48 protein-coding genes, 3 tRNA genes and 6 pseudogenes (1 of these 57 running past the window's edge) are annotated in these 46645 nt (G+C 68.1%); 32 read left to right on the forward strand and 25 right to left on the reverse strand.

The window, feature by feature from the left end; genetic code table 11:
• Together ACIBHX_RS42485 and ACIBHX_RS42490 are read left to right on the forward strand one after the other, a co-directional pair.
• Positions 1 to 46: the final stretch of a M15 family metallopeptidase gene (locus ACIBHX_RS42485; RefSeq protein WP_397073425.1), read on the forward strand. Its footprint begins 683 nt before the window's first position; only the last 46 of its 729 coding nucleotides appear in the window; its start codon lies beyond the left edge, outside the window; it ends in the stop codon at positions 44 to 46.
• A gap of 12 nt (positions 47 to 58) precedes the next feature.
• Entirely contained in the window at positions 59 to 898 is an 840-nt protein-coding gene (locus ACIBHX_RS42490) for an NUDIX domain-containing protein (RefSeq protein ID WP_397073427.1), read from the forward strand.
• On the opposite strand, the gene ACIBHX_RS42495 is transcribed toward ACIBHX_RS42490, so the two are convergent.
• The gene (locus ACIBHX_RS42495; RefSeq protein ID WP_397073428.1) at positions 887 to 1201 is read right to left on the reverse strand and encodes an STAS domain-containing protein; all 315 of its coding nucleotides are present in this window, start codon (positions 1199 to 1201) and stop codon (positions 887 to 889) included. The genes ACIBHX_RS42490 and ACIBHX_RS42495 overlap by 12 nt on opposite strands.
• Positions 1202 to 1253: 52 nt before the next feature.
• On the opposite strand from ACIBHX_RS42495, the gene ACIBHX_RS42500 reads away from it, so the two are divergent.
• Together ACIBHX_RS42500 and ACIBHX_RS42505 are read left to right on the forward strand one after the other, a co-directional pair.
• Positions 1254 to 1340: transfer RNA gene (locus tag ACIBHX_RS42500), tRNA-Ser, on the forward strand.
• Positions 1341 to 1524: 184 nt separating this feature from the next.
• The gene (locus ACIBHX_RS42505; protein WP_397073430.1) at positions 1525 to 2997 is read left to right on the forward strand and encodes a mannitol dehydrogenase family protein; all 1473 of its coding nucleotides are present in this window, start codon (positions 1525 to 1527) and stop codon (positions 2995 to 2997) included.
• On the opposite strand, the gene xylB is transcribed toward ACIBHX_RS42505, so the two are convergent.
• The gene (gene xylB / locus ACIBHX_RS42510; RefSeq protein ID WP_397073432.1) at positions 2972 to 4387 is read right to left on the reverse strand and encodes a xylulokinase; all 1416 of its coding nucleotides are present in this window, start codon (positions 4385 to 4387) and stop codon (positions 2972 to 2974) included. The two genes, ACIBHX_RS42505 and xylB, sit on opposite strands and share 26 nt — an antisense overlap.
• Positions 4388 to 4552: 165 nt before the next feature.
• Here xylB and ACIBHX_RS42515 point away from each other — a divergent pair, with 165 nt between their 5' ends.
• The 7 genes and pseudogenes from ACIBHX_RS42515 to ACIBHX_RS42545 all read left to right on the forward strand — a co-directional run bounded on the left by ACIBHX_RS42515 (position 4553) and on the right by ACIBHX_RS42545 (position 11755).
• On the forward strand, positions 4553 to 6010 hold the full coding sequence (locus ACIBHX_RS42515; RefSeq protein WP_397073433.1) for an extracellular solute-binding protein: 1458 nt from the start codon (positions 4553 to 4555) through the stop codon (positions 6008 to 6010).
• Positions 6011 to 6946, forward strand: a complete 936-nt coding sequence (locus ACIBHX_RS42520; RefSeq protein WP_397073435.1) for a carbohydrate ABC transporter permease — start codon at positions 6011 to 6013, stop codon at positions 6944 to 6946.
• Positions 6943 to 7821, forward strand: a complete 879-nt coding sequence (locus ACIBHX_RS42525) for a carbohydrate ABC transporter permease (RefSeq protein ID WP_397073436.1) — start codon at positions 6943 to 6945, stop codon at positions 7819 to 7821. The genes ACIBHX_RS42520 and ACIBHX_RS42525 overlap by 4 nt, the downstream gene beginning before the upstream one ends.
• Positions 7822 to 7826: 5 nt before the next feature.
• A complete protein-coding gene (locus ACIBHX_RS42530) occupies positions 7827 to 8840 on the forward strand; it encodes an NAD(P)-dependent alcohol dehydrogenase (RefSeq protein ID WP_397073437.1) in 1014 nt (337 codons plus the stop codon).
• A 4-nt stretch (positions 8841 to 8844) separates the two neighbouring features.
• A pseudogene (locus tag ACIBHX_RS42535) lies at positions 8845 to 9552 on the forward strand (DeoR/GlpR family DNA-binding transcription regulator); the annotation flags it as partial.
• 113 nt (positions 9553 to 9665) lie between these two features.
• The gene (locus ACIBHX_RS42540) at positions 9666 to 10796 is read left to right on the forward strand and encodes an ABC transporter ATP-binding protein (RefSeq protein ID WP_397073438.1); all 1131 of its coding nucleotides are present in this window, start codon (positions 9666 to 9668) and stop codon (positions 10794 to 10796) included.
• On the forward strand, positions 10793 to 11755 hold the full coding sequence (locus ACIBHX_RS42545) for a carbohydrate kinase (RefSeq protein ID WP_397073439.1): 963 nt from the start codon (positions 10793 to 10795) through the stop codon (positions 11753 to 11755). The genes ACIBHX_RS42540 and ACIBHX_RS42545 overlap by 4 nt, the downstream gene beginning before the upstream one ends.
• Before the next feature lie 74 nt (positions 11756 to 11829).
• Here the strand turns inward: ACIBHX_RS42545 and ACIBHX_RS42550 are convergent, their stop codons facing one another.
• Positions 11830 to 13041, reverse strand: coding sequence for an alpha/beta hydrolase family protein (locus ACIBHX_RS42550; protein ID WP_397073440.1), 1212 nt, complete (start codon positions 13039 to 13041; stop codon positions 11830 to 11832).
• A gap of 170 nt (positions 13042 to 13211) precedes the next feature.
• Here ACIBHX_RS42550 and ACIBHX_RS42555 point away from each other — a divergent pair, with 170 nt between their 5' ends.
• A complete protein-coding gene (locus ACIBHX_RS42555) occupies positions 13212 to 13556 on the forward strand; it encodes a hypothetical protein (RefSeq protein WP_397073441.1) in 345 nt (114 codons plus the stop codon).
• 122 nt (positions 13557 to 13678) lie between these two features.
• Here ACIBHX_RS42555 and ACIBHX_RS42560 read toward each other — a convergent pair.
• Positions 13679 to 13767: transfer RNA gene (locus ACIBHX_RS42560), tRNA-Ser, on the reverse strand.
• Between the two features lie 120 nt (positions 13768 to 13887).
• Complete coding sequence (locus ACIBHX_RS42565) at positions 13888 to 14448, reverse strand: YceI family protein (protein WP_397073442.1); 561 nt, start codon at positions 14446 to 14448, stop codon at positions 13888 to 13890.
• A gap of 102 nt (positions 14449 to 14550) precedes the next feature.
• Here ACIBHX_RS42565 and ACIBHX_RS42570 point away from each other — a divergent pair, with 102 nt between their 5' ends.
• The gene (locus ACIBHX_RS42570; RefSeq protein WP_397073443.1) at positions 14551 to 15102 is read left to right on the forward strand and encodes a MarR family winged helix-turn-helix transcriptional regulator; all 552 of its coding nucleotides are present in this window, start codon (positions 14551 to 14553) and stop codon (positions 15100 to 15102) included.
• Here ACIBHX_RS42570 and ACIBHX_RS42575 read toward each other — a convergent pair.
• Positions 15035 to 15532 (reverse strand): SigE family RNA polymerase sigma factor, encoded by a 498-nt coding sequence (locus ACIBHX_RS42575; protein WP_397073444.1) that lies wholly within the window; start codon positions 15530 to 15532, stop codon positions 15035 to 15037. The genes ACIBHX_RS42570 and ACIBHX_RS42575 overlap by 68 nt on opposite strands.
• 218 nt (positions 15533 to 15750) lie before the next feature.
• On the opposite strand from ACIBHX_RS42575, the gene ACIBHX_RS42580 reads away from it, so the two are divergent.
• Together ACIBHX_RS42580 and ACIBHX_RS42585 are read left to right on the forward strand one after the other, a co-directional pair.
• Positions 15751 to 16698, forward strand: a complete 948-nt coding sequence (locus ACIBHX_RS42580) for a hypothetical protein (RefSeq protein WP_397073445.1) — start codon at positions 15751 to 15753, stop codon at positions 16696 to 16698.
• Positions 16695 to 17489 (forward strand): MauE/DoxX family redox-associated membrane protein, encoded by a 795-nt coding sequence (locus tag ACIBHX_RS42585; protein ID WP_397073446.1) that lies wholly within the window; start codon positions 16695 to 16697, stop codon positions 17487 to 17489. The genes ACIBHX_RS42580 and ACIBHX_RS42585 overlap by 4 nt, the downstream gene beginning before the upstream one ends.
• A gap of 104 nt (positions 17490 to 17593) precedes the next feature.
• Here the strand turns inward: ACIBHX_RS42585 and ACIBHX_RS42590 are convergent, their stop codons facing one another.
• Positions 17594 to 18775, reverse strand: coding sequence for an AAA family ATPase (locus ACIBHX_RS42590; protein WP_397073447.1), 1182 nt, complete (start codon positions 18773 to 18775; stop codon positions 17594 to 17596).
• Between the two features lie 196 nt (positions 18776 to 18971).
• Here ACIBHX_RS42590 and ACIBHX_RS42595 point away from each other — a divergent pair, with 196 nt between their 5' ends.
• The 3 genes from ACIBHX_RS42595 to ACIBHX_RS42605 are packed head-to-tail and all read left to right on the forward strand — an operon-like array spanning position 18972 to position 21195.
• Positions 18972 to 19457, forward strand: coding sequence for a SigE family RNA polymerase sigma factor (locus ACIBHX_RS42595; protein ID WP_397073449.1), 486 nt, complete (start codon positions 18972 to 18974; stop codon positions 19455 to 19457).
• Positions 19454 to 20722 carry a hypothetical protein gene (locus ACIBHX_RS42600; RefSeq protein ID WP_397073450.1) on the forward strand — a complete coding sequence of 423 codons (1269 nt, stop codon included), beginning with the start codon at positions 19454 to 19456 and terminating at the stop codon, positions 20720 to 20722. The genes ACIBHX_RS42595 and ACIBHX_RS42600 overlap by 4 nt, the downstream gene beginning before the upstream one ends.
• Before the next feature lie 11 nt (positions 20723 to 20733).
• Positions 20734 to 21195 (forward strand): MaoC family dehydratase, encoded by a 462-nt coding sequence (locus ACIBHX_RS42605; protein ID WP_397073451.1) that lies wholly within the window; start codon positions 20734 to 20736, stop codon positions 21193 to 21195.
• Between the two features lie 22 nt (positions 21196 to 21217).
• Here the strand turns inward: ACIBHX_RS42605 and ACIBHX_RS42610 are convergent, their stop codons facing one another.
• Positions 21218 to 21847, reverse strand: coding sequence for a response regulator (locus ACIBHX_RS42610; RefSeq protein WP_397073453.1), 630 nt, complete (start codon positions 21845 to 21847; stop codon positions 21218 to 21220).
• Positions 21844 to 23010, reverse strand: a complete 1167-nt coding sequence (locus tag ACIBHX_RS42615; RefSeq protein ID WP_397073454.1) for a sensor histidine kinase — start codon at positions 23008 to 23010, stop codon at positions 21844 to 21846. Before ACIBHX_RS42615 ends, ACIBHX_RS42610 begins: the two co-directional genes overlap by 4 nt.
• Positions 23011 to 23143: 133 nt before the next feature.
• Here ACIBHX_RS42615 and ACIBHX_RS42620 point away from each other — a divergent pair, with 133 nt between their 5' ends.
• Both ACIBHX_RS42620 and ACIBHX_RS42625 read left to right on the forward strand, forming a co-directional pair.
• Entirely contained in the window at positions 23144 to 23689 is a 546-nt protein-coding gene (locus ACIBHX_RS42620) for a hypothetical protein (protein WP_397073455.1), read from the forward strand.
• A 56-nt stretch (positions 23690 to 23745) separates the two neighbouring features.
• Positions 23746 to 23818 (forward strand) — tRNA-Arg (locus ACIBHX_RS42625).
• Positions 23819 to 23873: 55 nt separating this feature from the next.
• On the opposite strand, the gene ACIBHX_RS42630 is transcribed toward ACIBHX_RS42625, so the two are convergent.
• The 5 genes from ACIBHX_RS42630 to ACIBHX_RS42650 form a co-directional block, all read right to left on the reverse strand.
• The gene (locus ACIBHX_RS42630; RefSeq protein WP_397073456.1) at positions 23874 to 24986 is read right to left on the reverse strand and encodes a tyrosine-type recombinase/integrase; all 1113 of its coding nucleotides are present in this window, start codon (positions 24984 to 24986) and stop codon (positions 23874 to 23876) included.
• Positions 24943 to 25317: a hypothetical protein gene (locus ACIBHX_RS42635; RefSeq protein WP_397073457.1), complete on the reverse strand. Its 375-nt coding sequence runs from the start codon at positions 25315 to 25317 to the stop codon at positions 24943 to 24945. Before ACIBHX_RS42635 ends, ACIBHX_RS42630 begins: the two co-directional genes overlap by 44 nt.
• Positions 25317 to 25505 (reverse strand): helix-turn-helix transcriptional regulator, encoded by a 189-nt coding sequence (locus ACIBHX_RS42640; RefSeq protein WP_397073458.1) that lies wholly within the window; start codon positions 25503 to 25505, stop codon positions 25317 to 25319. The genes ACIBHX_RS42635 and ACIBHX_RS42640 overlap by 1 nt, the downstream gene beginning before the upstream one ends.
• Before the next feature lie 128 nt (positions 25506 to 25633).
• Positions 25634 to 26632 (reverse strand): DUF3631 domain-containing protein, encoded by a 999-nt coding sequence (locus ACIBHX_RS42645; RefSeq protein ID WP_397073460.1) that lies wholly within the window; start codon positions 26630 to 26632, stop codon positions 25634 to 25636.
• Positions 26633 to 26831: 199 nt separating this feature from the next.
• Positions 26832 to 27752 carry a bifunctional DNA primase/polymerase gene (locus ACIBHX_RS42650; protein ID WP_397073461.1) on the reverse strand — a complete coding sequence of 307 codons (921 nt, stop codon included), beginning with the start codon at positions 27750 to 27752 and terminating at the stop codon, positions 26832 to 26834.
• 203 nt (positions 27753 to 27955) lie between these two features.
• On the opposite strand from ACIBHX_RS42650, the gene ACIBHX_RS42655 reads away from it, so the two are divergent.
• The gene (locus tag ACIBHX_RS42655; protein WP_397073462.1) at positions 27956 to 28297 is read left to right on the forward strand and encodes a hypothetical protein; all 342 of its coding nucleotides are present in this window, start codon (positions 27956 to 27958) and stop codon (positions 28295 to 28297) included.
• A 77-nt stretch (positions 28298 to 28374) separates the two neighbouring features.
• Positions 28375 to 28689 (forward strand): hypothetical protein, encoded by a 315-nt coding sequence (locus ACIBHX_RS42660; RefSeq protein WP_397073464.1) that lies wholly within the window; start codon positions 28375 to 28377, stop codon positions 28687 to 28689.
• Between the two features lie 19 nt (positions 28690 to 28708).
• Here the strand turns inward: ACIBHX_RS42660 and ACIBHX_RS42665 are convergent, their stop codons facing one another.
• The 4 genes from ACIBHX_RS42665 to ACIBHX_RS42680 all read right to left on the reverse strand — a co-directional run bounded on the left by ACIBHX_RS42665 (position 28709) and on the right by ACIBHX_RS42680 (position 31518).
• Positions 28709 to 28927, reverse strand: coding sequence for a hypothetical protein (locus tag ACIBHX_RS42665; RefSeq protein ID WP_397073466.1), 219 nt, complete (start codon positions 28925 to 28927; stop codon positions 28709 to 28711).
• A 112-nt stretch (positions 28928 to 29039) separates the two neighbouring features.
• Entirely contained in the window at positions 29040 to 29522 is a 483-nt protein-coding gene (locus tag ACIBHX_RS42670) for an IS5 family transposase (protein WP_397073498.1), read from the reverse strand.
• On the reverse strand, positions 29498 to 30760 hold the full coding sequence (locus ACIBHX_RS42675) for a hypothetical protein (protein WP_397073468.1): 1263 nt from the start codon (positions 30758 to 30760) through the stop codon (positions 29498 to 29500). The genes ACIBHX_RS42670 and ACIBHX_RS42675 overlap by 25 nt, the downstream gene beginning before the upstream one ends.
• The gene (locus ACIBHX_RS42680) at positions 30709 to 31518 is read right to left on the reverse strand and encodes a helix-turn-helix domain-containing protein (RefSeq protein ID WP_397073470.1); all 810 of its coding nucleotides are present in this window, start codon (positions 31516 to 31518) and stop codon (positions 30709 to 30711) included. The genes ACIBHX_RS42675 and ACIBHX_RS42680 overlap by 52 nt, the downstream gene beginning before the upstream one ends.
• Positions 31519 to 31631: 113 nt before the next feature.
• Here ACIBHX_RS42680 and ACIBHX_RS42685 point away from each other — a divergent pair, with 113 nt between their 5' ends.
• Positions 31632 to 32240 carry a hypothetical protein gene (locus ACIBHX_RS42685; RefSeq protein WP_397073472.1) on the forward strand — a complete coding sequence of 203 codons (609 nt, stop codon included), beginning with the start codon at positions 31632 to 31634 and terminating at the stop codon, positions 32238 to 32240.
• Positions 32227 to 32277: pseudogene (locus tag ACIBHX_RS42690) on the forward strand (hypothetical protein); the annotation flags it as partial. The gene ACIBHX_RS42685 and the pseudogene ACIBHX_RS42690, both read left to right, overlap by 14 nt.
• Positions 32278 to 32411: 134 nt before the next feature.
• Here the strand turns inward: ACIBHX_RS42690 and ACIBHX_RS42695 are convergent.
• A complete protein-coding gene (locus ACIBHX_RS42695; protein ID WP_397073474.1) occupies positions 32412 to 32588 on the reverse strand; it encodes a hypothetical protein in 177 nt (58 codons plus the stop codon).
• 38 nt (positions 32589 to 32626) lie between these two features.
• Between ACIBHX_RS42695 and ACIBHX_RS42700 the strand changes: the two genes are divergently transcribed.
• Positions 32627 to 33637: a 1-aminocyclopropane-1-carboxylate deaminase/D-cysteine desulfhydrase gene (locus ACIBHX_RS42700; RefSeq protein WP_397073476.1), complete on the forward strand. Its 1011-nt coding sequence runs from the start codon at positions 32627 to 32629 to the stop codon at positions 33635 to 33637.
• A gap of 125 nt (positions 33638 to 33762) precedes the next feature.
• Positions 33763 to 34623 (forward strand): annotated as a pseudogene (locus ACIBHX_RS42705) (IS5 family transposase).
• Positions 34624 to 36514: 1891 nt separating this feature from the next.
• On the opposite strand, the gene ACIBHX_RS42710 reads toward ACIBHX_RS42705, so the two are convergent.
• The 3 genes and pseudogenes from ACIBHX_RS42710 to ACIBHX_RS42720 form a co-directional block, all read right to left on the reverse strand.
• On the reverse strand, positions 36515 to 36868 hold the full coding sequence (locus tag ACIBHX_RS42710; protein WP_397073500.1) for a tyrosine-type recombinase/integrase: 354 nt from the start codon (positions 36866 to 36868) through the stop codon (positions 36515 to 36517).
• Positions 36778 to 37266: pseudogene (locus tag ACIBHX_RS42715) on the reverse strand (SAM-dependent methyltransferase); the annotation flags it as partial. The gene ACIBHX_RS42710 and the pseudogene ACIBHX_RS42715, both read right to left, overlap by 91 nt.
• Entirely contained in the window at positions 37263 to 37556 is a 294-nt protein-coding gene (locus ACIBHX_RS42720; protein WP_397073478.1) for a DUF2716 domain-containing protein, read from the reverse strand. The pseudogene ACIBHX_RS42715 and the gene ACIBHX_RS42720, both read right to left, overlap by 4 nt.
• Positions 37557 to 37679: 123 nt before the next feature.
• Here ACIBHX_RS42720 and ACIBHX_RS42725 point away from each other — a divergent pair, with 123 nt between their 5' ends.
• The 4 genes from ACIBHX_RS42725 (at position 37680) to ACIBHX_RS42740 (ending at position 40899) form a co-directional block, all read left to right on the forward strand.
• A complete protein-coding gene (locus tag ACIBHX_RS42725) occupies positions 37680 to 38177 on the forward strand; it encodes a sigma-70 family RNA polymerase sigma factor (RefSeq protein ID WP_397073480.1) in 498 nt (165 codons plus the stop codon).
• Complete coding sequence (locus ACIBHX_RS42730) at positions 38177 to 39373, forward strand: hypothetical protein (protein WP_397073482.1); 1197 nt, start codon at positions 38177 to 38179, stop codon at positions 39371 to 39373. Before ACIBHX_RS42725 ends, ACIBHX_RS42730 begins: the two co-directional genes overlap by 1 nt.
• Before the next feature lie 284 nt (positions 39374 to 39657).
• Entirely contained in the window at positions 39658 to 39894 is a 237-nt protein-coding gene (locus ACIBHX_RS42735; RefSeq protein ID WP_397073484.1) for a hypothetical protein, read from the forward strand.
• 42 nt (positions 39895 to 39936) lie between these two features.
• Positions 39937 to 40899, forward strand: a complete 963-nt coding sequence (locus ACIBHX_RS42740) for a hypothetical protein (RefSeq protein ID WP_397073486.1) — start codon at positions 39937 to 39939, stop codon at positions 40897 to 40899.
• Here the strand turns inward: ACIBHX_RS42740 and ACIBHX_RS42745 are convergent.
• Positions 40882 to 41772: pseudogene (locus ACIBHX_RS42745) on the reverse strand (IS3 family transposase); the annotation flags it as partial. The gene ACIBHX_RS42740 and the pseudogene ACIBHX_RS42745 overlap by 18 nt on opposite strands.
• Positions 41773 to 41938: 166 nt before the next feature.
• Here ACIBHX_RS42745 and ACIBHX_RS42750 point away from each other — a divergent pair.
• Complete coding sequence (locus tag ACIBHX_RS42750; protein ID WP_397073488.1) at positions 41939 to 42427, forward strand: GNAT family N-acetyltransferase; 489 nt, start codon at positions 41939 to 41941, stop codon at positions 42425 to 42427.
• Positions 42428 to 42903: 476 nt separating this feature from the next.
• On the opposite strand, the gene ACIBHX_RS42755 is transcribed toward ACIBHX_RS42750, so the two are convergent.
• Positions 42904 to 44379 (reverse strand): alpha/beta fold hydrolase, encoded by a 1476-nt coding sequence (locus ACIBHX_RS42755; protein ID WP_397073490.1) that lies wholly within the window; start codon positions 44377 to 44379, stop codon positions 42904 to 42906.
• Between the two features lie 487 nt (positions 44380 to 44866).
• Positions 44867 to 45085: pseudogene (locus tag ACIBHX_RS42760) on the reverse strand (IS630 family transposase); the annotation flags it as partial.
• Between the two features lie 365 nt (positions 45086 to 45450).
• On the opposite strand from ACIBHX_RS42760, the gene ACIBHX_RS42765 reads away from it, so the two are divergent.
• On the forward strand, positions 45451 to 46341 hold the full coding sequence (locus ACIBHX_RS42765; protein ID WP_397073492.1) for a permease-like cell division protein FtsX: 891 nt from the start codon (positions 45451 to 45453) through the stop codon (positions 46339 to 46341).
• Positions 46342 to 46645: the final 304 nt, after the last annotated feature.

A 46645-nucleotide genomic window follows, 5' to 3' on the forward strand; every position in this document is an offset into this window, starting at 1 on the left:
GTCAGGCGCGAAGGACTTCCAGCACTTCAGCAAGGGCGGAGGCTGACACAATCGGATGATGGCGGCCAAGGACGGCGACGGTTGGACCGAATGCGCGCTCGGGCATCGGCACTGGGGTGTGCACGGGGCTTCCGGGCTGCTTGCCGTACATCACGATGAGAGCGGCACCCCGCACGTGCTGATGCAGAAGCGGTCCTGGTGGAGCCATCACGGCGGCACCTGGGGGCTGCCGGGCGGAGCGCGCGACAGCCACGAGGACGCGGTGGCGACGGCGCTGCGCGAGGCCCGCGAGGAGGCCGCGCTGCACGGCGACGGGCTGCGCGTGCTGGGCGTCTATCTGGACGATCACGGCGGGTGGGCGTTCGAGACGGTCATCGCCCAATCGCCCGAGCGGTTCCCCGCCAAGCCCGCCAACAGCGAGAGCTCCGAGCTGCGGTGGGTGCCGCTGCCGGAGATCGCGCGCAAGAAGCTGCACCCCGGCTTCGCCGACTCCTGGCCGGACATCCAGGAGATGCTCAGGCCCGAGACCGTGGTGCTCGACGTGGCCAACATCGTCGGCGCGCGGGCCGAGCACGGCTGGTGGAGCGACCGGCACGGCGCGGCGACCAAGCTGCTGCGCGAGGTGGCCCGGCTGCGCCTGACGCATCCCGTGCTCGACCAGTGGTATCCGCGCATCGTCGCGGTCGTGGAGGGCGCCGCCCGTGAGGCGACCGCGCCGGAGGGCGTCGAGGTGGTCGCCGCGCTGGGCAGCGGCGACGACGCGATCGTCGACGTCGTACGGCAGGCCAGGACATGGGAACACGTCCGCGTCGTCACCGCGGACCGCGGCCTGCGGGATCGGGTCACCGAACTCGGCGCGGAAACCGTGGGTCCCAAGTGGTTGCTGTCACAGCTGTGAGACGAACAGCGGCCTGAGCCCCGTCACGTCCAGGACCCGCAGCAGCACCCCCTGCACGCCCGTCAGCTGCAGCGAGCCGCCGAGCCCGGACAGCGCCCGCTGATGCTCGACCAGCACCCACAGCCCGCTGGAGTCGCAGAACGCCAGCCTCGCCGCGTCGACGACGACCTCGACGCAGCCCTCCTCGGCGAGGCCCGCCAGGCAGGTACGGAACGCCGGGGCGCTGACCTTGTCCAGATCCCCCTCGAGACGCACGAGCGCCGCCCGAGGGGCTCGCTCGACCTCGACGCAGAGATCCGTCATCTCCTGAACGTACACCGAGGGTCCAGGGGCCGCTATCGTGGTGTGCGCGCTTGGAGGGTTCGCATAGTGGACGAGTGCAGCCGCCTTGAAAGCGGCCAGGTCAGCGATGGCCTCAAGGGTTCGAATCCCTTACCCTCCGCCTCTCTTTTTCGTTGAGCCCGGCCCGGCAAGTGCTCAGGAGAGCAACTGCTTCAGCGGCAGCGGCCGCTCGGCCACGTACCGAACGAATCCCGACGGTCGCCACACGTATGCCGGGGGCACGCGCAACAGTGACGTTTGAAGGTCCGTGAGCGGGCCATGCTGTCCGTAGGGGGGAGATCAGAGTGACAGCACTGACAGCGGAGACCGTCGCCCGCCTGCCCGAGGGTGTGGCGGTCCCCTCCTATGACCGGTCACGGCTCACGGTCGGCATCGTGCACTTTGGCGTCGGCGGCTTCCATCGCAGCCATCAGGCGATGTACCTCGACCGCCTGATGAACGAGGGCAAGGCGCACGACTGGGCGATCTGCGGTGTCGGCGTCCTGCCCGGCGACGCCCGGATGCGCGATGCCCTGGCCGCGCAGGACGGCTTGTACACGCTGGTCGTCAAGCATCCGGACGGAACCCGCGAGGCCCGCGTCATCGGCTCGATCGCGGAGTATCTCTTCGCCCCCGACGATCCGGAAGCGGTCATCGAGAAGATGGCGGACCCGGCGGTGCGCATCGTCTCGCTCACCGTCACCGAGGGCGGATACAACATCCATCCCGTCACCGGGGCCTTCGACGCCGAGTCCCCCGCGATCCAGGCGGACCTGACGCCCGGCGCGGTGCCCGCCACGGCTTTCGGGCTGGTCACCGAGGCGCTGCGCCGCCGGCGCGACCGCGGGATCACGCCGTTCACGGTGATGTCGTGCGACAACATCCAGGGCAACGGGCATGTGGCGCGGCGCACGTTCTCGGCGTTCGCCCGGCTGGTCGACCCCGACCTCGGAGACTGGGTCGAGAACACGGTCGCCTTCCCCAACTCCATGGTCGACCGCATCACCCCGGTCACCACCGAGGAGGACCGCGGGGCCCTGGCCGAGCAGTTCGGCATCAGGGACGCCAGGCCCGTCACCTGCGAGCCGTTCACGCAGTGGGTGCTCGAGGAACGCTTCCCCGGCGGACGCCCGCCCTTCGAGGAGGCGGGGGTCCAGCTCGTGGCGGATGTCGAGCCGTACGAGCTGATGAAGCTGCGCCTGCTCAACGCCAGCCATCAGGCGCTGTGCTACTTCGGCTATCTCAGCGGCTACCGGTACGTCCACGAGGCCGCCACCGACCCCGCGCTCGCACAGCTCCTGCGCGACTACATGGACCTCGAGGCGACGCCGACGCTGCGCCCCGTGCCCGGCGTGGACCTCGAGGCGTACAAGCGGACCCTCATCGAGCGGTTCGCCAACCCGGAGATACGTGACACGCTGGCGAGGTTGTGCGCCGAGTCGTCGGACCGCATCCCGAAATGGCTGCTTCCCGTGGTGCGCGAGCAGCTGCCCCGCGGCGGTCCGGTGACCCGAGCGGCCGCGGTGGTGGCCAGCTGGGCGCGGTACGCGGAAGGGGCCGACGAGGCCGGTGAGCCGATCACGGTCGTCGACCGGCTGAAGGACCAGCTGATGGCCACCGCGCGCACCCAGCGTCGGCGGCCCACGGCCTTCATCGAGAACCGTGAGCTCTTCGGCGACCTCGTCGACGACGAGCGCTTCGTCGAGCCGTACCTCCAGGCGCTCGAGTCGCTGCACACCAAGGGAGCCCGCGCTACGGTGCGGCAGCTCGTGGGCTGAGCCTGGTGTACTGGTCCCTGATGACCGGGCGGTAGTCGGGCGCGGGTTCGGCCGCGATGGACACCTTCCAGCGCGGGCGCTCGCCGGTGAGCACCCAGGCAGCCTGGACGGCGGCGCCGTCCGCGACGTACTCGCCGGGCTCGGGGACGACGACCGGCGGCTCGAACGTCTGGGCCGCGATGCGCTGCACCGCGGCGTTCTGGGCCGCCCCGCCGATCAACAGCACGCGGGCGCTTTCCACCCCCTGGCCGCGGACGGCTTCGAACCCGTCGGCCAGGCCGCACAGCATGCCCTCGATCGCCGCGCGCGCCAGGGAGGGCCGGGTCGTCGAGGCGAGCGTGAGCCCGAAGAGCGTGGCCGTGGCGTCGGGCAGGTTGGGCGTGCGCTCCCCTTCGAAGTACGGCTGAAGCACCAGGCCGTTGGAGCCCGGAGGGGCTTCGAGGGCGAGCCTGCCGAGCTCGTCGTGGTCGACCTCGAGGATGCGTGTCACGGCGTCGAGGACGCGGGCCGCGTTCAACGTGGCGATCAGCGGCAGGAACAGGCCGCTGGCGTCGGCGAATCCGGCGACGGTGCCCGTCTCGTCGCGCGTCGGGTGACCGGTCACGGCGAAGACGGTGCCGCTGGTGCCGATGGAGACCACGACGTCGCCCCGGCCCGCGCCCAGGCCGAGCGCCCCTCCCGCGTTGTCGCCGGCGCCGGGGCCGACGACGGTCGGGATGCCGGCGACCGTACCGGCGCGATCGGAAGGCCCGAGGACGCGCGGCAGGATCGCGGCGTGCCCCAGCGCCCGCCCGAAGAGCTCGAGATCGTAGTCGCCGGTGACCGGGTTCCAGTAGGCGGTGCCGCTCGCGTCGGAGCGGTCCGTCACGAGCGCGTCGAGGTCCGGCCCGAGGGGCGAGGAGCCGGCTGGGCCGTAGCCGCGCAGCCGCCAGGTCAGCCAGTCGTGCGGCAACGCGACGGCGGCCACCGCGGCGGCGTTGTCCGGCTCGTGGTCGCGCAGCCAGCGCAGCTTGCTGGCCGTGAACGAGGCCACGGGCACGGTGCCCGTCCGCCGGGCGTAGTCCTCGGCGCCGACCTCCGCCACCAGGTCGCGGGCGGCGGCGGCCGATCGGGTGTCGTTCCAGAGCAACGCGGGCCTGATGACGCGGCCGTCGGCGTCGAGAGCGATGAGGCCGTGCTGCTGGCCGGCTATCGCGATCGCCGCGACGTCGTCGAGCCCGCCGGCTTCGGCGATCGCGGCCTGCAGGGCCTCCCACCACCGCGCGGGATCCACCTCTGTGCCGGGCGGATGACCGGCCCTGCCGGAGCGGACGAGCCGCCCGGTATCGGCGTCCCGAATCACGACCTTGCAGTTCTGGGTCGACGAGTCGACGCCCGCGACCAATGTCATCGCTGCCTCACGCGCGAGATGCTCTGCAACGCTCCTGACCAGCGAAAACCAAAATATCACATTATTTGTGAGAAAATCTCACATATGCGTTTACTTTGATGTTTATACGAGAAAACCTGTTTTCATTGCTCTTACCTGCCGCGGAGCCGGGAGGTGCGGTGGACAGTGGACGAACAACCAAGCAGGCGTGACGTCCTCCGTGGCGCTCTGGCAGCCGGGGCCGCGCTGACCCTCACCGGGAGCCTCAGCTCCTGCGGATCACGCCCCGACGCGCCGCGCGCCATGAGCGGCGGCGACCAGTGGCGCCAGTTCCAGGGCGCCACCTTGAACTTCATCTCGGAGAACACCGCTCCGACCGCGGCCATCGCCGCGGACCTCAGCCCGTTCACCAAGCTGACCGGGATCAACGTCAACATCGTGACGCTCGAGCTGACCGCGCTGGTCCAGCGGGTCGCCCTGGACCTGGCCTCGGGCCGGGCCCAGTACCAGGTGATCTACGCCGACCCCTACCAGGTGCTCGCGCCGTACCACAAGGGGCTGGTGGACCTGCGCACGATGCAGGCCGATCCGAACCTGCCCGACCTGCCCGGCGGGGTGGGGGACTTCATCCCCGCCCAGCTGGACGCCGCCGGCAAGTTCGTCGATCCCGAGTCGATCTACACGCTGCCGTACGACGCGCCGACGATGATCTGGCAGTTCCGGCAGGACCTGTTCACCAAGTACCACGACCGCATGGCCCACGACCTCGGGTTCGACCCGACACCGAGCGGAGAGCGGACGTGGGACGAGTACTACAAGATCGCCGCGTGGTTCGACAAGAACGCGACGGCGGACGTCAAGTACGGCACCGGCCACCAGGCACGCCAGCACGACTCGCTGATGAACGACTTCAGCAACGTGCTGTGGTCCTACGGCGGCGCCTACTTCGACCACGGCAAGGAAGTCGGGCGGCTGGGCGCGGTCGACCCGGGCCCGTGCCGGCTCGACTCCGACGCCGCGATCGCGGGCGCGGAGTTCTACAACCGCCTGCTCGCCATCGCCGACCCCGCTTCCAAGACGTGGGACTGGGACGGCGTGGGCGCCGCCTTCCGCGGCGGCCGGCTGGCGATGTGCCCGAACTGGCATGAGTTCGCGGCCAGCAACGAGCAGGTGATGCCGGGCAAGGCCGGCTATTCGCCGCTGCCCAAGGGCCCGGCGGGCACCGCGAACATGTACGGCGGCACCGGCGTGGGCATCAGCGCGAACACGCTGCCCCACGAGCGTGGCGCGGCCTGGCTGTTCATCGTGTGGGCCACCGCGCCCCAGACACAGCTGGCCAACCTCAAGAGCAAGGCAGGCGGTGGCACCCCGACGCGCACATCCGTCTACGAGCTCCCCGAGGTGCGCGCCGCCGAACACCGGCCGTCGCAGATGCCCAACATGCTCACGGCCGCCGCCGTACGGCAGGCCTGGCAGCCCGACAAGATCGGCCTGCGACCCAAGATCCCGATGTGGAACGAGTGCAACACCGCGATCTTCACCGGGCTGTCCCGGATGCTCACCGGAGGCACGTCGCCGGAGGAGACGATGCGCTCGATCAAGGCACGGGTGGACACGATCGTGGCGCGAGGGTGGGTGGCTTAGATGGCGCACCGTGCGGTCTCGACACCGGTGGTCGGCCAATACGCCAAACCCGTGGCCCACGCACCCAAGAGGCCGCGGATCGGCTTCGAAGGCAAGATGATGACGCCCGGCCTGATCCTGCTGGCCTCGCTGTCGATTCTGCCCTTCTTCGCGCTGATCGCGATGAGCTTCTCCCGGGTGCGGCTGCTGGGTGGGGTGAATCTCAACTGGATCGGGCTGAACAACTGGGCTCGATTCTTCACCGACGGCGACCTGTGGATGGCCTGGCTTCGCACGATCGTCTACTTCGTGCTCACGGTCGGGCTGGAGATGTGCCTGGGCGTCGGCCTCGCCCTGCTCCTGTGGCGGGTGCTGCGCGGCCGCAACATCCTGCTCAGCCTGCTGCTGCTGCCGATGTTCGCGGCGCCCTCGATCGTCGGCCTGCTGGGGCGCTACCTCACCGACTCGACCTTCGGGCTCTACGCCTGGATACTGCACGGCTTCGGCTATTCCGGCGACATCCTCGGCACACCTGTCAGTGCCTTCGCCGCCGTCGTGCTGATGGACGTCTGGGAGTGGACGCCGCTGATCGCCCTGATCACGCTCGCCGGCCTGTCCGGCGTGTCGCAGTCGGTGCGCGAGGCCGCCGCCGTCGACGGCGCCAGGGGATGGATGACGCTGCGGTACATCATCTTCCCCGCGATCTCCAACGTGCTGCTGGTCGCGCTGCTCATCCGCTCGATGGACGCGGTGCGCTACTTCGACATCATCTGGGTCACCACCGGCGGCGGGCCCGCCGACGCGACCAAGATCGTGCCGGTCCTGCTGTACGAGACCGCGTTCCGCTTCTTCAACCTCGGCTACGCCGCGGCCATGGGCCTGGCGCTGCTGGCCTTCTCGATCTTCATCGCCCGCACCTTCGTCCGGCTGCTGGACGTGAGGGGGTTGACCCGATGAGTACCGTCACCGCCGCTCCGCGAGGGGTGCCGCAGTCGCCGCTGGAGGAAAGCAGCCGCCGCACGCGCTGGATCGTGGCGATCCTCCTCGTCCTGGCCATGCTCTGGACGCTGGTCCCGCTCATCTGGATGCTGATGTCGTCCTTCAAGAACTCCACGGACGTCACCGCGGCCACGCCGGTGTTCCTGTTCCAACCGGTTCTGGACAACTACCGCAACCTGTTCACCGGGGCGAACAACCTCTGGCCTTACATCTGGCACAGCGTGCTCGCCGCCGGGATCTCCGCGATCCTGGCGGTCAGCCTGGGCGCGCTCGCCGGATACGGCCTGGCACGGACCGCGATGCACGGGAAGCGGCACCTGTCCTTCTGGATCATCTCCACCCGTATGGCGCCCATCGCCGCCATCGTGCTCCCGCTGTTCCTCATCTTCCGCGGGCTCGGGCTGATCGACTCGATTCCCGGGCTGGTGCTCGCCTACCTCACCTTCAACCTGCCGTTCGCCATCTGGTTGATGAGCGCGTTCTTCGCCGAGGTGCCGCCGTCGCTGGAGGAGTCGGCGCTCGTCGCAGGCTGCACCCGCTGGCAGGCCTTCTGGATAGTCATCCTGCCGCTGACCAAGTCGGGGCTGGTCACCACGTTCATCCTGTGCCTGGTCTTCGCCTGGAACGACTACGCCTTCGCCGTGGTCTTCTCCGGGCCGAACTCCCAGACGCTGCCCATCGCCGCCTCCCAGCTGGTCACCCAGACCGGCGTCGACTGGGGCCAGCTCGCCGCCATCGGGACGATCGTGGTCGTGCCGATGATGCTGGCCGGCCTCGCCGTACGCAAATGGCTGGTCACCGGGCTGACCCTCGGTGCCGTGACCGGAGAGTAGGACCCATGCGCGCAGCCGTACTGCACGGCGTCGGCAAGATCGTGCTGGAGGAGCGGCCCCGGCCCGAGCCAGGCCCGCGGGAGGTGCTCGTCCAGGTCGCCTCCGTCGGAACGTGCGGCTCCGACGTGCACTACTACGAGCACGGCCGGATCGGCGACTTCGTGGTGGAATCGCCGCTGGTACTCGGGCACGAGCCGTCAGGGACCGTGGTCGCCGTCGGATCCGACGTCACCCGCCACAAGCCGGGGCAGCGCGTGTCGCTGGAGCCCGGGGTGCCCGACTTCACCTGCGCGCAGTGCCGCGCCGGCAGGTACAACCTCTGCCCCCGGATGCGCTTCTTCGGCACGCCGCCGATCGACGGCGCCTTCTGCGAATACGTCACGCTGCACGAGGAGTTCGCCCATCCGGTTCCCGACAGCCTGTCGGACGACGCGGCCGCCCTGATCGAGCCGCTGTCGGTGGGCGTGTGGGCCTGCCGGAAGGCGCGGGTCGAGCCGGGCACCCGCGTGCTCGTCACCGGCGCCGGTCCGGTCGGGCTGCTGTGCATGCAGGCAGCGCTCGCCTTCGGCGCCACCGACGTCATGATCACCGACGTCAACGCGGCCCGCCTCCGCCTGGCCAGCGAGCTCGGCGCGAGCGAGACCCTCGACGTGCGCGAGAACAGCCTGTCCGACGCCGGGTTCGAGCCCGACGTGCTGCTCGAATGCTCGGGCCAGCCGGCCGCCATCGGTGAGGCCATCCGTGCCGTCGGCCGGGCCGGACGCGTCGTCCTCGTCGGCATGGGCGGCGACGAGATCCCGCTGCCCCTGGCGCACGTGCAGACCCGCGAGCTCGAGGTCACGGGCACCTTCCGCTACGCCAACACCTGGCCGCAGGCCATCGCGCTGGCCGCCTCGGAACGTGTCCGGCTGGACGCCCTGGTCACCGGCCACCACGGCCTGGACGACGTGGAACACGCGCTCAGAGCCGGTAGCCGCCATCCCGAGGTGGTCAAGGCCGTTGTACGCCCCATGGAGTGATGGCATGGCGAGAGCCAGAACCACGACCTCCGGCCTCGAGGAACGGCGGCGGGCGGTGTTCTCGCGCGTCGCGGAAGCCGGGGAGGCGGGCATCGCCGAACTGGCAGGGGAGTTCGGCGTCAGCCTGATGACCATGCATCGGGATCTGGACGCGCTGGCCGGCCGTTCCCTGTTGCGCAAGTACCGCGGCCACGCGGCGATCGTCGCGGCCGTCACCACCGAGGTCTCCTCGCAGCTGCGCAGCCAGATCAGGCTGGCGGAGAAGGAAGCGATAGCCGAGGCCGCCCTGGGCGAGCTGCCGTCCAGGGGAGTGATCCTCATGGACGACTCGACCACGCTGTTCCCCCTGGCCCGGCGGCTCGACGAGCGCGGAGGCTACACGGTGGTCACCAACTCCGTCGCGATAGCGCGCATCGTGGCCGCCACCGCGCACAGCGAAGCGGTCCTGCTGGGCGGCGACTACCAGAGCGCCTTCGACTCGACGGTCGGGCCCGAGGTGTCACGCGCCCTGGCACGGCTGCACGCCGACCTCGCCGTCATGTCGGCGGTCGCCATCACCCGCGGCCGCCTCTACCACCCGATCCGCGGCCACGCCGCGGTCAAAGAGGCGATGCTCGACGCGGCCAGGCAGCACCTGCTGCTGGTGGACTCCTCCAAGTTCGGCCGCCACGCGCCCTTCAGCCACCGCGACGTCAGCGCCTACGAGGCCGTGATCACCGATCGGGGCGTACCGCAGGACGAGGAAAGGGCCGTCCGCCGGCTCGGCCCTCGCCTGCTGCTCGTCGACGTCCCGTACGGCCGGCCGTTAGATGTGAGGAGAGATCGATGGCAAAAGTCGTTTACGAACAGGCGACGCGCGTCTACCCCGGAACAGAACGGCCCGCGGTGGATGCGCTCGACCTCGATATCCACGACGGCGAGTTCCTGGTCCTGGTGGGGCCGTCGGGCTGCGGGAAGTCCACGTCGTTGCGCATGCTGGCCGGGCTCGAACGGGTCGACGCCGGCACGATCAGCATCGGCGGCCGTGACGTCACCAACCTGGCTCCCCGCGACAGGGACATCGCGATGGTGTTCCAGAACTACGCGCTCTACCCGCACATGTCGGTGGCCGACAACATGGGCTTCGCGCTGCGGGTGATCAAGGCTCCGAAGGACGAGCGCGACCGCCGGGTACGCGAGGCCGCGCGCCTGCTGGACCTGGAGGAGTACCTGGACCGCAAGCCGAAGGAGCTGTCCGGAGGGCAGCGCCAGCGCGTGGCCATGGGCCGGGCGATCGTGCGCGAGCCGAAGGTGTTCCTCATGGACGAGCCGCTGTCCAACCTGGACGCCAAGTTGCGCGTGCAGACCCGCACCCAGGTCGCGGCCCTCCAGCGCCGGCTCGGGGTGACGACGGTCTACGTGACCCACGACCAGGTCGAGGCCATGACGATGGGCGACAGGGTGGCCGTGCTCAAGGACGGCCTGCTCCAGCAGGTCGACACGCCGCTGCGGCTCTACCAGCACCCGGAGAACGTCTTCGTGGCCGGCTTCATCGGCTCCCCGGCGATGAACCTCGCGGAGTACCGCGTCGACGGCGAGGACGCCGTCCTCGGCGACATGCGGATCCAGCTGGCGCGCGAGACGCTGCACGCGCTCAAGCAGGAGGGCAGCGACCGGCTCATCCTGGGCTTCCGGCCCGAGGGCGTCGACGTGGTCGGCGAGGGCGACTCCAACGAGCCGACCTTCCCCGTCACCGTCACGGTCGTCGAGGAGCTCGGCTCGGACGCCTTCCTGTACGGCCAGTACGCCGACACGGACGATCCGGCCCTCCTGGACCAGACCGTGATCGCGCGAGTCGACCCCAACGCCCCGCCGGCCAAGGGTGAGCGGGTACGGCTGCGCATCCGGCCGGGCAAGGAGCGGCTCTTCTCCGCGATCACCGGTCAGCGGCTGCCCGCCGGAGAGAACGAGACATGATCGTGGCGTGCGGGGAGGCGCTGGTCGACCTGGTACCGCTGCCCGACGAGGCCGCCTACACCCCCCGGCCGGGGGGCAGCCCGATGAACGTCGCCGTCGGGCTGGGCCGGCTCGGTATCGACGTGGCCATGCTCGCCCGGATCGCCGACGACGGGTTTGGCAGGCTGCTGCGCGCGCACCTGACGACCTCCAGCGTCGACCTGAGCCTCGCCATCCCCGCCGCGGAGCCGACCACCCTGGCCGTCGTCACCCTCGATGCGGGAGGCGCCGCGCAGTACGCCTTCTACGTCGAGGGCAGCGCCGACGGTGGCTGGCGGCCAGAACAGCTGCCCGCGCTGCCGCCCGCCACGCGCTGCCTGCACGTGGCCGGATCGCTCGCCCTGGCCGTGCCCAGCATGGGCGCCACGCTGGAGCAGCTGCTCGAAGGTGAACGGCCGCGCCGTACCCTCGCCTTCGACCCGAACCTGAGACCACGGCTGGCCCGCGATCCCGACCGGCTGCGCAGCCGGTTCGACCACTGGCTCACTCTGGTGGACCTCGTCAAGCTCAGCTCGGAGGACGTCGCCTGGCTCGCACCCGGCGAACCGGTCGCGACCGTCGCGGCCCGCCTGCGGGCCCGCGGGCCGCGTCTCGTCGTGGTGACCCGCGGGGCGGACGGCGTGCACGCGCTCGGCCCTGACGGCCCGGTCGACCTACCCGCCGAAAAGGTCCAGGTCGTCGACACCGTCGGTGCGGGGGACGCGTTCATGTCGGGCCTGCTCGCCACGCTCGACCGGGCAGGCAGGCTCACCCGTGACCGGCTGGGCGCCATCCCCACCGGGGAGCTGACCACCGCGCTCGCCTACGCCCTGCACATCGCCGCCATCACCTGCACCCACGTCGGCGCCGACCCACCCTGGCAGCAAGAACTGGCCGGCCAAACCGCGACGCCCCCAGAAAAATCAAAAGCCCTCCCCTAGATCACCAGGCGCATCTGCTCCATCCGGACGAGAACATGAATCGACCATGGACGCATCCCCACCGAGTACGGTGTTCAGCCGCCCGAGGCGTCGGACCTCTGTTGGAACCAGGCCAGCACCTGGGGCAGCGACATTTTGAGCGAGGTGATGTGGTTCACGTCGCCGACCTCCGTGAGGGTCGCCTCGATGTGCCGCGCCCGCAAATCTTCCAGGCAGCGGGAGGAATTGGCGAAGACCACGTCGCGGTCGCCGGTGGCGGCGAACAGTCGCACGGGCGCTCCACCGCGCAGGTCTTGGCATGTCGTGTCGTTCTCCCTGATCGCCTGCAGCAAACGACCCGTGGGATTGCGGAGCTTGTCGATGTAGGCAGGGGTGAGGAGTTCGTCCAGCGTGGACGGCAAGGCCGCCGCGATGGTGTCCAGGTCATGGCTTCCATCGAGCAGGTCCGTGACGTTCGCGTCGTACGGCGGGCGGAACGCCTCGGACGGATTCTGGTAGAGGTCGTAGATCCGGTCCATCGAGGTCAGCCAGTAGGCGAGATAGAACGCGGCAGACCGCCCGTCCAGTTCGCCGTCGACCGCGGCGGGGAATTCGGCGTGCTCGAGGTCGAACGGGCCGCTGATGGGAGCGATCGCGGACACGGCCAGGTCGCTGTCCTTCTGCAGGGCCGCGCCCAGGGCCATGGCGGCGTGACCCCCCTGGGAGAATCCGGTCACCATGATCCGTTTGTCGAGCGTGATCTGGTGCTGCCGGGCGAGCGTCCGCGCGGCCTTGAGGAAATCGACGGAGGCCCCGGCCTCGGTGGCGGTGTGCATATATGGGTGCGCGCCCGGCCCTTCGCCCAGCCCGAGATAGTCGGCGGCGGCCGTGGCGAAGCCGTGGGTGGCGAAATAGACCGGCAGGAAGCGACCCTCCCCGGTGGACGCCACCGAGGGAGCCGCCCGCTTGTCGGCCATCGTGCCGTGGCTGTAGCTGACCACGCGAAGCTTGTGGGCGGATGTCCGGGGCAGGGCGAGCGCCCCGGTGGCCGTGGTGGGCCTGCCGTTCACATCGACGGTGCGGTAGGTGACGCTGTAGAGGTCGACGCCCTTGGCGTTCTCAATCGCGGGAAAGCCCGCCTTGCCGAGGAACGCGTTCACCTCGCTGCTCGTCATACCGGCCGACCGCTCGGCCTTGACCAGGGTTCCTCTGGCGGGAGCCGCCGCGGCGGCGGTCGCCGTCACAGGCGCGGTGGCCATGAGAGCGGCGCAGGTGAGAGCCGCGATACGGGGGAAATTCTTGATCACGACGGGACACTATCCACCCGCACATGCCCGCCCCGATCAGGACGTCCCCCGCTTTAGTGGTAGTGACAGCCTTACCAAGCCCGTGCTGGGAATGGACAGCGCGGTAGGCGTCGATACGGGGCTCGATGCGCGTCGAGGCTTCTTCGTCGGGTTCGGCTACGGTCGATCGGGTGAGTACCGACGAGGATCGTGTTCGCCTGGCCCGGCAGCTCGAGCGGCTACCCGTGCACGACCTGGTCGACGTGCTGAGCCGTGTCCTGCCCCAGCATGCCGAGGACGGCAACGGCTTGCGTACGAAGCTGGTCCTGGCCACGGCCACCGCCTACGAGCAGGAGCCCGTCGGCATCGACGTGACGCTGGTGGCCTGGCCCGATCGGGACCACTACGACGGTGGTCCGGGACCCCAGCAGGGGCTATGGGAAGACGGACGCTGCGCACAGTGCGACGTCGAGGTCAGCTCGAACGCCAAACGGGCTCACTGCCCAGTGTGCAACACGCCCTGCACACTGACCTGAAGACGACTACGGAGAGGTACACCCAGGTCGCCTGCATGCAGATGAAGGATGCCAGCGAGGCTAACGGCGACCTTCACGAGAAAAGGCCCTCTCCACTGTGAAGGAGAGGGCCTTTCGGCCGGCGGAGGATCGGGGATTTGAACCCCGGATGGTGTTGCCACCAAACCGCATTAGCAGTGCGGCGCCATAGACCTGACTAGGCGAATCCTCCTGGAAGCCACGCGGCTCAGCACAGCGTACCGGCCTTCCGGCGACGCGGCAAAGCGGTTGTCCGACGCGTCGCCACAGAGGGTTATCCACACCCTGTGGGTAACCCTCTGTGGATGAAGGGTCAGGCCCGGTTGGCCTCGCCCTCGATCTCGACCTTGATCTTCTTGCCCACCAGGACGCCGCCGGTCTCGAGAGCCTGGTTCCAGGTCAGCCCGAACCCCTCGCGGTCGAACTCGGTGGTGATGGCGAAGCCCCAGACGTCCTGTCCCCACGGGTTGGTGCCGGCGCCGCCGTACTCGACCGTGAGCTCGACCTCCTTGGTGACGTCGCGGACGGTCAGGTTACCGACGACCGTGAACTCGTCGCCGGAGTGGCTCACGACGCGGGTGCTCCTGAAGGTGATCTCCGGGAACTTCTCGGCGGCCAGGAAGTCGTCGCTCCGCAGGTGGCCGTCGCGGTCCGGGGCGCCGGTGGTGATGCTGTCGGTGTTGATCGTGAGCTCGGCGGACGACTCGAGCGGGTTCTCCGCGATCGTCACGGAACCGGCGAACTTGTCAAAGCGGCCGCGGACCTTGCTCACCATCATGTGCTTGACGACGAAGCCGATCTGGGTGTGGTTCACGTCGAGGTTGTACGTGCCGGCGGCCGGGATCGTCAGGCCTTCCCAGGTGCGAGTGCTCATGGGTGGGTTCTCCCTCAGGGTGGGTACTTGCGGTGCGGATGTTTGCGACAACAAATGTCTACACGAGGAATATTCCGCGCGTCAACTAACGTCGGGTAGAGTATGAATGTGATCCCCTTTGACGACCCCCGGCTGACGGCGATGGGCCTGCTGAGCGAGGTCCATGCCGGGCTGACCGCCCGGATGACTCCGGTGTTCAGCGCGGCCGGGTTGTCCGAGATCGATTTCGAGACGCTCATCAGGCTGGCCCGTTCCCCCAGGCAGAGCCTGCGCATGACCGACCTGGCGGCCCAGACCGGGCTGTCGACCAGCGGTGTCACCAGGGTCATCGACCGGCTCGAGCGTGAGGGGCTGGTCGCGCGGATCGCCTGTGCGACCGACCGGCGCGCCTCCTACGCCACCCTGACCGACGAGGGGCGCTCGCGCCTGGAGAAGGTGCTGCCCCTCCATCTGGAAGACATCGACGCGTGCTTCACCAGCCTGCTCGACGAGGAGGAGCTCGAGGCGTTCCTGGCCACGCTCCGCAAGATCCGCGAGGTGGTCCGTCCGTGCGCGACGGCCGGCGCGGAGGCCCCGGGCCGCACCGCTACTGCTGAGGCGGAATCCCCAGCTCGCAGCGGAGCTTCGCCATCGCCCGCGACACCGTACTCTTGACCGTCCCCAGGCTGATGCCGAGCGTCTTGGCGATCTCCGGCTCGCTCATGTCCTCGTAGTACCGCAGCACGATCGCCGCGCGCATCCGTTCGGGCAGTCCCGCGAGCGCCTGGTCGAGCCGCTCATGGAGATCGCCGCACTGCTCGGCCCCGCACGCCTGCTCCGGCAGGTCGTCGGAGGGAAACTCCGCCACCTTCCGCCGCCGCCACTGCGAGATGTTGATATTGACCATGGCCCGCCGGACATATCCATCCAGCGCCCCTCGATCCTGGATGCGGTCCCACGCGAGGTATGTCTTGGTCAGCGCGTTCTGGAGCAGATCCTCCGCGTCCGACGGGTGTCCAGTCAGCTGGTGCGCCGTGCGCAGCAAAGCGGGCCCGCGCGCCCTGACGTACTCGCGGAACTCCTCTTCCCAGCCGGCAGTCTGCATTGTGGCCAGAATCGCAGCCCTGGGCCCGGATGTAGCTGAACCAGAATTCACGATTCGGCCTGGCCACGATAAAGGTAGGTCAAGGTCGGTGGCGGTTTCTTCGACGAGGGGTGTCAACTCCTGCCCCGGAGGTTGCGTATTTTGCTCTCTTTCGGGATGTACGGCGTGAGCCGCGCCGTAAGCCGTGTGAGTCTTGTATCGCGTAGAAGGAGGGGCATATGGGGTATCCGAGCGTGGAGCGCCGCCGGCTGCTCGCGGCCGCGGCGCTGGGACGCGAGCTCGGCACCCCGGGCCCCGATCCGGAAAGCGGCGACCCGTTGCACGCGGTCACCGGCGAGATCCTCGACATCAGCCCGCACCTCGCGATCGTGGAGACTCCGGACGGCATGGAGGAGCGGCTGGTCATCGCCCCCTGGGCCAAGGCGTGGAACGGCCGTGACGCGGCGCCCGCCGACATCGCCGTCGGATCCATGGTGATCATGCGTGCGCTCCGCGAGGGCCGCGTCGTCGAGCGGATCTGGGCCGACACGACCCGCATCACCGGCACGATCCTGTCCATCGAGGGCCGCAGGGACCTGTCGGTCGAACTCGACTGCGGCCCCCACCGCGGCCGCCGCACGGTCGTGATCCCCTACCGCGCCACCGGCCGCATCCGGGTCCGCCACCCGCAGTTCGAACCCGGCTACCTCTTCGACGCGATCGGCGTCCGCCAGGCCGGCGGCAGCCTGGCGCTGCTGCCCGCCACCTCGCAACCGGCCTACCCCGCGCGCGCCGTGCCCGGCCCGCCCCCCGCCTACGCCGGACTCCAGCCACGCATCTCGGGCACCGCCATCTGGTCGGACTCCTTCGACGAGGAGGAACACGGCGCCGCCTACCCGATGGTGGAGCGTTCCGATGCCGGGTGTCCCGACGCCGAGGTCTCCTGCGCCGGCCTGCCGTACCTCGCGATCGGGTCGTTGCTGCAGGTGCGCAACACCTGTACGGACCGGGCCGCCAACGTGCCGGTGGTGGCGTGCGGCTGCCTGGCGGGGCGCTTCTGCGACAGATGCGTTGAATGCGGCACCTCGCCGCGCGGGCGGATCGTCGAGCTGTCGCCCACCGTCTACGTGGAGTTGGGGGGCGATCTCCTCAAAGGGTGTTTCAATGCTCAGATCGGATTGGGGTGACGCGTGTGCTGGAGTCGCAGCTACCGGTTCTGATCGTGCTGCTCCTGATGGGGACGGTTGCCAAGGTGGCGACCGTCCGGTCGGGGGCCGAGCCCGGAGCGCTGGCCAGGTTGGGGCCGGCCGTTCTGGTGCCGGGGCGCCTGCAGGTCCCCGCGCTGCTGTGCTGTGCCGTGGGCGAGGTCGTGCTCGCGGCGGGGCTGTCGTTCACCACTCACCCGTTCTTCCGTTGGGGGACGGTCGCCTTCTTCGCGCTGTCCACCTACGTGCTGCTCGAGCTGCGTCGGCGGCGTCCGGACGCGGGCTGCGGCTGCTTCGGCGAGGTGAGCTCCACACCCGTGGGGCTGCGTTCGATCGGCAGGACCCTGGTGCTGACCGGCATGGCCGTCATGTCGGTCTGGTCCGCGGTGCCGGGCTGGGTGGTGTTCGCCCACCCGCCGTGGGCGATGATCGCCGCCGGGGTGGTCGCGCTCGCCGTACTGTCACCTGAGATCGAGGAACTGGTGGACCGGGCTCGCTATCGGGCGCCGTGCGAGCAGCGGCCCGCACCGGCGGAGAGCGTCACGCTGTCGCGGCTACGCGGCAGCAGCACCTGGCGGGCACACGCCGGCGAGCTCGTCTCGGCCGAGCCGTACGACAGCTGGCGCGAGCTGTGCTGGCGTTTCTTCGTCTTCCAGAGCCGCGGCAAGGCGGACGTCGTCTTCGCCGTCTACCTCAGCGGACGCCGGCCGGCCGTCCGGGTGGCGGTGGTCAGCCCGGAGTCTCTGCCGGAATATACGCCAGTATCGGCCTGACGCTAGACAGCCGTAGATTTCCCTCGACGGGCATGACGATTTGACTCTATTGGGCTATCTAGCTTCCCCACTAGACAGCCCAATAGAGGACTAGGGGTGCCGGTCTAGATCGGTTGGGCACGCAGGAACCTCCCGAAATGCGGCACGGTGAACGCGATCAGGCCGCGTTCGGCGCTGTAGATGAGACCCTTCTTGATCAGGCTGTCGCGGGCGGGCGACAGGCTGGACGGCTTGCGGCCCAGGGCGTCGGCGACCTCGGCGGTGGCCACCGGCTCGTCGCCGATCTGGGCCATGGCGTGCATGTAGTCGCGCTCGGCCGGGGTGGCGCGCTCGTAGCGGCTGCCGAAGAAGCCGACCGCCAGCTCCTGCTCGGCCTCCGGAGCCGAGACCTTGACGTCGTCGACCGTGATCGGGGTGCGCGGCGCCAGATCCCAGGCGACCTTGCCGTAGGCCTGGACGAAATACGGATAGCCGTCGGCCGCCTCGTAGAGGGCGTCGAGAGCCTCCTGGGTGAACTCCACCTCTTCCTCGCGCGCCGGGAGCATCAGCGCCATGTCGGCCGCCTCCCGGTCGAGCTTGTCGATGCGCGCGTAGCGGAACAGTCGCTCGGAATAGCTCTTGCTGGCCGACAGCACGCTGGGCAGGTGCGGCAGCCCGGCGCCGACCACGATCAGCGGCCCGCCCGACTGGGACAGCTCGTGGCAGGCGGCGCACAGCGCCGAGACGTCGGTGGCCTGCACGTCCTGCATCTCGTCGATGAACAGGGCGATGCCGACGCCCAGGTCGGTGGCCACGCTCGCCGCGTCGACGAACAACTCGGTCAGGTCGATCTCCAGGTCACCGGAGTCGGCGCGGCCCCGGCTGGCCGGGACCTCGATGCCGGGCGACCAGTGAGAGGTGCCCTTGGCCGCCGCCGGGTCGCGCATGGCGAACGCCTTCAGCACGCCGAGGAACTCCTCGATCCGCTCGGGGGCGCGGTGGCGGGGGGCCAGCTCGCGGATGGCCATGTGCAGGGCGGCCGCCACGGGACGCCGGATCGACTGGTCGGGGCGGGCCTCGATCTTGCCGGTGCCCCACAGCCGCTGCATGGCCATGGACTTGAAGGTGTTGAGGAGCACGGTCTTGCCGACGCCGCGCAGTCCGGTGACGACCATGCTGCGCTCGGGACGGCTACGGGCCACCCGCTCCAGCACGACTTCGAACTGCTGCAGCTCGCGGTCGCGCCCGGCGAGCTCTGGCGGGCGCTGCCCGGCTCCGGGGGCGTAAGGATTGCGCACGGGGTCCACGCTCTCGGACTTTATTGCGGGGTATAGCGGGCGTCGTAGATTTGGGAAGAAACAGCTACGGCGTGTCTGAGTCAGCATGACACCCCCTCCCACCTGGCCGAACCTCTGTTCGAGTCGCTACCCAGAATAGTAGCGCCGACTCGAACACGTGCGCGATGGTTTCGAGTAAAGATCTTTGCAACAGAGCGAGCGGCCCGTGCGTCTCGGAGATGTGGAGTTCGAGGATTTCGTCCGCGCCAGGGGTTCGGCCCTGCTCCGATACGGCTACGTGCTCACCGGCAACCCCGATGACGCCGCCGACCTGGTTCAGGAGGCCCTGCTCAAGCTGAGCGACGCCTGGCGCCGCGTACGCAACAAGGACAATCCCGAGGCGTACGTGCGCACGATCATGGCCAGGCAGCACATCAGCTGGTGGCGCAGGCGGCGCAGGGAACACCTCACAGACGACGTCCCCGAGGGCTTCTACGTCGACAGCCATGCCTCCGGCGAGCTGTGGAACGCGTTACGCACGCTGCCGCGCAGGCAGCGGGCCGTGCTCGTGCTGCGCTACTACGAGGACCTGGCGGATCAGGAGATCGCCGAGATCCTCGGCGTCTCACGGGGAACGGTACGCAGCCAGGCTTTCCGCGCGCTCGCCGCGCTCCGGGTCAAGCCTGCGGTGCTCGAAAGGGGACGGGCATGAGGACTGAGGACGAACTGGCCGGCGCGATGCGAGAGGCCGCCGCCCGTGCGCCGGACACCGACCTGCTCGCCGGCGTGTCGCGGCGCCGTCGCCGGCGCGCCAGGCGACGGGCCCAGGCTCTCGCGGTCGTCTCCGTCGTCGCGGTGGTGGGGGTGAGTACGGCTGTCGCCAGGGGCGTTCTCTCCACCGGGGGCGGGAACGACACGGCGGCGGCCCCCACGGCCCCGGCTTCGGTGGCCGCCTCCACGCCGACCGACGAGCCCAGTGAGATCACCTTCACTTCGGAGAAGATGGAAACCCAGCCGATCGAGAAGCTCTGGCCGCAGGCGATCTTCACCATGCCCGCCAAGAGCGCCGACGGTTGGCGCTACCGCCCCATCACCGGGCTCAGCGCCACCGAGGTGCTGCTCGACGCCGAGTCATCGTTCGAGAAGGCCGGCAGGATCGAGATCTACGACACCGCCACGGGCCAGTTCCGCGTGCTGACCGAAGTCCCGACCACGCCAGGGCTGAAGCAGTACTACCCGCAGGCCGCCGACCTCGACGACCAGAACGTCGCCTGGTACGCCAACGCCAGGAAGCCCGACGGCACGCCGGTGGTCGAGTTCTGGAAGGTGCCCAGGTCGGGCGGCATCCCCGAGCGCTTCGGCACGCTGGAGGGCACGCAGGCCAGGGACATGCGGGCCTTCGCGCTCGACGGGGACCGGGTCGTGTGGTCCAACGGCACGCTGGGCGGCGTCTACGCGATGCCGCTGTCGGGCGGCCTTCCCTCGCCCGTCGCAGGTAGCGAGGGTCTGTTCATCATCGACTGGCCCTGGGCGGGCGACATCCCGGCCTACGGCAACAACGCGGAACGCAACCAGACCAAGGTGGTGAACCTCAAGACCGGCGAGGTCCGCCAGGTGCACCCGCCGGAAGGCTACTCCAATCTGCGATGCGGACCCGTCTGGTGCTACGCGCATCAGAAGGACGCCATCGTCTCGATCGTCCAGCGCGTCGACGGTACCCAAAGCCGCACGTTGCCGGGCGTGGCGGTGGGCGGCGCTCTCAACGACTACCCGATCCTGAGCCGCTTCCTGACCACGCGGGACGCGGTGTACGACCTGGAGACCAACACGATGGCGACCTTCAAGGTGCCTGGTGACTGGTCCGGCGTGGGCACGTCATGGGAGCCCAGCACGATCGTCTACTGGGGAGCCACCAAGGACGACAAACCGGACAAGTACCGGGTCATCAACTTGGCAGCCGTCCCGCCAGCGCAATAGCGTTCCGACTCATGCGGACCTTCGCGAACGTTCAGGAACTCAAGGCGGCCGTCGGCGAGAAGTTCGGCCCGACCGAGTGGCGCACCGTCACCCAGGAGCAGGTCAACCTCTTCGCCGACGCCACCGACGACCACCAGTGGATCCACGTCGACGTCGAGCGGGCCAAGGAAGGTCCCTTCGGCGGCCCGATCGCCCACGGTTACCTGAGCCTGGCGCTGCTCCCGTCGTTCATGCTCGAGCTGGTCAAGGTCGAGGGCATCGTGATGGGCGTCAACTACGGCCTGAACAAGGTCCGCTTCCCCCGCCCCGTGCCGGTCGGCGCGCGGATCAGGGCCACCGGCGAGCTGACCGACGTCAAGGGCACGCCCGCCGGCTACCTGTCCAACCTCAAGATGACCATCGAGGTCGAGGGGGAGAAGCGTGCGGCCTGCATCGCGGAAACCCTCAGCCTGTACGTCCCCGCCGGCGAGTAGCCGGCCGCGCCCTGGTCGGCGATCAGCCGCTTTCCGAATAGAAGATCGCTGCCTGGACCCTGCTCTTCAAGCCCAGCTTGCCGAGCACCCTGCTGACGTGCGTCTTCGTGGTGGCCTCCGCCATGTCGAGCTCGCCGGCGATCTCGGCGTTGGACAGGCCCCTGGCGATGCACGCCAGCACCTCCTGCTCTCGGGCGGTCAGCACGGACAGATCGCGCGTGCTCGGCTGGCGGGCAGGCTGCGCGGCGAAGGCGTTGATCAGCTTGCGTGTCACGCCCGGGGAGATCAGCCCGTCGCCCCTGGCCACCAGGCGCACGGCGTCGACCAGCCCGTCGGCGTCGGTGTTCTTCAGCAGGAACCCGGCCGCCCCCGCGCGCAGCGCACCGAAGACGTACTCGTCGATGTCGAAGGTGGTCAGGATGAGCACGTCGGCCACCCCCGCCAGCTCGCGGGTGGCCGAGATGCCGTCGAGCCTGGGCATCCTGATGTCCATGACCACGACGTCGGGGCGCAGCTCGCGGGCCATCGCGACAGCCTGCTCCCCATCGGCCGCCTCGCCGACCACCTCCAGATCCGCCGCCCCGTCGAGGATCAGCACGATCCCCGCACGCACGGCCGCATGATCGTCGGCAACCAGCACCTTGATCGTCAAGCGACGTCCTCCTCGACCGGGGCGGGCAGTGTGACCTCGACCCGCCACTTCTGTTGCCGGCCAGCGTGGCCCCTCGGACCCGGGGTACTCAGGCCTGCTTCGAACGTGCCGCCCACCAGCGTCGCGCGTTCTTCCATGCCGACCAGCCCCGCCTCCGAACCGGGAAGCCGGGCCTGACCGTCGCTGACCACGTTGTCGACCGTTAGCGTGACGTGCTCAGGCTTGTAGGCGATATGGACCTTCGCGGGCGAGTCGCCGTGTTTGAGGGCGTTCGTCAGCGCCTCCTGCAGGATGCGGTAGCCCGCCAGGTCGACCGGGGCGGGCAGCTCCCTGGGCGCGCCGTCGACGCGGAGCTCCACGTCCATGCCCGCCTGCCTGGAACGCTCGACCAGGCCCTCCGAGTCGGCCAGTCGCAGCCGGGTGGCGTCCGGCTCGTCGCCCTCCTGGCGCAGCAGGCCGATCATGGAACGCATCTCGGCCATGCCCTTCACACTGTTCGCCCGGACGGACTCCATGATCTTGCGGATCGTCGCCGGGTCGAGGTCCTCGCGCGACAGCGCCGCGGTGGACTGGATCGCGATGGCGCTGAAGTGGTTGGCGATCATGTCGTGCAGCTCGCGGGCCATCCGGGTGCGCTCGGCGGAGATCGCCGCCTGCCTGTCGAGCTCGGCCAGGTGGGCCACCTGCTCGGCCCTGGCCCGCTCGGTCTCCGCCTGGTCGCGCTGCTGCCGCAGCACCAGCGCCGTCGTCACGGGCGTGACCAGGACCAGCCCCGCTTGGATGCCGATCACGGCCACCATGCGCAGGTCGTGCGCCACGAACGCGGTCACCGCTCCCGCGAGCACCGCCAGCACCGAGGTGAGGCCCAGGAGCCAGCGTGACAGTCTGGCCGGGCCGTACAGCGCGGCGGCGTAGAGGTTGTCGGTGAACACCAGCACCGTGGCCAGCGACGGGCCGACGGCGATGTCGAGCCCGATGCCCACGGTGCCCAGGGCCAGCGACGCGATGGGGTGGCTCCGCCGTACGACCACACCCGCGCAGGTCAGCGCCAGCGGCGGCACCAGCAGCGAGCCCGAGATGCCGCGCGGGACGGAGGCCCCGCCCCAGATCAGGAGCAGGCCCAGGGCGAAGGCCAGAGCCGCCCACGGCGCCGCGCTTTTCATGGCCCCCATCCCACCACCGCCGCGGGGTGCTCGCGTCCTTCGCGGGGTCGCCTGTGGATACACACTTCGATGTATCCACAGGCTCGTATCAGGTGAGGATGTGCCATACCGGTTCGTTCTCGACAATTGACGCATGATTCTCGGCGTCATCATCGGTTGCGAGGTCGGCTTCTGGGTGCTGCTCCTGCTCGGCCTGGCCAGCCGCTACCTCTGGCGGCGCCGCCGGCTCAGCACCGCGCTGCTGCTCGCCGTACCCCTGCTGGACGTGATCCTGCTGGTGGCGGCCGTCATCGACATGCGCAGCGGCGCCGTCGCCGACCTCCGCCACGGCCTGGCCGCCGCGTACCTGGCCTACTCCATCGTTTTCGGTCACCGTACGATCCGCTGGGCAGACGCCAAATTCCACCACCGCTTCGCCGGCGGCCCGCCCCCTTGGAAGCCGCCCGCAGGCGGCATGGCCCGCGCCCGGTACGAATGGGGCATCTGGCTGCGCATCGTCGTCGCCTACGGCATCGCCTGCGCCCTCCTGCTCGGCCTGGTCTGGCTGGTCGACGACCCCTCCCGGACGGGGGCGCTGGTGGACTTCATGTACGGCATGCTCAAGGTGCCCGCGATCGCCCTGCTGTGGCCGATCAGCTACACCCTCTGGCCCAAGAAGCCGCGGACGGAGAGCACTTGAGCCGCTAACTGGTTCGAGGCACTGGGCGGAACCCGCTATGCTTGCTTAAGCACCGAGCGGCCGTAGCTCAATGGATAGAGCATCTGACTACGGATCAGAAGGTTACGGGTTCGACTCCTGTCGGCCGCGCACAGCGCAAGCCCTGGTCATCATCACAGTGACCAGGGCTTTTGCATGTTTGCGATCATGTCTCGGCGTCCGGCTGTGTCTGGCTCTGATCAGCCGTATCCGGTTGATCCTTCCCAATGTTTTCCCGCGGGGAAGAGCCCAGGACCTCGGCGATTCTCCGCATGGCGATCTCGTCATGACCTACGAGACAGGCCTCGTAGGTGCGATGAAGTACGGCCACGCTGTTGCCTGCCCACTCGGAGACCTGCTTGGGCGAGACGCCCGCGTTGAGCCAGGTGGAGAGGCAAGCGTGCCGCAGGTCGTAGGGGCGTTTGGCCAGCGGTGAGGCGTACTCCTCCTTGGTCAGGGCCTGCTCGCGAGCCTTCCGCCAGACTCGGAGGATCGTGCTCTTGGCGAGCACGGCGCCGTGAGCGCCGTGGAACACGCGGCCATCGGGGCCGGTGCCGTTCTCCTTGAGGTGCCTGCGCAGGATGGTCACCAGTTCGGGAGGGCAAGGGACGGATCGGGCTTCACCCTCGGCGCGGTGCTTGAGGCCGCGAGTGTCGCGCTGGTCGCCGGAATCAGTCCATTCCTTGCCGACCTCAGGCGTCGCGCCGGTCAGGTAGAACTCTCCCCAGGTGCCGGCGGCATCGGGAAGCGTCAGGTCCTTCTCCCGTAGGTTGACGGCCTCTTCGGGACGCAGTCCGGTGAAGTAGAGCGTGGCGAAGAACGGCATGAGCAGGACGCCACTCGGCTTCTGCTTCTCAACCGCAGCGAGCAAAGCGCGCGCCTGCTCCGGGTTGACCACAGAGCGCCGGTCCACCTGAAAGGTCGTCTTGGTGACCTTCCACTTGAGTTCCGGGATCGGGTTCTTGTCGAGCACTTTGAGCTCCACCGCGTAGGCCAGCGCACTGGAGAGGATGACTCGATGCCGCCGGTTCGAGCTGGCGGCGACACGCTTTCCGTCCAGGCGGCTGGTCGCCGCATTGAGCATGCTGCGCGCGATCGCAGCGGTGGAGAGAGCCGACATCCGCAGGGAGTGCCGCTCCACCCATTTCAGGATCTCCCGAGTTCTGTCAGGGCAGTTCGCGCGCTCCTTGGTGTTGAATCCCCAGCGGCGAAGGGCGGTACGGAGTTCCTTGCCGTCATACGGCCACGGGGTGCTGTCGAGCAGGCCGAACGTGGCCATCGTGAGCGCGGATTCCAGCGCGGTGCTTGGCGGACGCGTCCGTCCACTTCATGTCCACGAACTTGCACGCGAAGGCGTACCAGCTCAGGTCAGGACGGTCGGCTCGCGCCCACGAGACGGGCTCGCCGGTGGTCACGCTGAACGGCTCGCCGTTTCGTGAGGCAGTGACCAGCTTGCTCCGGAAAGCGTCCGCCTGCGCTTCCTTCGGGAAGGGCCGCTTCCACATGCGCTCAGCCACTTGCCAGAGGACTCGATGCGAGGTGACCGCGCCTTTGGCGTTCTTGCGCTTCTCGGTCTTGAAGACGCGAACGTTGAACGTGGTGTCATCCATCAGGCGGCGTCCTCTCGGGATTCGAGCCAGCTCTCAAGGTCGTGGCGGCGGATGCGGAGTGAGCCGTTGGGCAGGGTGATGCAGCGCGGCGCACGCTGCTTGGCGCGCCACTCGTAGAAGGTGGATCGGGAGATCCGCAGCTCTGCGCAGACCTCGGCGAGCGTGAGCTTTGCGTTGGAGGCTGACATGGCCTTCCGGGTCCTTCCGTGGTGCGTGCGGGCGTGCCTTGGCGAGGTGCGTGGCGGGGGAGCCGTACCAGCCGTACCAGGGTCGTTTTCCCTGGTCAGGGCTGATACGGCTTGTTTGGTGGTACGGCTCAAGCCGTACCAAGATTCGTAGCCGTACCGCTCTGACCTGCGGCGGGACGGGTGGTACGGCTGGTACGGCTCCCCCCGGTGAGCGGCACGACATCGGCCTCGGGAACGGGTTCGGCGGTCGGGCAGTAGCGCGCCCAGGCGTCCAAGAAGTCGGCGCGCTGGTAGCCCTTGGCCTGGCCGATCGGCGCGGGAAACCGCATGGTGGTGGACCGGATGTCGTACTCGCGCAGCAGGACGCCGAGCTTCATCGCGGTCAGTCCGGCAGGGCCGTGCTCGCACCACTCGCTTTCCTGATCGGTCTTGAGGCGTTCCAGCAACGCCGCGGTGGGCAGGGCGGTGTCGGTGCCGAACGCAGCGCGGCAGTCGGTGAGCAGGCGTAGCCGCGGTGAGCTGGCGGACTGTTCGTCGGCCTCGGTGGTCAACGCCACGGCGGCGGCGCGGACGCGTTCGGGCCAGGATCCCCCGGCGTGGTCGGCGACGATGACCAGGGGTTCCCAGGTATCGGCGGCGCGGTCTTCGCCGGGCATCAGTGGTTCGGCGGCCTCCAGGATGGACAGGTCGGCGCGCAGCCACTGGTTGATCTGAGCGGCCAGTGTCCGCAGCGGTGGCCGGTCGCGGCGGAGCCGGTAGGGGGCGGTGGTCTCGTTGGGTGCGCGGCGGCGCATCTTGCAGACCACGGCGCGGTCTTCGATGGTGTCGGGCATGGCGCCGATGCCGGCCAGGGCCGCCATGGCGAAGGTCGGGATGGATTCGACCTGGTTCTTGGCGGCGTCGTAGCGCTTGGCGGGCCGGTTGCGCTGGTGCCCGGCGTTGAGCAGACCGCGGAGGTCTTCGTTGCCGTCGGCCTTGGCCCGAAGATCGGGTCGGCCTCGTCCACCAGGATTGTCGGCGGGTCGTCGGTGATGGATCGGTAGACGGCCGGGGATGAGGAGTTGACGGTGATGAACGGGTGGAAGCAGGTGGCTTCCACGATGTCCAGCAGCCTGGACTTGCCGCACCGCTTTTCCGGTCCGCGGATCACGAGGCGTGGGGCGTGTGCCCACGCTGGTTGGGCGTGGGTGGCGGCGATCCACAGCGCGATTGCGTCGGTGAGTTGTGGTGAGGCCAGGATCACGTAGCGGGTCAGGGCCGCGCGGAGCTGGTCGAGTAGGTCCGCGCCGGTCGGTGGGTGGGTCATGGGTTCCCCTCTGGTGGTGCTCATGCCGCCCTTCGGCGGCGTCGTTGCGCCCTCATGCCTGCGGCCAGACCGGAGGCGATGACGGCGGCGATCTCGCGGGGAGAGTTCGGGTCGTGGTTCGGGTGGCGGTGGTCGGCCAGTTCGGCGGCGCGAGCGAGGGCCGAGGTGACCAGGTCTTCGGGCAGCACGTTGCGGGCGGTGAGCTGGCCGAGGTTGAAGGCGGCGAGGTTGAGCGCGTAGTTGCGGCCGCCGGGTGGGGCGCTGGTCACGCGGTCGGTCTCGGCGCGTAGGGCGGCTTCGCCGTACCGGGTCAGCCGGTGTGCAGGCAGGTCGGCGAGGAGTTCGGGCAGACTGGCGAGCGGCGGCGGAACTGGTGCCAGCCGTTCGACGAGCCAGGCCGGGAGCGGTGCGGGCGAGACGTCGCGGATCACCGTGTACGAGCCGGTGCCGTCGTGCTGGCTGACGTAACTGCCTGGGCCGACCACATAGCCGCCCGAGGCGCGGGTGTCGATCAGCCGTCCGAGGCCGTTGCCGCGCTGTCCGGCTGTGTTGCTCAGCCGTACGCCCTCGGGGGCTTGGTAGTACAGGTGCATTCCACCGCGGCGGGTGCGCACGGTCAGCGTGTCGCCGGGGTACGGCTGGCCGTGCTTCTCACACAGGAGGCGAAAGCCCTGCTCTCCCCCGGCGGCTGGCTGTTCGCCGGGCTTGGGCATGTCCAGGTCGATCACGACCAGCCGGGAGGGGCCGCAGGCCACGCCGATGTTGTACGGCCGATGCCAGAACGTCGCGATGGTCTCGGGGCAGTTGCTGGCGTGGGACTCCCAGTCGGTGAACCCACGCAGCGGCTTCTTGCCGCCTGGGGTCAGCGGGAAGACATGCCAGCCGCGCCGTACGGCCTTCAGGGCGGCGGTGGCGGTGTCGATGCTGTCAGGCCACCCCATTGGACGCCTTCCCTTCCGGGATTCGCAGGCCGCGGTGTCCGGTGATGGCGTCCAATGGGGTGGCCGGTTGATCGGCCAGGCATGCGGCGTGAGGCGGGCTTGGAATCAGTGCCGTGGGTAGTACCGCGGTGCGCTTGCGTTCTTGGGTCGCTGGCATGCTGACGGGTGCCTTTCTCAATGGGTGAGGGCATACGTTGCTGGCGATGGGTGGCCTGATGGGTGGAACTGGCGACGAGTGGCGCTTGATGCGCGGTGATGACCTTCTCGGCGTGATCAGCGTTGAGAACGGCGATTTCCCTTGGCTGTCCGGGCGCTTCTCCGCGGAGTCGGGATTCGACGAGGTCAAGCCCTGGTTTGACCGAGAGCTGGAGCTGGTTGATGCCGATGGCGAGCTCGATGTCGAGGCGTGGGAAGAGATCTACAGCCGCATCGAGCAGACGGTAACCTTGGTGGGCCCCTCTGGTCCCGTGCCGGAATTCTTGCTGCACATCAGCGGGGATGAGGCTTGGTTCCGGTGGAGCAATGAGCCCTTCTCCAAGACCTGATCTCCCGGATGGGTCTGACATGCCGAGATCGATGAGCCTGAGCCCTGACGTACGCGCGTCCCTGGAAGGATTCCCGCATGCTCGACGAGAAGCTCGACGCGCTGTCCCAGATGTTGGCCAGGCACATGACCATGCCGTTTCCGCCGGGCTTCCGTGGCCTGGACATCGAAGGCCAGGAGATGGTGCTGCTCGACGCGGACACCTACGGCTACGCCTCCAGCGTCCTCAAAGGCCCGCTCGATGAGCAGCGCCGCGCAGGCTTGATGAAGCTCACAGCGGCGCTGGAAGACGTTCTCCCAGCGATCGACAACGAGTACGGGGCCAAGTACTACACGCACCTGCGCGACATCGCCGTACTGGCCGCCGAAATCGAAGCCTCGCGCGACGAGTAGACCCTGAGCAGACACAGCACTAGCGGGTGCCGTCGCGGTGGAGACGGCGGAAGTAGACGTAGAGCTGCCAGCCGAGCCGGGGCCGCATGCCGGTGCCTGAGCAGGCGCGGCACGTGCGGTTCTTGCCACCGGGAGCGCAGCGGCGGCATACGCCCCACGGGGAGGCGTAGCACCAGCCGATGTATCCGAATGTGACTACCGGTAGGCAGACGACTAGCAGGGCGATGAGAATGGCCATGTGGCCTCCTAGGCGGGGATTCCGAGGTTTCCGCAGGTCAGGGTCTAGGTGCTAGATCGCTGCTCAAGACCGTTTTCTGGCTCTAGAGGAGCCTCTAGACCTAGGTCCTGTCTCAAAGTGAGGTCAGCCAGTCGTTGAGAACGGTGATGTGTACGGTGGCCTCGTAACGAACGGCGAGTTTGTCGTAGCGGGTGGCCACGGCGCGGTGCCTCTTAAGGCGGTTGATACCGCACTCCACAGCGTGCCTCAGGCGGTAGTCATCGCGGCTGAAGGCTGGTGGCCGTCCGCCGCGACGGCCTCTGTTCCTGCGGTGCCGGACTTGGTCGACCTTCACGGGGATCGTGCAGCGGATACCCCGTTGACGCAGATAAGCGCGGTTGGCATGGGAGCTGTAGGCCTTGTCGGCGCGGACCCGATCCGGAGTAGTCCGTGCTCGGCCCGCTCCCATCCTCGGCACGTTGATCCTCTTCAGGACAGGCTGGAATTGCGGGCTGTCACCCCGCTGCCCGGCGGTCAGAAGCAGGGACAGCACCTTTTGCCGCTGCTCACACGCCAGGTGGATCTTCGTGGTCAGCCCGCCCCGCGACCGTCCCAGCGCGTGGTCGGCGGGCTCGGCGGCAGTGCCTTGAGCGCGGCGGCGCGCCGCATGACCTCCTTGCGCAGCAGACTCAGGGAGTCGGCGGCGTAGGCGATCGCCTCATCCTCGATCCCGGAGACGTAACGGTGGCAGTTCTGCTCATGCGGGTCCAGATCGCCAGTGCCCTTGAGCTCGTGGATCCACAGCTCCGCCGACGGGTCGAGGGCCGCGCCGGAGGCGATCACGCGTACCGAGGCGGTCTTGCCCTGGCCGGGCTGGGAGCCGATGAGGATGTTGTGCTCGATGATCGGGACCACGATGGCGCGGCCTCGCGGGTCGCAGCCGAACGGGATGCCCTTGAACACGTCGTGACTGGCGGCCTTGAGCAGCGGCGACTTGACCACAGTCTTGGACAAGTCCTTGTCGCCCACCCATAGGATCAGCCGACCCTCGTGAATGGTGCTGTCGCCCTCGGGCCAGATGCAGCCCAGCGGGCGCCGTAGCGCGCTGGCCATGCGGTCGCGCTTGTCCATCACGTCGGCCACTGTCACGCCGTACGGCAGGTCGATGTCGGACCGCCAACCGGGGCCGTCACGGGTGATCGGTGCGACGAACCGGATGGCGTCCTTGGGGTTCTTAGTCATCGCCTGGTTGATGCCGGGGATGCCCAGCGCGGTCAGCGCGCGGATCACGATGTCGCTCGTCAGCTTCTCGACCGTGGACGGGATCACCGCGCGGTTGATGAGTGGCTTGTCGGCGGGCTTGCCGACGATGCCCAGTAGGGTGACCGTCGTAGCCAGCGCCAGCAGTTGGAGGGCGCTTGGCCGGTTGGCCACGATGATGCTCGCGACCACCAGCACGGCCAAGAGCGCCCCCGCGATCCAGACGCGCAGGCGGACGCGGGAGTCTCGTTGCCGGGACAGCTTCATGTACGCCTCGGGATCGGCCTTCTGGACTGCAGCCAGCCGTACCGGCTCGCCCTCCAGGTCGAACGTCCACCGAATCAGCCCGCCGACCAGGCGGACGAAGCCGCGCGGGGAGCGGACGGCCAACCGCCCGCCATACAGGGGCATGCCCGCGAACGGGTTGGCCGCCTCCATGCGCTGGTACATCTCGTAGCGGGCCAGGTGCTCCGCGTGGGTCGCGTGGTGGGTGCGGACGATGTCGGCGAGTTGCTCCGGGACGAGGAACTTCCCGAAGGTGATCAGGAGCAGCAGCGGGTTGCGGTGGCTCTCCTGGCCCGGACCCCTGCGCACCCATTCGGCGAAGGCCTGGCGGCCGGCGGGGTGAGCTGGTAGTGGCGGCGCTTGCGGCGCCCCTGCTCCCCCTCCTCCACCAGTCCCCTGCCCGCCATGGCGGACAGCTCCCGATAGACCTGGCTCTGGGTCAGGGTCCAGTGGCCGCTGATCATCGTCTCTGTGGCGTGGACCAGGTCCCAGCCCGTCATGGGTCCGATGTGGAGCAGGCCCAGGAGCGATCCCGCGGTGGCGTTCAGGGGTCGTTCGGCGGTTGAGTCGGAAATTCTGTTCATATTGTCCGTGTGGTCGCGCGCTCCGCGCGCTTCGCGTGACGGGTCGGGCGCGCCCTGCTCGGCTCGGCCGTGTCTTCGCCAGGCCCGTGCGACGCTCGACTGGCTCATTCCGGTCGCCTCGGCCATCGCCCTGGTCGTCCAGCGGTTCGCGCCGTCCGGCGGAGCCTCCAGCGCCCTGGCCGCGATGTCGTCGACCCTGGCCCCGGTCAACTTCCGTGGCGCGCCAGGTCGCGGCCTGTCGGCCAGGCCGTCCAGCCGGTCGCGCACGAAACGGCCACGCCATCTGCCCACCGTGTGCGGCCCCACTCCCAGGGCGGAGGCCACGTCCTTGTTCGGCGTGCCGTTCGCGCACCACAGCACGATCTGACTTCTCAGCGCCAGAGCCCGTGCCGACGGGTCCTGCCGGCGCGCCCATCCCCGGAGGGTGGCTCGCTTGTCCTCGGTGAGCACCAGTTCGGCTCTGGGCCGTCCGCGCTGCGTCATGACTGGATTATGAATCGAATTTATGATTCACACCACCCCTGCACGAATTCCATTACACCTGGAATATGGCATATTTCACAGCTTGACGTGCCAAAGTGGCATGCAAGAATGGCATGCAAGAATGGCCGTCGCGAACCCAGTTCACGATCTCGCAGCATCAACCGAACCCCCCCAAAGGAGTTGCTGTGCCATTACGTCTCCGATGGAGACCGATCCTTTCGGTTCTGCTGTCGTTATCCGTTCTTTCGGCCCTGTCGGTGGCCGGCACCAGCGCGGTGAACGCGGATACCGGCCCGTTCAAGGCCAAGACCGCGATCGACGGCCGCGGCAGCATGAACCCCGGCGACCGGACACATCCCAACGCGTACCTCACGGATGCGGATATCTACATCACCTGCCAGGATTCCGGCCCCACGGTCGATGGCAGCGGGATCTGGGACTACACCTCCGACAAGCTCTGGATACCCGACGCCTACGTGAGGACAGGGACCGACGGTTTCCTGCCGGGAGTTCCCCGGTGCCTGGCGATCGGCATCGACGGACACGCCTCACAAGGTTCCTTGCACGGCCCCTACAAGGCCAAAACCGATACAGACGGGCGCGGCAGCCCTAACCCCGGCGTCACCTTCTACTTCTGGGGCTACTCCTGGGCTCGCGCCCACCTACTCCTGGGGTCGCACCCACGGCACCCTGCGACGGCTCGACCACATCCACCCCGGTGACGCCGTTCTATACGGCTCAAACTCCGCGGACAGCACGCATGTGGGGATAGTGGTCGACGCCTACCCCGACGGCCGGATCACCACCATCGAGGGCAACTACGGCGATCAAGTCCGCCTGGTGGGCCCCTTCTACCCGGACGGCACGAATCCTGGAGGCCACTCCCGGCCGATCTACGGGGTGGTCTCGCCGATCGCCGACTCCTCCACGCCGTGGGAGCAGGCCGCCGGTTTCGAGGAGGACCCGGCGAAGATGACCTGCTCGAACACCCTGCCGGGGACCGCCCAGGTGCCGCAAACGGTGATCGGGTATTCCCATCCACATCCGCGACGCCTAGCGTTTCCCCTCATGGGCGAGCTGATGAGGACGAGGTCCCGGAGGGTGGGGTGTGACGGTGGCTCTCCTGCACGAACGGTTCGGTGAGCTGCGCGAGACCCTGCCGCACGTCGCGCTCGGCACGCGCCCCACACCGGTCCGCCCGCTGCCCGGCCTGTCGGACGGCCGGGCCCGGCTGTGGCTGAAGGACGAGAGCGCCTTCGGCGACGGCGGCTGGGGCGGCAACAAGGTGCGCAAGCTCGAATGGCTGATCCCCGACGCGCGGCGCCGTGGCAGGCGCACCATCCTCACCTTCGGCGGCCTAGGCACGAACTGGGGGCTGGCTGCCGCGCTCTACGCGCGCGAGCACGGGCTGTCCACCGCGCTGGCGCTGATCGACCAGCCGGTCGACGACCACGTCCGCGCGCAGCTCGAACGCCTCGAACGCGCGGGCGCCACCCTGCACTTCACGCGCACCAAGGCGCGCACGATCGCCGCCGCCCCGCTGCTGCTGGCCCGCCACTCCCGCGCCGGAATGCCGCCCTACCTGCTCCCGGCGGGCGGGTCGTCCCCGGTGGGCACGCTCGGATACGTCGAGGCGGCCTTCGAGCTCGCGGCGCAGGTCACGGCGGGCACACTGCCCGAGCCGTCGCACATCGTCACGGCGGTGGGGTCGGGCGGCACAACGGCCGGCCTGCTGCTCGGCCTCAAACTCGCCGGACTGTCCACCCGTGTCGTGGGTGTCGTGGTCAACGACAAGCTGCGCCTGGACGCCGCCACGCTGGTACGGCTGGCGCGGCGCACTGAGCGGCTGCTGCGCAGGCGCGGCGCTCGACTGCCCCAGCTGCGCCTGGACACCGGCGACCTGGTGATCGTGCGCGACTGGCTCGGACCCGGCTACGGACACGCCACCCCGGCGGGAGAGCACGCTCGAGCATCGGCCGCCGAGCACGCGGGCCTGACCTTGGAGCCGGTGTACACGGCCAAGGCCATGGCCGCCCTGCTCGCCATGGACGCGGCCGGCCGTTTCGGCGACGGCCCCGTCGTCTACCTCCACACGAACGGGCCCCGCCCAGTCTCATAGCTGTCAGGCTTTCACCCCGTAGTGCGCCCAAGCCCGACCCATCCTCGTAGCAGCATGAGCCGGGCGCCACGGCCTAGGACCTGTCCGGCAGATCTTGATCTCGGTCCTGTGGCTAAATGTCAGCTATGGTCCGTCGACACGAGCTGACCGATGCCGCCTGGCAGCGGATCGAACCTTTGTTGCCTGGGCAGCCTGCACGGGGCGGCCGGTGGCTGGATCACCGCACGACCCTGAACGGGATCTTGTGGAAACTGGCCACCGGCGCCCCCTGGCGGGACCTTCCCGAGCGGTATGGCAACTGGAAAAGCGTCTACGACGCGGTATCGGCGGTGGGCCGGTGACGGCACTTTCGATGCGATCTTGACTCATGTGCAGGTCCATGACGACGCCGTGGGCCGCCTGGACTGGACCGTGAGTGTCGATTCCACCATCGTGCGCGCCCACCAGCACGCCGCAGGCGCCCGCAAAAAGGGGAACCCGCCGGGACGAACCCGGCATCTCGTCAAGCACTCGGACGATCCCGCGGAGGGCTGACCACCAAAGTCCACCTGGCCGTCGACGGACGCGGCCTGCCCCTGGCCATCACCCTCACCGCGGGTAACGTCAATGACTGCACCCAACTACCCGGCCTGCTCGCGGCCATCCGCGTCCCACGACAGGGCGTCGGCCGGCCCCGCTGCACTCCTGAGCGCATCATCGCCGACAAGGCCTACAGCTCAGCGGCGATCCGCGCCCTGCTACGCCGGCGTATCGCTGCCACCATCCCCGAACGGACGGACCAGAAGAACAACCGCGCCCGGCGAGGCCGCCACGGTGGACGACCACCACGCTTCAACGCGCTCATCTACCGCCGCCGCAACGTCGTTGAACGCTGCATCAACCGACTCAAGCAATGGCGCGGTATCGCCACCCGCTACGACAAGCTCGCCACCAACTATCGAGCAGCGATCGTCCTGGTCACCGCCCTGTTATGGATCGACGCATGATCCAGCGGACACGGCCTAGGCGCCGCATGGACCCCAGTCGGGGCATACCTCTCTTACTTTGCGCGCGCCCGCGCGAGTACCACGGGTTAACGGTCTCTGGCAAGCACTCCCTCTCGGACGTCATCTCTATACCTACGGATCGTTGCCTGACCTTGCGCTGTGCGACTCTGCAGCAGAGCCTCTCGTTCATGGTCGTAGCCTGCTGCACCTTCTTATTTAACGCGCCCGCGCGTATACCATGGATCGCCATCTCCTAGCAAGAGATACGTCAATCATCCCTTTGCGCCGCTTGTGAGGCACTCGTTCGCTAACTAGCGGCCGTTGGGTCATTGCGTGCGATGCGTCTCCCAGTGCGCAAGTGACCTTCCTGTATGGGTAGGGATGTGGGTGATGGATCAAGGTGGCGTCAGATAGGGGACTGGTGCGTCACTCGGTCAACCCTCGATGGTCGCAAAGACGCTCTGCGGCATCGATGGAAGATAAATATGACATACGAGACAAAAATGTGCCTATCTTACTAATAGAACCATTCTCTAGTCCTGGTGATGCAGGGAGAGGGGCTTGCATGTTGGTATTAATAGAAGAAAATTACTGAACTGAATAAAATGATCCAAACTCGCCATTTGTGGGATTGCGTTTGTCAGACTGACAAACACAATCGGACGTAAAGTGCCCTCGATTGCGACGTGGGCCATTGCTCCATGGGCGGCGGATGCGCTTGCCGCGGGGGCGATCGTAAGCACATCCCGAGGTGAGGGACGAGAGCACTTCGGGCGCGTGGCGCACCATCGATCTGCCCCAGAGTGTGCTAAAACCGCGCGCATGCTCGCCAGCGCGCATGCACGCGTAGCCCTAGGCGGCCCTGAATGCAAGTCTCGCGGACGTAGGGCCCTCTAGTGTTCTTGGGGAGCTGCGCGGGGAAGTTATTGCCTCAGGAGCGATCTGAGGCCCGCTGAGGCTGTATCCTGACTTCGTCACGACCCGTTCATGGTCGCGACGTGACGGCGAAGCTGTCCGGAAACGGAAACAGCCCTCCCGCTGCAACCGGGAGGGCCGTCATTTCCACAGGTCGTGTAACCGTTAGGAGGTCACACGTGCACATCAGTGTACGCGAAATCAGACAGGAAGACCAGGTTGGCAGCTTGGACGGCACCCTCCAGCCTGCCCCCGCTCAGCAGGTGACGACGCAGATCCTGGGAAGCCCTGTCGCGCTCATCTTCGTCGGCGTCCTCGCCCTCATGATCATTGTGGGGGTGGTTCTGCCAGCGGTCTGGTCTCGCAAGCCGGAGCGTCGCTCGGCTGCGTTCAAGGTGATGGACAGCATCCTCAGATTCGTTCGCCCCGCGTCTGGCGCTTCACGGGGTCGTCGAAGGTAGCAGCCTGGCAAGAGATCCAGGACGCGCCGTTCAGGGCCGCCTGAGACCTTGGTTGTAATTCACCGAGGTCTCGGGCGGCCAGCATCTAGGGCTTTCGGGTAGTTCGTAAGGGGCTCGGCGTTGTCCAAGCTCCTTGCGGACCCGCCCAGCTGGAATCCAAAAGGCAAGGAGGGGCTACGCGCCCGATGTGTAGTAGTTTTCCGCGGCGCCATATTGCGCACGCGTGACGCCCATGCAGTCGCCGCATCTCAAGAAGCGCGGCCAGCGAATTTGAGGATAGTTATTTCCCAATGTCTTCCCGCATGGGCCGACTTCTGGGCCCGCGCTCGGCGTTTCTGCAGGTTGCGGCCTTAATGACACCTGGCTGGATCTTCCCCTACGGATCAGAAGGTTACGGGTTCGACTCCTGTCGGCCGCGCACAGCTGAAAGGCCCGCTACCAGGGACATCCTGGAGCGGGCCTTCGTATTTGTCAGGACAATCTCGCGATCTTGCTAACACCTTTGCTAACAGGGCCTATTCGCCGATGGCCTGAGCGAAGATGTCCGCCGCCGAGGCTTCCGCGGCGCGGACCACGTGGGCGTAGACCCGGAGGGTGATCGAGGGGTCCGCGTGACCAAGGCGGGCCGCGACGACATGGACGGGAACACCCGCCAGGAGCAGCGTCGTCGCGTGGATGTGGCGGAGGTCGTGGAGCCGGGCGTGAGGTAGCGGGGTCTTCGGGCGATCTGCGCCTCGGTGCGCAGGTGGATCGGCGAGTTGATCGCCTGGTTGTAGGCCGTGATGGCGGCCGTGCGGGTTTCGGCCGGGAGGCGGTCGGCGCACGCGTGCGTGATCACCACGTGGCTTCCCGGGACCATGCCCGCGCACAGGTCATGCAGCACCGCCGCGGGGTCCTCCAAGAAGTGCAACACCGCCACCAGGACCAGTCCGACCGGTTTGTCCCAGTCGATGAGCTCGTCGACCTCGGGAGCTTTCACGATCTCCTCCGGCTGGCGGGCATCTGCCTCGACCATCGCAAGCCCGGGCTCGCGGGCCAGCAGCGCCCGCCCGTGGCTGACCACCACCGGGTCGTGGTCGACGTACACCACCCGCGCCTCGGGAACGACGCGACGCGCGATCTCGTGCACGTTGTCCTGCGTCGGCAAGCCGGTCCCGATGTCGATGAACTGCTCGACCCCGTGCTCAGCGAGGTAGCGCACCGCCCGCCCGAGGAACGCCCGATTAGCCCAGACCGCATCCACCAGATCAGGAAGCAGCGCGGTCAACTCACGGACCAGCTTCCGATCAGGGGCGAAGTGATCCTTGCCGCGACTGGGCGCCCGCCGCGTCGTAGGACAGTGCCGAGAAGCTTGGTGAGTTCCTCGTCCACATGTGCGAGGAGTTCCTCACCGAAGACGCATAGCGACGCTTCTCGCCAGTTGCCGAACGTGCCCATCCGGAGGTCCTCGGTGACTTGGATGACGTGCTCGTCGGCGAGTAGGCGTAACTTTTCCACGAGGGCTGTCCCGGCCCACCGACGCGGGTCGGGACGATGCGAGAGCCGCTGATGTACCACTTGAGGCAGTAGAGCCGGTCGCCGAGGCGAGCGCGCTGACCGCCTATCAGCGCATCATCGTGACGGTGAAATGGATTCGGCCCAGCCGTCAACCTGGCGGGCCGCCGGAGGCATCCACCAGGCGTGAACACCGACGAGGAGTACACCGCGTACGTCAGCGGACGCCTGCTCTGGTTACGCCGGATCGCGTACGCGCTGTGCCAGGACTGGCATCGGGCCGACGACCTGGTGCAGACGGCGATCACGCGGCTGTACGTCAAGTGGCGCCACGCCCGCGAGGCCGCCGACCTGGACGCGTACGTACGGGTGATCCTGGTCCGGGTCTTCCTGAAGGAGCAGCGGGCCGGCTGGTTCTCCCGTACCAGGCTGAGCGCGGCCCCGCCCGAGGCGGCGGCCCGCGCGGGGGACACGGACCTCGCCATGGATCTGCACCACGCGCTGGACCTGGTGTCACCGCGCCAGCGGGCCACCTTGGTGCTGCGCTTCCACTGCGACCTGAGCGTGGAGCAGACCGCCGCGGTGCTCGGCTGCTCCACCGGAACCGTCAAGACCCAGACCGCCCGCGGACTGGCGGCCCTGCGCACGCTGCTGGACGTGGCGGCGACCAAGGAGGATCGCTGATGGACCTCAAGCCAATATTCGACACGCTCGTGCCGGAGGAGCAGCCACCCTCGCGGGTGGACGTGAAGGTCGCCATCCAGGCGGGACGCAGGCTGCGCCACCGACGCCAGGCGCTGGCGGTCCTGGTGCCGGTCGCCGCCGCAGCCGCCACCGCGCTGGTGCTGGCGACCGGGTCGCTGACCGCGCCCGGCCGACGGGACGTGGCCACCAGCCCTTCGCCCACGCGCACCGGTGCGCTCCGGCCCGCCGCCGAGGTCTGGCCGTCCGCGGTCACCACCATCCCCGCCAAGGCGGCGGACGGCTGGACGTACCTGCCCGTCACCGCGATGAGCGCCACCGAGCTGCTGCTGCGGGCGGACAAGTCCCCCCAAGAGGGCCGCAGGCTGGAGGTATACGACACGGCGCGGCGAAAGGCCACAATCCTGGGCGAGATTCCTAACGTGCGGGACTACTCCTTCCCACAGGGCGTCGAGCTCGGTCCCACGTACATCCTCTGGTGGGCCACGGTTCGGAACGCGCACGACGCCGTCGATCTGTGGGTGCTGCCCCGCTCGGGTGGAACGGCGACCAGAGTGGCCCGGATCAGCGTGCCACCGATGTCGATCGACCGCATCGGGGTGCTGCGTGACCGCGTCGTCTGGTCGGTCAAAGAGGGCGGGCTGTACTCGGTCCTGATCACCGGGGGCACGGCGCGGGCCATACTCGGCACCGATGGCCTGCACCTGGTGTCCTGGCCCTGGGCGGCCGACGCAGGCCAGGCCATCGATCACCAGGTGAACCAGCGCGTGCTGGTCAACCTGGAGACCGGCAAGCGCACCCCTCTGCGCGCGCCGAAGGGAGTCAAGCAAATGCGCTGCGCCCCGACCTGGTGCGCGGGCATGCAGGGCGAGCACGCGGTGGCGTGGCGCCGCGACGGCGGTCGCCCGCAGCCCTTGCGCGGCGCCTTCAGCGCCATGCTCTCGCAGATCCGAGGGGATCGGTTCGTGAACACCGGCCCGCACGTGTACGACCTCGCGACCTGGCAGGGCGCCGAGATCGGCCGGAAGGCCCCGGACGGTTCAGTAACCATGAGTGTGGGCCTTTCGTCCTCGGCCAGCCTGGTGATCAGTTGGGACGCGCCGCCCTGCGCGAACTCCTGCCGTCAGGGGAAGGCCCCCGAACTGGCGGTGCTCAACCTGGCAGCTGTGCCTGGCTGATCAGACGGCCCGGGATCCAGCGGGTGAGCAGCAGGGGCCAGGCCGATCAGCCCGTCGGCGGCCAGTAGTCCCCAGCTCAGCATGAACACGTGGACCTGCGTCTGCGTGACATCGGGCAGGTCACCCAGCCGCAGGGCCATCGCGTTGTCCTCGCCAATCCCGACGTGCTGTGATCGGCGAGAATGCCGTCGACGTCGAAGGAGGGGTAATGCGCCGACCATACGAAGCGGTCACGGCAGCACTCTGATCACAGGGGACAGCGCCGAGGCCGGGTACCCGTCCTCGTGGGCGACCCGGACAGCATCGAGGTCATCACCCGGAGGAACGAGGAAAGCATCGTGCCCGACGTCATGGCCGCGAGGACCAGAAACGCCCTCACCCTCTACCGACCGCTCGCCACGGTACCGGGGGTCGAGATCCGACACCATGACACCGTTCTCTACAACTCCACCTACCGCCCCGACGACCGGCTCATGGTCAACACCCATGCTTACGGGATCAACGGCGTGTCTCCATCTTGATCGTTATCGAGGGCTCGGGTTAAGGGAGCCTCCGGCATCTCGATGTCGTCGAAGCTGTCGGTGTCGGCAGCGGCGCTCTGTCAAGATCGTCACATGGTTCGATTGGCCGCGACACTTCTGGTCGTGGTGCTGGTCCTCGGCGGCGGCTCTGGTCTGACCGGACGGCGTACGTTCGGAGAAACCGCCGCGCAAGTCGTCTCGACCTGGCGGACCAGCGCTGCCGCGGCAATCTGGCGCACGGGGTTCGTCCCGCTCGAGGACCTGAGCAGGATGCCGCGAAAGGTGAGCAAGCAGATCGGGCACGATGAGGAGTACGGCTGGGTTGTGGCCGGACCGCTCCCCGTTGCTCCGGCCAGGGCGCAGGTCCGCTGGGACGACGGGTCCATGACGCGGGTCCCCGTGATCGGACCGCGAGAGGCGCTGATGGCTTTGTCTCCTTGGCCTGAGGGGTACAGCTTCCCCGATGGCAAGGCGTACAAGTTGACAGGCGCCACCTTCACGACGATGCGGCTGAAGACTGTACGTGGCATGGCGACCGTGCCCGCGTGGCGTCTGTACTTCTCGAACCTTCCTGGCCCGATTGACCACGTCGCGATCGATCAGGAGGCGGTCGGTACCGTCGAAGACGCTGTCAGCGGCCCTCTGCCAGGCGATGAGGAGATCACGGACTTCAAGGTGCTCGACGGACGCCGGCTGCTGGTGAGCTACGAGTACGGCTCCTGCAACGCTGACCCGCTCGACATCAAGGTACGAGTCAGCGAGGAGCCGGATGTGGTGGTCCTGGGACTCGACGTCCCCCACCAGAGCACCAGCCTATGCGCAGGCACCGGCCAGTCCCGCCAGGACATCGTCAGGCTCGACACACCGCTGGGTGATCGCGTTGTGTTAGACGCAACAAGCAGGCTCCCCGTCCTATGTCATCGTGCGCGCAACGCCTGCCACGCTGGGAATGAGCTTCCCCCCGCAACACGGACACCTGAGGTGAGGTCACTCAGCGGTGTCTGACGGCCGGTAGAGGCCCTCGAACGTGACGGGGCTGTGCATTCCGATACTGGAATGGCGTCGGTATGGATTGTACCAGCATTCGATCCACTCAAAGATGGCGTTGGCCAGTTCTTCTCGGGTTTTCCAGATTCTGGCATCGAGAAGTTCGAGCTGCATCGTTCCCCAGAACGACTCCATCATCGCATTATCGTAGCAATCACCCACCGTTCCCATGGAACCGAGCAAGCCTGCATCTCGCAGCCCCTTACCAAAGGCCCAAGACGTATATTGCGTGCCGTGATCGGAATGCAGAATGGTCGAGCGGGCGTCCGGCTTCCGCCGGGCCACGGCCATCGCTAATGCGTTCACCACGAGATCCGTATCCTGCCGTGCGTCGATGGACCAGCCGATGACGCGTCGTGAATAGGCGTCCATGACGGCGGCGCAATACACCTTCCCTTCGCCGGTGGGATGCTCGGTGATGTCGGTCAGCCAGAGCCGATCGGGCGCCTCGACGTCGAAGCGGCGCTGCACCAGGTCCTCCTCGGTGGCCTGGTTGACCAGGTTGCGGCGGCCCTTGCGTCGGTAGACGCCTTGCATGCCGGCCGCGCGCATGAGCCGTTCGACGCGCTTGCGGTTGACCTTCTCGCCCAGCCCGAGCGTGAGTTCGGCATGCACCCGCGGCGAGCCGTAGCTGCCGCGCGAGTCGGTGTGTATCTGCCGGATTATTTTGGTGAGTTCTCTATTACGGAGTTCACGCGGCGGCTCGGGCCGGCCGAGCCAGTCGTAATATCCCGATGTCGACACCTGGAGTACTCGGCAGGCCACCGCGACCGGAATGTGGTCGTCGGCGAGTTCACGGACCAGCGAGTAAATTACTTTGGGAGGACGTTCTCCCTGGCGAAGTACGCCGCCGCCCGCTTGAGGATGTCGTTCTCCATCTCCAGCTGCTTATTGCGGCGGCGCAGCTCGGCGAGCTCCTTCTTCTCCGCGCTGGTCAGCCGGTCACCGGTGCCGGCGTTTCGTGACGGTGGGCACGCTGATCGCAGGAGGTGCGTGTATGACCAAGGTCACTGTGGATCTGTCGGTGCGTGATCTGACTCAGGAGGACCTGCCGGGATGCTCGTGGTCCGGCTCTGCGCTGCACCTGAGGCAGGTCGCCCGAGAGGTGGTGCGCGCTCGGACCGGCATCGTGGACTACCTGGCCGTGTGCCCGCCGTCTGACATCCCGGTGGCGATCGGCGGAGTCGACTACCGGGCGACTCCGGGCGCGGGAACTCTGTGGCAGTTGGCTGTGCACCCGGCGTTGCAGTCCTGCGGTATCGGTACTGTCCTGATTCAGGCTGCTGAGCAGCGCATTCTGGGCCGGGGTCTGGACCGAGCGGAGTTGAGCGTCGAGGAGAGCAATCCTCGCGCCCGCGCGCTGTACGAACGGCTGGGTTACGTGGGCTACGACCGGAAACCGGAAGCGTGGGATGCGGAAGGGCCGGACGGCGTCGTTCGCCGCTACGAAACGGTCTGCACGGTGATGTGGAAGCCGTTGTCGTGACCTCCCAGGTGGGCTACCGCGTGCTGTCGCGGTGGAGGCGGCGGAAGTAGACGTAGAGCTGCCAGCCGAGTCGCGGCCGCATGCCGGTGTCTGAGCAGGCTCGGCAGGTGCGGTTCTTGCCGCCGGGCGCGCAGTGGCGGCAGACGCCCCACGGAGAGGCGTAGCACCAACCGATGTAACCGACTGTGACGATCGGCAGGCAGGCGCGTGCGCTGGCTGCGCGTGATCCCGTGGGCGCTGCCACCCGCCGCGAGCGCGCCCTGTATCGACTCGGCGAGCACGCTCCTACCCACGCCAAGGCCCGACCGGGGCGACCGTCTATCTCAATGTCGCCGCCTACCGAGAGCAGGGTTCCACCAGCCCGGTGTGGGACTGGCGCCAAGGCCGACCGGCGGCTGGTCTGCCGATGGCCGGTGCCGGGCTGATCCGCGTCAGCCCGGCACCGGCGGTCACGTCTCGGTCTGCCGCTGTTCGGCCTACCCCTGGGGCTCTTCCGCCGGGCAGCGGGTGCCCCGTGCGGGCACGGTCAGCGAGATCAGGTAGCTGTCCATGGCAGCCGTGGTGCACTGGGTCATGCCGTAAATCCCATGGCCCCAACCCCCGTACGTGAGCAGCGTGGCCTTGGAGCCGAGCTGGCGGGCCACGTTGGCCGACCACGCGTACGGCGTGTCGGGGTCGTGCATGGAGGTGCCCACCAGCAGCGGAGCTCTACCCGTGTACCGCAGCCGGTGCTGCGGGTTGTTGACCGGGTGGCCCTGGCAGATCGGCATGTCGCCCATCGGCATCGGGTTGTACCGCATGTCCGGGGCCACCGCGTTGGCGCTGCGCATCACGTCGGCGTACTCGTTGTAGTTCCGGAGCGACAGGTTGAAGTCCTCGCAGAGGATCGCGGTGGGGAGTTCGGCGAACTCACCGTTCACGGGCCCGTTGCCGGGAGGGCCCGGCATGTCATCCGGCACCGGCCCGCCGTCCAGGGCGAGGAGCACCTTGGCTTCCTGCCGCCAGACGGGCGCCTCATTGAGCACCACGCCCAGCCAGAGGAGGTTGTGGGCGCTCACCGGGCGGTCGGTGACGCCCGGCCAGTACAGCTCGCCGCGGCCCGCCTTCTCGAGCAGTCCCTTCCACAGTGCCCGGACGTCGCGCCCGTGCAGGACGCAGTCGGTGTCCCGGTCGCACCAGGCGACGAACTCAGCGAAGCTGTCCTGGACGGTGGCTGCCTCGGTCACCTGAAACGCCTTGACATTCAGGCTGTGGTCCATGTTGCTGTCCAGCACCATGGCCCGGATCCGGTTCGGGAAGAGCTCGGCGTACATCTGCTGGGCGAGCGTGCCGTAGGAGACGCCGTACGAGGTCAGTTTGTCCTCGCCGAGCGCGGCGCGAATGGCGTCCATGTCACGCGCTACGTTGGCCGAGTCGATGTGGTCGTACAAGGGGCCGGTGAGCTTGCGGCAGTCCGCGTACAGCTTCTTGTCGAAGGCGACCCACTTGTCGTAGTCGGCCTGGCTGGTCATGACCGGGTACGGCATAGCGTTGTACACCGAAGCCGAGCAGGTCACTGAGCCGCTGCGGGCGACGCCCCGGGGGTCGTAGCTGACGATGTCGAACCGCCGCTGGACGTTCTCACTGAAGCCGGAGGGGCGAAGGATGTCGTTCACGCCGGAGTTGCCGGGTCCACCCGGGTTGGTCAGCAGGGATCCGATCCGCGCGGCGGGGTCAGTGGCCTTGCGCCGGGCGAGAGTCAGGTCGACGGTGGGTCCGTTCGGCTTGGACCAGTCGATCGGTACGGCCAGCGTGCCGCACTCGACGGTGGGCTCCTCCTCGCACGGCCCCCAGGTGATGCTGCGCTTGCCGACGGCATTCGTGACATCCCCTCCGGTTGCCGTCGCGTTGGCCACCCCGCCCACCGGACCGGATAACAGCGTCGCCATCGCCACGAGGGCGGTGGCGAGCACGGAAGTTCTTCTCGGCACATTGCTCCCATCGTTGATCGGCTGGCCTGGCTGCTCACACGGCACGACCGGTCCTGACCTTGCTGCACTGACCGGCCGCTCGGCCAGGAAAAGAGGCCCGTCCAAGGGTCGTCGATCCTCCCCGAACCCAGGAGCCCCCTCCTACGCGTCAATGGTCCGTGGCCGGGCCGTTGACGCGCACCTCTTCTTGATCATGACTCTATCTAACAGTCGGCGGCTCCGCCGTTGACGCCGAGGCCGTCAGCCGTGTTTATCCGCGCGGACGTGTCGAGTCCTCTCGTCATGCCGATCCGGCTGCGACCTTGACCCGTCAGTCGGTTTTCGCGCGTGGTCGCGCATGCCCGGTCAGCCGCGCTTGCATGGAGGATGGGTGGGCGTCCCGCCCCGCTCGTCGAGGTGGCTGGTCTGCTGATCGTGATCCTTTTCTTCTCTCGGCTTCATGCTGCCGCCGGGAAGGACGTCGCAGGCGCTACCGCCAACGCGGTGGCTCCTGCGATCCATGGAGCGCGCGCTCCACCTGGACATCAAGCTGAGGGCGAACTGCGAGGACGTCGGGGTGTCGGGCGTTCTTGTTGCGCCAGCGGAGGCAGGCGTGCAGGGTCCGGGTCTGGACGGCGTGGTTGCGGTGGTTGGAGTTGGCGACGGTGAACTGCCGCAACGGCCCGAAGTGGGCCTCGATCGGATTGGCCCGTAGTCGACGAGCGCTGGCGCGGGACCATCCGGGGGTCGGTGTCTCGTCGGCGGGGACGAGTTCGGGACGGGAAGGGACGCGACGGGGACGGGGCCGGACGTCCTAGCCGACTCCGGGGACGCCTCCGGGACGTCCGCGGGATCGGACGCGCGCCGTTCGAGCATGGAGACGGCCACCAGGAACGCGCCCGCAGGAGTGGCCGCGGTGATCCATCGGCGGCGCCAGGGTGTCCGTGCCCGAAAAGGTATTGCGGTGGATTGCTACGATCATGCGGTCGGGAACGGTAGGCGGTGGAACACTCCCGCGGATGGCGGTCAAGGCGTGTCGAGTTCCGGACCCCTGTTCCTGAAGCGAGGAGTTCGGTGAAGCGCTGGTTATCGCGGGTGATGCTCGCGGGTGTCGTCGCACTTTCCGGGATGGTCGGGCCGGCCGTAACCGCTAACGCGACGCCGACGCCGACGCCGACGCCGGAGGTCGGCGTCAGCGAAAACTGGGAGATCGCGGTCTTCTTGTGCACGCCGTCCTCGTACGGGTGTCACAACCGCTACGCCACAGCCGAGCAGCGGCGCGACGTCGAGAGGTTCCTGAAGTCCACACCTGAGGTGACCGAGGTGCGTTTCGTCAGCCGGGCCTCGGCTTATGCGAACTTCCGTCGGGAGTTCGCCAGCCAGAAGAAGGTGCTGGCGAACGTGCGGCCCAAGGACTTGCCGGAGTCGTTCCGCGTGCGAGTGTCGGGAGTGGCCGACCGAGCCAGAATTGCCGCGTTGGCGAACAGGCGGCCAGGAGTGGGGCTCGCCGTCGATCAGGCTGAAAATCATGCCGATGCCGTGGCGCTATACCAAGAGGCGAAAATAGCCGTATTCCTCTGCATGAAGGACTTGGTCGGGCGGGCCTGCCGGAAGGGGCGGGGCAAGGCGAACGGATTGCCCACCACGGCCAAGGAGAGGAAGGCGATCGTCGCCTTCATCGAGCGGATCCCCGGACTCGAGTCGTACGAGTACGAAGACCAGGCGACGGCGTATCGGAACTTCGTCGAGGAGTATGCGGACAACGAAGCGCTCATATCCGCCACCAAGGTGTCGGACATGCCCGAGTCCTACTGGCTGTCGATGCGGCCGGAGGCCGACTGGGATACCCCCGTCCATCGGCTGGCGCGGATGTCGGGGGTGAGCCAGGCGTATGACCAGAGATGTCTGCTCCGGAAGGTGAGACTCTGGTCGGAGTATGGGCTCCATCGCAATAGCTGCGGTTAGGCCACTTGACTAGCGCCCCTCCTGGCGCGCCTGACCACCGCAGCGAACTACCCTGACCCGGTCGAACCGCATCGCGCAGCGTCAAGGGTAGGCAGTGACGGCAACATCGGGCACCGAGAGCGCACACAGGGCACCGTCGACGCCGGTCCGTCACCTGTTCAGCTTGACCAGGCACAGCGATCGCGACTGCTGAAAAGTGGATCGTCATTCTGTGGGGTCGGACCGAAGCGCGGTGTCAGCCTTGCGGCTGGTCCGTTTCTCCGGCCCGCCCTCCGAACCCGGCGTGCGACTTTCACCGCACCGG

Origin of the sequence: Nonomuraea sp. NPDC050536 (assembly GCF_044457685.1) — a bacterium.
Classification (GTDB): Bacteria; Actinomycetota; Actinomycetes; order Streptosporangiales; family Streptosporangiaceae; genus Nonomuraea.

Excerpts from the sequence above, each read along its gene's own strand:
- ACIBHX_RS42665 (WP_397073466.1), bottom strand. The coding sequence starts at position 28,927 with ATGGCCATTCTCATCGCCCTGCTAGTCGTCTGCCTACCGGTAGTCACA.
- ACIBHX_RS42650 (WP_397073461.1), bottom strand. The coding sequence starts at position 27,752 with ATGGGGTGGCCTGACAGCATCGACACCGCCACCGCCGCCCTGAAGGCC.
- ACIBHX_RS42545 (WP_397073439.1), top strand. The coding sequence starts at position 10,793 with ATGATCGTGGCGTGCGGGGAGGCGCTGGTCGACCTGGTACCGCTGCCC.
- ACIBHX_RS42575 (WP_397073444.1), bottom strand. The coding sequence starts at position 15,532 with ATGCAGACTGCCGGCTGGGAAGAGGAGTTCCGCGAGTACGTCAGGGCG.
- ACIBHX_RS42580 (WP_397073445.1), top strand. The coding sequence starts at position 15,751 with ATGGGGTATCCGAGCGTGGAGCGCCGCCGGCTGCTCGCGGCCGCGGCG.
- ACIBHX_RS42635 (WP_397073457.1), bottom strand. The coding sequence starts at position 25,317 with ATGGATGACACCACGTTCAACGTTCGCGTCTTCAAGACCGAGAAGCGC.
- ACIBHX_RS42655 (WP_397073462.1), top strand. The coding sequence starts at position 27,956 with ATGGGTGGCCTGATGGGTGGAACTGGCGACGAGTGGCGCTTGATGCGC.
- ACIBHX_RS42605 (WP_397073451.1), top strand. The coding sequence starts at position 20,734 with ATGCGGACCTTCGCGAACGTTCAGGAACTCAAGGCGGCCGTCGGCGAG.
- ACIBHX_RS42730 (WP_397073482.1), top strand. The coding sequence starts at position 38,177 with ATGGACCTCAAGCCAATATTCGACACGCTCGTGCCGGAGGAGCAGCCA.
- ACIBHX_RS42520 (WP_397073435.1), top strand. The coding sequence starts at position 6,011 with ATGGCGCACCGTGCGGTCTCGACACCGGTGGTCGGCCAATACGCCAAA.
- ACIBHX_RS42630 (WP_397073456.1), bottom strand. The coding sequence starts at position 24,986 with ATGGCCACGTTCGGCCTGCTCGACAGCACCCCGTGGCCGTATGACGGC.
- ACIBHX_RS42540 (WP_397073438.1), top strand. The coding sequence starts at position 9,666 with ATGGCAAAAGTCGTTTACGAACAGGCGACGCGCGTCTACCCCGGAACA.
- ACIBHX_RS42740 (WP_397073486.1), top strand. The coding sequence starts at position 39,937 with ATGTCGTCGAAGCTGTCGGTGTCGGCAGCGGCGCTCTGTCAAGATCGT.
- ACIBHX_RS42680 (WP_397073470.1), bottom strand. The coding sequence starts at position 31,518 with ATGACGCAGCGCGGACGGCCCAGAGCCGAACTGGTGCTCACCGAGGAC.
- ACIBHX_RS42530 (WP_397073437.1), top strand. The coding sequence starts at position 7,827 with ATGCGCGCAGCCGTACTGCACGGCGTCGGCAAGATCGTGCTGGAGGAG.
- ACIBHX_RS42620 (WP_397073455.1), top strand. The coding sequence starts at position 23,144 with ATGATTCTCGGCGTCATCATCGGTTGCGAGGTCGGCTTCTGGGTGCTG.
- ACIBHX_RS42660 (WP_397073464.1), top strand. The coding sequence starts at position 28,375 with ATGCTCGACGAGAAGCTCGACGCGCTGTCCCAGATGTTGGCCAGGCAC.
- ACIBHX_RS42695 (WP_397073474.1), bottom strand. The coding sequence starts at position 32,588 with ATGAGGGGAAACGCTAGGCGTCGCGGATGTGGATGGGAATACCCGATC.
- ACIBHX_RS42750 (WP_397073488.1), top strand. The coding sequence starts at position 41,939 with ATGACCAAGGTCACTGTGGATCTGTCGGTGCGTGATCTGACTCAGGAG.
- ACIBHX_RS42490 (WP_397073427.1), top strand. The coding sequence starts at position 59 with ATGGCGGCCAAGGACGGCGACGGTTGGACCGAATGCGCGCTCGGGCAT.
- ACIBHX_RS42615 (WP_397073454.1), bottom strand. The coding sequence starts at position 23,010 with ATGAAAAGCGCGGCGCCGTGGGCGGCTCTGGCCTTCGCCCTGGGCCTG.
- ACIBHX_RS42600 (WP_397073450.1), top strand. The coding sequence starts at position 19,454 with ATGAGGACTGAGGACGAACTGGCCGGCGCGATGCGAGAGGCCGCCGCC.
- ACIBHX_RS42525 (WP_397073436.1), top strand. The coding sequence starts at position 6,943 with ATGAGTACCGTCACCGCCGCTCCGCGAGGGGTGCCGCAGTCGCCGCTG.
- ACIBHX_RS42685 (WP_397073472.1), top strand. The coding sequence starts at position 31,632 with ATGCAAGAATGGCCGTCGCGAACCCAGTTCACGATCTCGCAGCATCAA.
- xylB (WP_397073432.1), bottom strand. The coding sequence starts at position 4,387 with ATGACATTGGTCGCGGGCGTCGACTCGTCGACCCAGAACTGCAAGGTC.
- ACIBHX_RS42640 (WP_397073458.1), bottom strand. The coding sequence starts at position 25,505 with ATGTCAGCCTCCAACGCAAAGCTCACGCTCGCCGAGGTCTGCGCAGAG.
- ACIBHX_RS42565 (WP_397073442.1), bottom strand. The coding sequence starts at position 14,448 with ATGAGCACTCGCACCTGGGAAGGCCTGACGATCCCGGCCGCCGGCACG.
- ACIBHX_RS42495 (WP_397073428.1), bottom strand. The coding sequence starts at position 1,201 with ATGACGGATCTCTGCGTCGAGGTCGAGCGAGCCCCTCGGGCGGCGCTC.
- ACIBHX_RS42570 (WP_397073443.1), top strand. The coding sequence starts at position 14,551 with ATGAATGTGATCCCCTTTGACGACCCCCGGCTGACGGCGATGGGCCTG.